At 54.5% G+C, this 47,273-nt stretch carries 35 protein-coding genes, 1 tRNA gene and 4 pseudogenes; 19 read left to right on the top strand and 21 right to left on the bottom strand.

Annotated elements, in window-relative coordinates; genetic code table 11:
* The 3 genes and pseudogenes from WW58_RS10325 to WW58_RS10310 all read right to left on the bottom strand — a co-directional run.
* Positions 1–3,579 (bottom strand): annotated as a pseudogene (locus WW58_RS10325) (hypothetical protein); the annotation flags it as partial.
* Between the two features lie 10 nt (positions 3,580–3,589).
* A complete protein-coding gene (locus WW58_RS10320; protein ID WP_046437451.1) occupies positions 3,590–3,982 on the bottom strand; it encodes a hypothetical protein in 393 nt (130 codons plus the stop codon).
* 687 nt (positions 3,983–4,669) lie between these two features.
* Complete coding sequence (locus tag WW58_RS10310; RefSeq protein WP_022198024.1) at positions 4,670–5,575, bottom strand: uracil-DNA glycosylase; 906 nt, start codon at positions 5,573–5,575, stop codon at positions 4,670–4,672.
* Between the two features lie 200 nt (positions 5,576–5,775).
* Between WW58_RS10310 and thiH the strand changes: the two genes are divergently transcribed.
* Positions 5,776–6,912 carry a 2-iminoacetate synthase ThiH gene (thiH, locus tag WW58_RS10305; protein ID WP_046437448.1) on the top strand — a complete coding sequence of 379 codons (1,137 nt, stop codon included), beginning with the start codon at positions 5,776–5,778 and terminating at the stop codon, positions 6,910–6,912.
* Between the two features lie 103 nt (positions 6,913–7,015).
* The gene (locus tag WW58_RS10300) at positions 7,016–8,902 is read left to right on the top strand and encodes an LTA synthase family protein (RefSeq protein ID WP_102758982.1); all 1,887 of its coding nucleotides are present in this window, start codon (positions 7,016–7,018) and stop codon (positions 8,900–8,902) included.
* Between the two features lie 62 nt (positions 8,903–8,964).
* Here WW58_RS10300 and WW58_RS13545 read toward each other — a convergent pair whose 3' ends face one another.
* Positions 8,965–10,122 carry a hypothetical protein gene (locus WW58_RS13545; RefSeq protein WP_102744132.1) on the bottom strand — a complete coding sequence of 386 codons (1,158 nt, stop codon included), beginning with the start codon at positions 10,120–10,122 and terminating at the stop codon, positions 8,965–8,967.
* A gap of 222 nt (positions 10,123–10,344) precedes the next feature.
* Between WW58_RS13545 and WW58_RS10290 the strand changes: the two genes are divergently transcribed.
* Positions 10,345–12,705, top strand: coding sequence for a glycoside hydrolase family 95 protein (locus WW58_RS10290; protein WP_180975887.1), 2,361 nt, complete (start codon positions 10,345–10,347; stop codon positions 12,703–12,705).
* Between the two features lie 243 nt (positions 12,706–12,948).
* On the opposite strand, the gene WW58_RS10285 is transcribed toward WW58_RS10290, so the two are convergent.
* The 5 genes from WW58_RS10285 to galE all read right to left on the bottom strand — a co-directional run bounded on the left by WW58_RS10285 (position 12,949) and on the right by galE (position 19,582).
* Positions 12,949–14,322: a DUF2851 family protein gene (locus tag WW58_RS10285; protein WP_046437446.1), complete on the bottom strand. Its 1,374-nt coding sequence runs from the start codon at positions 14,320–14,322 to the stop codon at positions 12,949–12,951.
* Between the two features lie 17 nt (positions 14,323–14,339).
* Entirely contained in the window at positions 14,340–14,867 is a 528-nt protein-coding gene (locus tag WW58_RS10280; RefSeq protein WP_022198012.1) for an STAS domain-containing protein, read from the bottom strand.
* Between the two features lie 148 nt (positions 14,868–15,015).
* Positions 15,016–16,518, bottom strand: a complete 1,503-nt coding sequence (locus WW58_RS10275; RefSeq protein WP_046437444.1) for a prenyltransferase/squalene oxidase repeat-containing protein — start codon at positions 16,516–16,518, stop codon at positions 15,016–15,018.
* Positions 16,519–16,667: 149 nt separating this feature from the next.
* Positions 16,668–18,191 (bottom strand): prenyltransferase/squalene oxidase repeat-containing protein, encoded by a 1,524-nt coding sequence (locus tag WW58_RS10270; protein ID WP_046437442.1) that lies wholly within the window; start codon positions 18,189–18,191, stop codon positions 16,668–16,670.
* A gap of 401 nt (positions 18,192–18,592) precedes the next feature.
* Positions 18,593–19,582 carry a UDP-glucose 4-epimerase GalE gene (galE, locus tag WW58_RS10265; protein WP_012420166.1) on the bottom strand — a complete coding sequence of 330 codons (990 nt, stop codon included), beginning with the start codon at positions 19,580–19,582 and terminating at the stop codon, positions 18,593–18,595.
* Positions 19,583–19,864: 282 nt separating this feature from the next.
* Between galE and rsmA the strand changes: the two genes are divergently transcribed.
* From rsmA to WW58_RS13540, 4 genes are all read left to right on the top strand, one after another.
* The gene (rsmA, locus tag WW58_RS10260) at positions 19,865–21,244 is read left to right on the top strand and encodes a 16S rRNA (adenine(1518)-N(6)/adenine(1519)-N(6))-dimethyltransferase RsmA (RefSeq protein WP_022198016.1); all 1,380 of its coding nucleotides are present in this window, start codon (positions 19,865–19,867) and stop codon (positions 21,242–21,244) included.
* Positions 21,231–21,692: a hypothetical protein gene (locus WW58_RS10255; protein WP_022198017.1), complete on the top strand. Its 462-nt coding sequence runs from the start codon at positions 21,231–21,233 to the stop codon at positions 21,690–21,692. Before rsmA ends, WW58_RS10255 begins: the two co-directional genes overlap by 14 nt.
* 191 nt (positions 21,693–21,883) lie before the next feature.
* A complete protein-coding gene (locus tag WW58_RS10250) occupies positions 21,884–22,147 on the top strand; it encodes a hypothetical protein (RefSeq protein ID WP_012420169.1) in 264 nt (87 codons plus the stop codon).
* A 56-nt stretch (positions 22,148–22,203) separates the two neighbouring features.
* Complete coding sequence (locus WW58_RS13540) at positions 22,204–23,025, top strand: hypothetical protein (RefSeq protein WP_012420170.1); 822 nt, start codon at positions 22,204–22,206, stop codon at positions 23,023–23,025.
* Positions 23,026–23,280: 255 nt separating this feature from the next.
* Here the strand turns inward: WW58_RS13540 and WW58_RS10240 are convergent, their stop codons facing one another.
* Entirely contained in the window at positions 23,281–24,618 is a 1,338-nt protein-coding gene (locus tag WW58_RS10240) for an MATE family efflux transporter (RefSeq protein ID WP_046437441.1), read from the bottom strand.
* A 137-nt stretch (positions 24,619–24,755) separates the two neighbouring features.
* The gene (locus WW58_RS10235) at positions 24,756–26,555 is read right to left on the bottom strand and encodes a TrkH family potassium uptake protein (protein WP_128153486.1); all 1,800 of its coding nucleotides are present in this window, start codon (positions 26,553–26,555) and stop codon (positions 24,756–24,758) included.
* Between the two features lie 200 nt (positions 26,556–26,755).
* Between WW58_RS10235 and WW58_RS10230 the strand changes: the two genes are divergently transcribed.
* A tRNA-Leu gene (locus WW58_RS10230) sits at positions 26,756–26,842 on the top strand.
* 252 nt (positions 26,843–27,094) lie between these two features.
* Here WW58_RS10230 and WW58_RS10225 read toward each other — a convergent pair.
* Positions 27,095–27,655 carry a hypothetical protein gene (locus WW58_RS10225; RefSeq protein WP_046437439.1) on the bottom strand — a complete coding sequence of 187 codons (561 nt, stop codon included), beginning with the start codon at positions 27,653–27,655 and terminating at the stop codon, positions 27,095–27,097.
* Positions 27,656–27,798: 143 nt separating this feature from the next.
* Here WW58_RS10225 and WW58_RS10220 point away from each other — a divergent pair, with 143 nt between their 5' ends.
* From WW58_RS10220 to WW58_RS10205, 4 genes are all read left to right on the top strand, one after another.
* A complete protein-coding gene (locus tag WW58_RS10220) occupies positions 27,799–28,116 on the top strand; it encodes a transcriptional regulator (RefSeq protein WP_046437458.1) in 318 nt (105 codons plus the stop codon).
* Positions 28,113–29,378, top strand: coding sequence for a type II toxin-antitoxin system HipA family toxin (locus tag WW58_RS10215; RefSeq protein ID WP_046437438.1), 1,266 nt, complete (start codon positions 28,113–28,115; stop codon positions 29,376–29,378). The genes WW58_RS10220 and WW58_RS10215 overlap by 4 nt, the downstream gene beginning before the upstream one ends.
* A 141-nt stretch (positions 29,379–29,519) precedes the next feature.
* Entirely contained in the window at positions 29,520–30,098 is a 579-nt protein-coding gene (locus WW58_RS10210; RefSeq protein ID WP_215833371.1) for a hypothetical protein, read from the top strand.
* Entirely contained in the window at positions 30,095–30,289 is a 195-nt protein-coding gene (locus tag WW58_RS10205) for a hypothetical protein (protein WP_046437437.1), read from the top strand. The genes WW58_RS10210 and WW58_RS10205 overlap by 4 nt, the downstream gene beginning before the upstream one ends.
* A 595-nt stretch (positions 30,290–30,884) precedes the next feature.
* Here WW58_RS10205 and WW58_RS13535 read toward each other — a convergent pair.
* Genes WW58_RS13535 through WW58_RS10190 form a run of 5 tightly spaced genes read right to left on the bottom strand, consistent with a single transcriptional unit; the run spans position 30,885 to position 32,873 of the window.
* A complete protein-coding gene (locus WW58_RS13535; RefSeq protein WP_257227946.1) occupies positions 30,885–31,016 on the bottom strand; it encodes a hypothetical protein in 132 nt (43 codons plus the stop codon).
* Positions 31,003–31,485, bottom strand: coding sequence for a hypothetical protein (locus tag WW58_RS10200; protein WP_046437436.1), 483 nt, complete (start codon positions 31,483–31,485; stop codon positions 31,003–31,005). Before WW58_RS10200 ends, WW58_RS13535 begins: the two co-directional genes overlap by 14 nt.
* Positions 31,486–31,508: 23 nt before the next feature.
* Complete coding sequence (locus WW58_RS13530) at positions 31,509–31,667, bottom strand: hypothetical protein (protein ID WP_215833372.1); 159 nt, start codon at positions 31,665–31,667, stop codon at positions 31,509–31,511.
* Between the two features lie 9 nt (positions 31,668–31,676).
* On the bottom strand, positions 31,677–31,976 hold the full coding sequence (locus WW58_RS10195) for a hypothetical protein (RefSeq protein WP_215833373.1): 300 nt from the start codon (positions 31,974–31,976) through the stop codon (positions 31,677–31,679).
* Between the two features lie 45 nt (positions 31,977–32,021).
* On the bottom strand, positions 32,022–32,873 hold the full coding sequence (locus tag WW58_RS10190) for a DUF932 domain-containing protein (RefSeq protein ID WP_215833374.1): 852 nt from the start codon (positions 32,871–32,873) through the stop codon (positions 32,022–32,024).
* Positions 32,874–33,306: 433 nt separating this feature from the next.
* Between WW58_RS10190 and brxF the strand changes: the two genes are divergently transcribed.
* The 7 genes and pseudogenes from brxF to WW58_RS10160 all read left to right on the top strand — a co-directional run bounded on the left by brxF (position 33,307) and on the right by WW58_RS10160 (position 43,876).
* Entirely contained in the window at positions 33,307–33,822 is a 516-nt protein-coding gene (gene brxF / locus WW58_RS10185) for a BREX-3 system P-loop-containing protein BrxF (RefSeq protein WP_046437433.1), read from the top strand.
* Positions 33,819–35,591, top strand: a pseudogene (locus WW58_RS13525) (DUF6079 family protein); the annotation flags it as partial. The gene brxF and the pseudogene WW58_RS13525, both read left to right, overlap by 4 nt.
* A 1-nt stretch (position 35,592) precedes the next feature.
* Positions 35,593–36,642: pseudogene (locus WW58_RS13520) on the top strand (DNA methyltransferase); the annotation flags it as partial.
* A 1-nt stretch (position 36,643) separates the two neighbouring features.
* A complete protein-coding gene (locus WW58_RS10175; protein ID WP_046437432.1) occupies positions 36,644–38,146 on the top strand; it encodes a hypothetical protein in 1,503 nt (500 codons plus the stop codon).
* A gap of 83 nt (positions 38,147–38,229) precedes the next feature.
* On the top strand, positions 38,230–41,127 hold the full coding sequence (locus tag WW58_RS10170) for a DEAD/DEAH box helicase (RefSeq protein WP_046437431.1): 2,898 nt from the start codon (positions 38,230–38,232) through the stop codon (positions 41,125–41,127).
* Entirely contained in the window at positions 41,124–43,115 is a 1,992-nt protein-coding gene (gene pglZ / locus WW58_RS10165; RefSeq protein ID WP_046437429.1) for a BREX-3 system phosphatase PglZ, read from the top strand. The genes WW58_RS10170 and pglZ overlap by 4 nt, the downstream gene beginning before the upstream one ends.
* The gene (locus WW58_RS10160; protein ID WP_046437427.1) at positions 43,115–43,876 is read left to right on the top strand and encodes a hypothetical protein; all 762 of its coding nucleotides are present in this window, start codon (positions 43,115–43,117) and stop codon (positions 43,874–43,876) included. Before pglZ ends, WW58_RS10160 begins: the two co-directional genes overlap by 1 nt.
* A 197-nt stretch (positions 43,877–44,073) precedes the next feature.
* On the opposite strand, the gene WW58_RS10155 is transcribed toward WW58_RS10160, so the two are convergent.
* The 4 genes and pseudogenes from WW58_RS10155 to WW58_RS10140 all read right to left on the bottom strand — a co-directional run.
* Positions 44,074–44,943 (bottom strand): RecB family exonuclease, encoded by an 870-nt coding sequence (locus tag WW58_RS10155; RefSeq protein WP_102758539.1) that lies wholly within the window; start codon positions 44,941–44,943, stop codon positions 44,074–44,076.
* A gap of 3 nt (positions 44,944–44,946) precedes the next feature.
* Positions 44,947–45,528: a hypothetical protein gene (locus WW58_RS10150; protein ID WP_146023914.1), complete on the bottom strand. Its 582-nt coding sequence runs from the start codon at positions 45,526–45,528 to the stop codon at positions 44,947–44,949.
* Positions 45,529–45,867: 339 nt separating this feature from the next.
* Positions 45,868–46,095 (bottom strand): hypothetical protein, encoded by a 228-nt coding sequence (locus WW58_RS10145; protein WP_046437422.1) that lies wholly within the window; start codon positions 46,093–46,095, stop codon positions 45,868–45,870.
* Positions 46,096–46,113: 18 nt separating this feature from the next.
* Positions 46,114–47,273 (bottom strand): annotated as a pseudogene (locus WW58_RS10140) (SEL1-like repeat protein); the annotation flags it as partial.

Here is a 47,273-nt window from a genome sequence, read left to right as displayed (position 1 = left end):
GGCGCACACCGTATTTCCCAGCGCGTCCGTCACCACGGCGGCCAGGTCGTGGCAGGCGTCGTATTGCGTCACGGTTTCATTCCCGGCGGCGTCTGTCACGCTGACGGCCCGACCAGCCAGGTCGGTTCGGATCGTCGTTGTGTTGCCGCGGCCGTCCGTGCGGGTCAGGGTCACGCCCGTGGCCGTATAGGCGCGGGCGGCCGTTTCCGTGATGCCCGCGTGGTTCTGCTGCGAGAGCATCAGGCCGTCCGCCGCCACCGTTTGAGCCGTGACGCTGGAAGAGGGGACAACGCTCTTTTGGATTCTTTTCGTATTTTCAGCATACTCCGTCCATTCCGCCGAAGTCAAGCCGCGTTCGTCAACGATGACCGTTTTTGTTTCCAGAACCCCGGAGAGTTCGGAGATGAGTTCCTTCCGGGCGCTGGTCAACGGTTCTCCTTGTGCATTATAACGTATTTGCGTCGTGACCAGATAGACGCCGTCCTCCGCGTTTTCCACGCTGAAGGCATATTCCCGGATGGGGCTGTTGTCCGGTGCGGGCTGCTCCGCCAGGGCGAGCGTTTCCCTGGTCATGTTGCCGAAGGCGTCGTATTCGTAGAGCGTGGGCGCCATGGCGACGGCCCCCTCCTGCGTACCCGCATCCCTCCATGTGCGGATGAGGCGCCCCTGTGCATTATATTCGGAATGGTCATACAGGAACCCGGCCGTCGTGGGCGTCACTTGCAGGACGCTTTGTCCGAAGCCGTTGACCAGGGTCCGGGAGAGGAGAGTCGTCTGGTCGGCCAGGGTAACGGTTTCCCTCAGGCAGTTATCGCCGATGTCATAGACATGGTAGCGTTCGCGCTGTCCCGTGCCGTATTCATGGAGTACGGAGCCGTCGGGGTGACGTTCGGTGACGAGGGTGGCGCCGGAGGGCGTCGTGACGGTTTCCGTCAGGCCGTTTTCGCTGTAGGCTGTCGCCGTCACGCGGCCCAGCACATCGGTTTGTCTGACGATACGGCCGAGCCTGTCGTATTCCACGCTTTCCGTCGTGGTCATGGCTCCCCTGTCCCGACGCGTCTGCAGGGCGCGCCCGGCGGCGTCCCGGGTGTAGGTGGTGATGGTTTCCGGGGTAATGACCGTGTCTCCGTCGCTGATTTCCGAACGGATGGTTTCCACCAGCTGGTGGGCGCTGTTGTAGCCGTACGACGTCAGGATTCCGTCTTCGTCCGTTTCCGAGAGCTTGCCGCAGCACATCCAGGACGTGGCGCTGACGCGGCCGTTGCCCCGCGTGGTTTTCGTGCGGCGGCCTTCTTCATCGTATTCATGGGCGCCGCTTGAGAGCAGCAGCCAGTTTTCACCATCCCAGATGCTTTCCTGTTCAACAAGCACCGTGTCGTTGGCGGCAAGGAACGATTCCGTCTTGCGGCTCTGTCCGGCCGCCAGTTCGCCGCCGACCTTGGTAACGGCCGTCTTTTTGTGCGCGGCGCCGTGTTCCACGGCCGCCTCATAGTCATAGAAGGTTTCCACGCCGGCAATGTCCCGGGTGAATTTGGTTTGCCCGGCGGCATAGGGATAGGCGGCGGCTTCTCCATACGTTTCTTCCACGCTTGTCTGTTCCTGGCCGGAACCGGCGGCAGTCACGGTTTTGGTCACCCGTTCCATGAGGGGAGAGCGCTCATAGGCGTAAGCGGCGGCCGTCAGTTCGATTTCCGTGCCGTCGGACAGCACCCGGAATTCGGCGACACGCGCCGGACGGTTGTCGTAGAAGCGCAGGCCGGCGTATTCGGTCCGGGTTACCTGTTCTCCGCCGCCGGCCCAGGGTTCCGCCTCAAGCGTGACCCGACCTTCGCCGTCGTATTCATAGCGCGTGTAGCCGCCGTCCGGGCGGTTGATGCGGGAGACGCGGTACTGGCTGTTGTATTCGTAGGAGGTCGTCCGCGCCAGCGGCGTGTTGAAGGCTTCCGTTTCGCTTACCAGCAGCCAGCCGCCGTCCGTGTATTGCCTGACGCTGCGGTTGCAGGCGACCGGCTCGGCGTCGTTGATGCCCCTGACGGTTTCGATGCGTTCCGAGAGGCCTCCGTAGAGGCGGTTGGTTTCAATGGTGCGGATGATGGTGTCGTCCCCCTGGCCTTTGGCGATGCTGACTCTGCCGGGTTCTTCCGTACGGGTGATGGTGTGGGCCGGCAGTCCGCGCTGCTGGCGCGTGATGACGGTGGTCCGCACGCCGTTTTCTTCCGAGGACAGGTAGGAGGAGGTTTTATAGGGTTCTCCCGTTACTTCGTATGTTCCGTCGGCCAGAGCCGTGACGGCGGCGGGAGCGTACCATTCCAGGACGAGTTCTCCGTCCGCTCCGGTCCGGGTGCGCATCAGCCCCTCCGCGGCGCTGTAGCTGCTTACCAGGTTGCCCGCAGGATCATACGTATTGTTTACATTGCGGAAGTAGTCTTCCGCCAGGAGCACTTTGCCGGAGGCGGAGGTCATGGCGACCACGGCGCCGGTTTCCGCGGAGAAGCGGATTTTCTGCCCGTCCGCGTCCACCAGGGAAAGGTAGGCGGGGGCACCGGAAGAGGCAGGAGCCAGAGTTTCATCCAGCAGCTGCACCCTGAAGTCGCGCTTGCGGGAGATGCCCGCAGGCAGGGCCGTATCTGAACCGGCCTGCACGTTGAAGTAAAGCGCGGCGCCCACCGGAGGCACCACGGTGATGAGGCCGGACGTTTCGTCCAGATGGACGCGCCAGGCCCACGGGCTCACGTATTTCAGGCCGCCGCAGGCTTCCGCCGTTTCACGGGCGTTTTCCGCGGAACGGAGGCTGAAGGCCGCGGGAGACGGCGCCGAAGCCCCTCCCCTGGCCAGGAATTCGGCCTGGGACATGCAGATTTCCACGCCGGGGTCACCCGGCAGTTTTTCCGCCGCAATGGTGTATTCGTTGCCTTCCGCGTCCGTGCACGTACCGCAACGGCAGCAGATTTCCTTTTCCTCCGGCGGCACGTCCGAAGAGGAGCTGCTCGAGAGGGAGGAAGGAGGGGTGTCCGAACTGCTTGAACTGCTGCTGGAGTCCCCATGCGCGGTCACCGTCACGGAGTATCTGCACACGGACTGGTTGTATTCGTTGTGCGGCATGTCGATGTTCTGGTGCGTGACGGAGAGGGTGTACGTGCCTTCGGATAGTTCAAAGGAGCCTGATTTGGTCCATTCCTGGTGGCCTCCCAGTTTTCCGGGTTCATCGACGGCGGAGGTCAGGTCCAGCTCAAACGTGCCGCCCGGGCCGGAGATGGTCAGCTTGCCCCAGTCGTCCACCGTCAGGCTGGCCACGGCCGTGGCCCCTCCTTCCGGGACGCTGAAGGTGTCGTTGACGGGGGGCATGAAGACATCGGCTCCGGCTGACGTCTGAACGAAGTTGTCGGATTTTTCATAGATAACGGTATCCGCGCCGTAGGGCTGGATGGGGGTGGACATGGCATGGAGGGGCGCTGCGGCGCCCGGCTCTCCAGGCTGGCTGGCCGCCCCGGGAGGTCCGGCGGCGGGGTTGGTGTTCATCTTGTTGGCGGAACCCCTGTTCAACGAGGGGTCGTCGTTTGGTTGTTCGTTGGTATACATGGTGTGATGATTAGTGTTTGATTGCGACGTCTATGGACGACGAGTAGGTCGATTTAGACCCTTCACAATGATTGCTTGCCGCGTTTCCGGAAATTCGCCGCCCATTTCTTAAAAAAGTGAATTTTTCTTCCCGGAGCCGTTTCCTGAGGCGGCGCGCCCTGCTTTCCTCCAGATGAATGCTTCTGGCTGCCCGTGACAAATTCCCTTCAGCGTCAATCAATGCCTCAACCAGCTCCCTTTCCTGCGGCTCCAGGGATTCCATTTTCCGCTCGAATTCTTCCCGGAACATCAGCCCGGAAAGGAAGTCCGAATGTTCGTCAGCGTCAATTTCCCGGCCATTTTCATATTCAAGCGGACGGGCTTCCCGCAGCAGCAGCCTCTTCTTCCGGTTCCTCTCGCGCAAATAGCGTTCCGGCTCAAAAACGGTTGCATTGCCCAGGTATGTTTTTATGCCGGCGCCTCCGCTTTTCCGGTAACGGCGGCAAATTTCCCAGCATCGGATTCTGAACCGTTGGAGGATATCCAGATATTCTTCCTCAGGTATCTGAAACCCGATGGATTTCGCTTTTGATCGGAGGCGCTGAGGAACCGTTGAAGGCGAAACGGGATCTTCGCCTCACGACACGGCGCGGTATCAGGTATTTCACCGGAGTTTTGATGCGGAGGTGTCCGGAATTGAAAAAATTTCCGGTCCGGGAACTGACGCCGGAACATGGCACTCATTTTCAGGAGGTTATGTTTGCATCCCACAGGCAGCGTTACAAGGGCCGGGCGGTGATGAGGATTTGATGGAGAGGGGAATTTCGTAAGGTCCCGGACCAGTAAAAAGGGAGGAATTCTGAATGTCTCCGTTCATGCTGTGCTTCGGCGGCTCCTGGCGGGATACGGGGCAGGGGGACGGCCTGTTCTATCCTCCCAATTAGCCGATGCGTTAGAGGTTGCTCCGGGAAAAAGCGGGATGGGGTGGTACAACCGCTTTGGAGAATAGAATGCAGATGCACGGAGACATACTGATGTTTCCTGTCACGCCAAATGGTTCAGGGATTTTTCCCTGCTTCAGCTGAAAATGAGGCATGAAGAAGTCCCCGGCTTATTCCCTGGGCAGGAAGTAGCCGCGCTGTTTTTCTGAGATGGGCATGTCCAGGCGTTCCATAACGGCCAGCATGTCTTCCCATACCTTGCGTTTTTCCCGCGGACTGTCTGATCTGAGCAGGTAGCTGGGATGGTAAGTGACGCGTACGGGAATGCCGTTAAGGTCGTGGAACCTGCCTCTCATGGAGCTGACGGAACCCTGTTCCCCCAACAGGCCTACGGCGGCGGTACCGCCCAGGGCTATAATCATTTTCGGCCGGATGACCCGGATTTCATGCATGATGATGGGCAGGCACGCTTCAATTTCTTCCGGCGTGGGGGCGCGGTTATTGGTTCGCTGGTTGGGCAGGGCCGGGCGGAATTTGACGATGTTGGAAATGTAAACCATGTCTCTGGAGAGCCCCATAGCCCTTAATATCTGGTTGAGTTTTTCCCCGGCACGGCCCACAAAGGGCTCCTGCTGCACTTCTTCATAATATCCGGGAGCTTCCCCGATGAGCATGAGTTTCGTATGGGGATTGCCCGTGGCAAAGACCATGGTGTCCCGCAGGGAGTTGAGTTCCCGCGCCGGTTTCCAGTTTTGCGCCAGATTACGGAGGTATTGCAGCTTGTCTTCCATTGTCCCTTCCGGGAGGGTAATGGCAGAGGCCGGTTCCCTGTTTTGCGGAAACAGCTCCGGCGGTTCCGGCTTTCCGGCAGGTGCGGAGACAGGAACGGCCGCCTGCAGGGGCGGCGGTTCCGGAGAAGCGGGTGCTGATGCGGCGGGACGGCCTCCCTGTCTGGAAGCCACGTACCATGTTCTGAGAACGTTTCTGGCTTCATCCGTCAGGCTCGTTCGCGTTGTTCCCTGCTGGATCAGGGAATCAAGATAATGGCGGAAAAGGCTGTTCGGTGTAGCGCTCATGGGAGGATAAAGCCAGATTAGTCCATAAGAGGCCGTCTGTCACGACGATTCGCAGGCTCCCCGGCCTTCATGGAACGCGCCTCTCCGGGAAATGACACGGTAAAAGATGGTATCTTTTGCAAGGGAGGGAGCAAATTGGAGCTTTCCGGTTCAGGAATGGAAATGCAGCCGGCGCTCTCACAATTTTACTTAGTTCACGTATGTCTTTTTCTGAAGAATTAAACGGTTTGATGGATTGTCCCACTCCCCTGGTGCGCCGTTTCATGGCGTTGCTGGAACCGGTTGACGACGCCCGCCTGGAGGCGATGGCGCAGGAGAGCCGGCGTCTGACGCGGCTGCATTTCGGCCGGACCATTCGCCTGTTCGCCCCCATTTACCTGTCCAACGAATGCATCAATAATTGCAAGTACTGCGGTTTTTCCCGGGATAATCCCATTATCCGCACCACGCTTACGGTGGATGAAGTGGTGCAGGAGGCCCGCTACCTGCACGGCCTGGGGCTGCGCAGCATCCTGCTGGTGGCCGGGGAGCATCCCAAGTTCGTTTCCGACGGGTATATGCAGGAATGCCTGGACGCCCTGCATTCTTTTATTCCGTCCCTGGGGCTGGAGATAGGGCCGTTGCCGGACGACCGCTATGCGGAGATCGTCCGTCACGGGGCGGAACAATTGGCCGTGTATCAGGAAACCTATAACCGGGAAGTGTATGAAACCCTGCATACGGCAGGGATGAAGAAAAATTTCAACTGGAGGCTGGACTGCCCGGAACGCGCCTACCAGGGCGGTTTCCGCCGCATTCAGATAGGAGCCCTGTTCGGGCTTTCGCCGTGGCGGCGGGAGGCCATGGCTCTTGCCGTCCATCTGGATTACCTGCAGAAGCATTGCTGGAAATCCGCGCTTTCCGTGGCGTTTCCGCGCATGCGTCCCTACGCCGGGAATTACGAGTATGAACCTGATCCGGACTTGATGCTGGATGACCGCCATTTTGTCCAGCTCATGGCCGCCCTGCGCATCTGCTTCCCCAAAATAGGCATGTCCATCAGCACCCGTGAGCCCGCGCCGATGAGAAATGCCCTGATGCATTTGGGCATGACCCACATGTCCGCCATTGCGCGCACGGAACCGGGGGGCTACACGGGCGTGGGAACGGCTGCCGCCCATTTGACGGTGCGGGGCAACCGGGTGGATCTTCCCGATGACCGAAAAGGGAATTGCAAGGCGACGGAGCAGTTTGAGATTTCCGACCAGCGCACACCGGAGCAGGTGGTCGGAGCCATACGGAATGCCGGGCTGGAACCTGTCTGGAAAGACTGGGATGCCGCTCTGGATGTAGTGTAGGAGAATCTTCTCCCGTCTCATTTCTCCGGAATGACATTCATATCACCGTGATGTTGTGATGGAGCATTGACGGCATGCTCCGGCTGTCATATTTCCGGTAGCGATGATTCGTTATTATTGGGGGAGGTTTTGGCCGTTCCTCCTGTTTGCGTTCGGCGTTGAGGCGGTGGAAAATCTGTTTACGGTATTGTTCGAATACCGCAACATGGATTTCGGGTTGCTTCCCCTCCTGAAAACGGCGTACGTTTTTGTGACGGAGTTTGCCGTCACCATGTGCTACTGGCTTATACCCTATGCCGTTTATTTGTGGATTCTGCCGCGCGGGAAGGCGGGAGGGAAGGCGGACAGGTGGCTCACCTCCGCGTGGTTTTTCCTGTTTGTGCTCGCCAATCTGTTTGAAGATGTGGCGGAAGCCTTTTTCTGGAACGAGTTTGAGGCAAGCTTTAATTTCATTGCGGTAGACTACCTGGTTTACACCAAGGAGGTCATCGGGAATATTTACGAGTCCTATCCCATCATCCCTATTCTGGGCGGCATTCTGGCGGCGTCCGTTCTGGCCGTCTGGGGAATGAAGAGGTTCCTGCTTCCCAGGAACGGGGCGGTTCCCGTCGGATGGAAACGAGGCTGTGTGGTGCTGTTCCTGCTGGCCTGCGTCACGGGGGGATATTGGCTGGTGGATATCAAGGATGCGGATGCCGTGAACAACCGTTATAATTCGGAAATGGCCAAGGATGGCCTTTACAGCCTGTTCAGCGCCTTTCTCAAGAATGAACTGGATTACCGCGCTTATTACCGGACGCTGCCGGATGCGGAAGCGGCGGCGTTTCTGGCCCGGGAGTTCACGGCGGATGACACGTCCGTGCCGGAGGCTTCGTCCGGCAGCGTAAAGAGGCAGGTGCGTCCTTCCGGGGGGGCTATCCGCCCGAATGTCGTGGTTGTGGTCATGGAGAGCATGGGAGCGGAATTTTTGAACGAGTGCCGGGAAGACGGGGCTGACGTCACTCCGTGCCTGAGCCGTCTGGGAAAGGAAGGCATTTTTTTCCCGAATACTTATGCCACGGGCACCCGTTCCGTACGCGGGCTGGAAGCAATCAGCACATCCCTGCCGCCGCTTCCCGGCATGTCCATCCTTCGCCAGGAAGGAAATGAGCATTTGCAGACCATAGGTTCCATATTCAGGGACAAGGGATATGATCTCAAATGGATTTACGGCGGCTACGGGTATTTTGACAACATGAATTATTTTTTCGGGAACAACGGGTTTCAGGTTCTGGACCGTCATTCCATGGATGATTCCGAGGTGACCCATTCCACTATTTGGGGCGTTTGCGATGAAGATTTGTTCCGCCGCGCCGTACGGGAGGCGGATGAATCCTGCGGACGCGGCAAGCCGTTTTTGCAGGTGGTGTTTACCACGTCCAACCACCGCCCCTACACGTATCCGGAAGGGCGCATTGACATTCCTTCCCACACGGGGCGCATGGGGGCCGTGAAATACGCGGATTATGCGGTAGGCGCCTTTGTGGAGGAGGCCAGAACCAAACCCTGGTTTGACAACACGCTGTTCGTGTTCGTAGGAGACCACGGCGCCGGGAGCGCGGGAAAGCAGGCCCTCAATCCGGAAACGCACCGCATTTTTTCCATTTTCTACGCTCCGGCTCTGCTGAAGCCGGAACGGCGGGACACTCCCGTGAGCCAGATTGACGTGCTGCCCACCCTGCTGGGGCTGTTGAACTGGCCGTATGATGCGGCCTTTTATGGAAAGGATGCCTTGAAGCCTTCCTATCAGTCCCGGTATTTTGTGAGCAATTACCAATATATCGGCTATTTAAAGGGGAAAGACATGGTAGTGCTCAAACCCCAGCGCGGAGTGGAATTTTTCCGGGACGGAGAGGCCGTTGAGCCGGATGGGCGGATGAAAGAGCTGGAAAGGGAAGCGGTTTATTACTATCAGCACGCTTCCGGCTGGCGCACCAGTTTGAAGGAATAAGGCCCCCGCAAGGTGCGGAGGCCGTGATTTTGGCGGCCTCCGCCCGCGCACGGAAAATGCGTTCAGGATTTGCTTCCGTCCCTGTAATCCTGGAGAGCGTCCCAATGGAACGTGAAGTGCTTCTGCATGTGCAGCCCGTTGGCGAGAATGAACATGAGGGAAATGCGGAATTCGTTATTGTTCAATCCTTCCAGCTCTTTTTTGTCAATTTTCATGGAGAATTTCCCACTCTTTTTTCCAAGGCGCCGGGAGAAGGAAACGGCGTCATAGTCCTGGTTGACCGCATAAGGAGGATCCTGGATGTAAACATTCAGAGCTTTGACGGTCTGGGGGCTTTTATAATTGCCGGAAACCAGAATCTGGTCTCCTTTAAAAGAAATGGCTACGTCCCCGACCTCCACTTCCGGCTTGCCTTCGTAGAATTGCTGGGCCGGGGTGACGGAAAACACTTCACAGGCATCCAGCAGGGCGCAGCTGGCCGGGGTCAGGAACGTGGGACTGGTCCCGAACGTGTAATTGCCCGAACCCATCAGGGCCGTGCCGTATTTTTTACCGTCCGAGGCGGTCTGATGGTTGTGCGGCAGATTAAGGCCGTGCCCCAATTCGTGGGCCATGCCTCCATACCATTTGGTCAGCAGCCTTCCTTCCCTTGTTTTCTGCCCTAGGTGTTTGATGTCGAAGGCCGGATAATCCAGGGCGAAACAGTTGCGCCCCATGCCGTAAAAGGGAACTCCGCCGGGATTGTCGGGGCCGTTCTTTTCGTCATTCCAGGTGGGCATGATGATAAGCGTGTGCTGGCTTTTTTTCCTGTCCGGATGGGCTTTGAAAAATTCGTCAAGTTCCTGGGCCGCTTTCCAGCCGCCTCCGTTTTCATAAGGATAATGGGCCGCCGGATTTTTGGCCTTGTATTCAATGATGTTCACGCGGCCTGGGGATTTGATGTCCAGGCCGAAGGAACGCGCGCCATAGCCATGCCGCTGCATTTCCTTGCCGTAAAACTGCTGGAGGTAAAGGAGCAGTTCGCTGAGGCGCCGTTCATAATCCGGAACGGGTTCCGTATCACTGCCCAGAAAATAAACGATATTGAGCTGACGGGCCGTTTTTTTCAGGGCAATCCGGTCTTTCAGGACGTCCGGAACGGTGACTTCCGCAAAGGATGTACCGGAGGCCGCTCCCAGAAAGAACAGAGAAAAAAATGCGGAGAGAAGTCGTTTCAACATACATGCCAAATTAGGAGCGTCATTTTTAAAGACAAGGAAATTTACTGTTCTCTCCGCCATTGGAGGAACCATCCCTGGGCCGGGAGGGAAATAACGGGGGGAAGAATCCGTCATGTGGCGGCCGATAAGTTCGGAATGGCTGAAAGATAGAGGTTGCGAAGGCAGTAAATATGTGACATTGTTTATTAAAGCATGCATTTCCAATCTCTATATTTATCTGCCGTGGCGGTAAGTGCCGTTTCTTTCGGGTGGGGGGCTCTGGATAAGCCTTCCGCCTCCAATTTGATCTGGTCTGATGAACCGGCCGTAGTTGTTTATCCGCAGGAAGACAAAAATTCCGAGGGCAGTTTTGGCAAGTACAGAAAGCCTGCCTCCGTCTGGGAAGCGGAGGGGTATCCCATTGGCAATGGCCGCGTTGGAGCCATGATTTTCAGCGCTCCCGGCCGCGAGCGGCTGGCCCTGAATGAAATCAGCCTTTGGTCCGGAGGAGCCAATCCGGGGGGAGGGTACGGTTACGGGCCTGATGCCGGAACGAACCAGTTCGGCAACTATCTTCCCTTTGGGGATTTGTTTGTGGACTTTAAAAAAGGCGACCAGCCGGCTTCCCTGTCTGTGGAAGATTTTACGCGCTCCCTGGATCTCCGGGACGGCATTCATAAAGTGAATTACAAGGCGGACGGCGTAACGTATGACCGGGAGGCATTCTCCAGCACGCCTGCCAACGTCCTGGTACTGAACTATAAAGCCAGCAACCCCGGCCAATTCAGCGCGGATTTTTCCGTTAACAGCCAGCTTGGAGCAGATATTTCCGCCAAGGGATCCGTCATCACCTGGAAGGGGATGTTGAAAAACGGCATGAATTATGAAGGCCGTGTTTTGATCCGTCCCAAAGGCGGTACGCTTTCTGCCTCGGGAGATAAAATTTCCGTGAAAAATGCGGATTCCTGCATGGTCGTCATCGCCATGGAGACGGATTACCTGATGGATTATAAAAAGGACTGGAAGGGTGAATCTCCCTCCAGGAAGCTGGACCGTTATGCGGCCAAAGCCGCTTCTGCGGATTATGCCGCCCTGAAACAGGCCCACATTTCCCAGTACAAGTCCATGTTTGACCGGGTGAAGGTCAACTTCGGAAAAACGGAGGAGGATGTAGCCAAGCTGCCTACGCCGAAGCGTCTGGAAGCCTATAAGAAAAATCCGGCAGATCCCAATCTGGAGGAAACCATGTTCCAGTTCGGCCGCTATCTGCTGCTGTCCAGTTCCCGGCCCGGTACGCTACCGGCCAACCTGCAAGGGTTGTGGAATGATTATGTCAAACCGCCGTGGGCCTGCGACTACCATAACAACATCAACGTCCAGATGGCGTATTGGGGGGCGGAACCCGCCAATCTTTCCGAATGCCATGAGGCCCTGGTCAATTATGTGGAGGCAATGGCCCCCGGCTGCCGGGACGCTTCCCAGGCGAACAAGGGGTTCAATACCAAGGACGGCAAACCCGTGCGCGGCTGGACGGTGCGCACCTCCCAGAATATCTTCGGTGGCAACGGCTGGCAGTGGAACATCCCCGGTGCGGCCTGGTATGCGCTGCATATATGGGAACATTATGCATTTACCGGTGATAGAAAGTATCTGGAAAAACAGGCGTATCCCCTGATGAAGGAAATCTGTCATTTCTGGGAAGACCATTTGAAGGAACTGGGAGCCGGGGGCGAAGGGTTCAAGACAAACGGCAAGGATCCGAGCGAAGAGGAGAAGAAGGATATGGCCGATGTGAAAGCTGGAACTCTGGTGGCTCCCAATGGCTGGTCTCCCGAACATGGGCCGCGTGAAGACGGTGTGATGCATGACCAGCAGCTCATTGCGGAGCTTTTCTCCAATACCATCAAAGCCGCCCGCATTCTGGGCAAGGACGCCGCCTGGGCCAAGAGCCTGGAGGGCAAGCTGAAAAGGCTGGCCGGCAACAAGATAGGCAAGGAAGGAAATCTTCAGGAATGGATGATTGACCGCATTCCCAAGACGGACCACCGCCATACGTCCCACCTTTTTGCTGTTTTCCCCGGCAACCAGATCAGCAAGCTCAAGACGCCCAAGCTGGCGGAAGCCGCCCGCCTTTCCCTAGAATGGCGCGGCACGACCGGAGACAGCCGCCGTTCCTGGACGTGGCCGTGGCGCACGGCTCTGTGGGCCCGCCTGGGCGAGGGGGACAAGGCTCATGAAATGGTTCAGGGACTCTTGAAATTCAACACTTTGCCGAATATGCTGACTACTCATCCCCCTATGCAGATGGACGGCAACTTCGGCATTGTAGGCGGCATTTGTGAAATGTTGGTGCAATCCCATGCCGGGGGCCTAGACATCATGCCCTCTCCCGTGGAAGCGTGGCCTGAAGGCTCCGTGAAGGGGCTGAAAGCCCGGGGAAACGTCACGGTGGATTTTTCCTGGAAGGACGGCAAGGTAAGCAATGTGAAGTTGTATTCCGCCCAACCCAAGGTGTTGCCCGTGCGCGTCAACGGGAAGATGACCCGCATGAAAACCCTGCCGCTGAAATCGGAAGCGGAATCTTCGCAGCCCGCAGCCAGGTAAAAGAGGAAATCCATGATCCGGTTTTAATTCCGGAACGCAACATAATCATGGCTTCCGGTCCTTTCGTAAGGGCTGGAAGCCTTTTTTATCCCGGACCTTTGCGGGAGGAACGGTGTTTGTTTCAAAGGATGAGCATGCTGAACGGCGCGTTCTGAAAGAAGGAATGCCTCTCCGGATAGAAAGGTTGGGCAGGGGGGGGAAAGGTCTTCCGCTTCCCGCCTTGAGGAAAGAAGGGGGTCGCTCTCATTTCTTTTCCATTTGCCCGAGAAGGGAGCAAATGGCGCAGGAATGGAGAGAGCACAGGTCATCGTGGATTTGAAGCAAAGCCTGGTGGTGCCAGGCTTTCGCAAGAAAGGCTTGTGCATCCGGCCTGCCGCCCAGCAGGGATTGGTGGACGGAGAGAACTTTTGTTCCCGCCTGTCCGGCCCGAAGGGAAAGATAATGTTTCCATGCATGTGCGTCATCTTTCATCGGAAGAAGGTGGTTGATGATAAAGTCCAAGATTCTATCCCGGCCCATCAGGGCCATGGGGCGGGGAGAGGGTGAGGAAGGAAGCGTTACATGGGTGCTCCAGTAGGGGTGTGTAAGGGAGGAGAGGTACTCGGTCAGTTTTTCCGTATGTCTGGCAACGCAAAGACGCTTAAACGTATCAAAGTCTGCTGCGATGACGGACAGCGCCCCTACGCGCCTCTGCGGATGGTTGGCCGGCCTGCTGCCGGAAAATGTCCAGGGGAAGGAGCGGTCCGGCGCCAGTTCAAATTGTTCCCGCAGGGGCCACCATTGAGCCCAGAGTTTTTTGTGCAGATCTACGGCTTCCGGTGTGCAGGAGGCTGGCAATACTGGAAGGAGGAATCCCGCCGTACCGAAGAGCAGGGCTTCCGGGCAGTTCCGGATGGAGCGCAGGGGGGCCCGCAGGGCCAGGTGGCGCATGGCGGTTTTGTTGGCGTGATAGCCCAGCGTTTCCGCCAGGTTTTCAAAAAGGGTTTGTTCCTCTCCTGCGTATTTGGCGCGTTCCGCATGGCGGCGGTGCTTGTTCCGGAACCTGTAGGCTGCTGCTGATTGAAGGAGTGTTTCCAGAAACTCCGGAGCCATGGATGCCAGCAGTCCGGAGTGTCGGCAGTGGCGTATCGGGGCGCTGCCGGAAGGGGATGTTCCTGACCGCGCCAGCGCAGCGGGGGGAATGATAGCCAGAGGAACGCGTTCATGCCTGGCATTGCGGGTGAACCATTTCCTGCGGCTGGGCGTGCAGGCGAGGTGCAGGATGACGCCATTAAACCCCGGGTTGGAACCGTGCCCGTGGCGTTCCCAGTCTTCCGGCGCGGGATCCAGTTCGATATCTCCCGATTGCGGGACGCCATTAATGCATATCTTGGCGTTTAGAAAGTCCGGCCCGGCAGATTTATTCCAGTTCCCGAAATCCAGGATGTGAACGTCCCTGCCTGAATCATCCGTAAAAGAGGTCCCAAATACTCCTTCCAGCAGAAGAAGCTGAAGAGTCCGCTCGTCCGGAAGGGCGGAATGATTGGAAACGGAATGTTCCCTGACGGCGGCCGGCCCTTCTTCCCTTGCTGCGGAAAGGGCTTCCTCATACAGGGAGGCCATGGAGCGCAGGTCCATGTGGAGGGGAGGTATTTTTATTGATCTTTCTGCCGTTCCAATTCTTCTTTCAGGCAGTCGGTTACGTTGCGGAATTTTTCTTCGTTCTCTTCGCTCATTTCGCTCAGGGTCAAATGGGAGTTGAGAACGTGGAGAGTTTGCTCCTTGGCATCCAAGTGAACGGAAGGGGCATTTTCAGTACCCAGGGCGGCACGTATCTGCTCTACTTTTCCCCTCCAGGGGGCTGTGGGCGGTTCAATGCTGAGCAGGGCGTCCAGCCCCAGGCTTTCCAGGGCGCTCAGGCAGCGTTCGCTCGGGGAAGCGATTTGGACGGATCCCCCGATGGGAAGCAGCCGTCGGGACAGGCCCGCAAGAGTGCCCATGAAGGTGGAGTCAATGCCGGAGCAAGTTTCCAGATCAATGACGATCAGACGCCCTCCGGAAGCGATGTAATCGTCCCCCAGGGATTTGACAGTCGGACTATTGGCAAAACTTCCGCGTCCGGAACACCGGACCCAAAGAAATTCATCAAAAAGGCCGAAAAGGATGGAAGAATTGTTATTCACGTCGTTAGAAAATGGAAACCATATGAATAACAAGAGAAACCTCTGCGGTCAAGTCAGGATTTAATTTGCGCGCCGCCGGAAGAAGGTTCGTTTTCTCGCATGCAGAACCTTTTCCCGCGGCGCTCTTTTCGTTATTCGGAGGGATGCCTCAGGAGTTCTTGGTGCCTTCCCCCGTACCGGGCAGGAAACGGTAATAGGTTTCCAGCATCAGCGTTGCCAGGCACTGGCGGTAGATGTTTTCAGATTTATTGCTCATGCCGGAAACGTATCCTACGTCATTTTTCCGGAAACTGCCGTCCGCATTCTGGCCGCTGAGCACGGCGTCCCGGAATGCTTTGTTGTAAGAGGTCCATACGTCTCCTCCGCGGTTCATGGCAGCCTGCACGCAGTAGTAATGCATGTAGAGATTACTCTTGACATTTTCCGTGCCGCTTCCCTGGCCCCACTGGAGGGTCTTGACGTTGTTCTTAATCCAGTCCAATCCCTTGCGGGCTGCACCGCCGGAGCCGTCGCCCGTCATTTGCAGAGAAAGCACGCCTACGCCTACCAGGGAGGAACGGGGCATATTACCGTTTTCCTTATAGGAAAATTTGCCGTCCGGCATGACGTTCTTGCGCACGTAGCTTGAGGCCTTGCGCAGCGTAGAGCGGATTTCCCCTTTGGTAGGCTTGATGCCGCCGTGTTCGGCAGCCTTGAGAGCCTGCACGTTCCACCCGGTGACGGAAAGGTCGATGTCCGGATTAATCTTGTTGTTGTAGCTGTAGCCCCAGCCCCCGTTGGGACACTGGGCGTCAATAATCCTGTCCACGGCTTTTACGACGACCTTTTCCAGATTGGAGATGGAGGGGATGTCCATCTGTTTGCAGAAGGTATAGGCTTCGCACAGGGCATAGGTGGCTACCGCGTGGTCATAACAGATTTCCTTCAGGGCGGGCTGTTCCGAAAGGACGGGGTTTTTCATGCCTAAGTCCACCAGGAAGGAAATGCCTTTCAGGACGTTTTCTCCGAATTCCTCGGAAAGAGGGGTTTCACAGTGGGCCAGGTAGGCCAGCAGGGAAATGCCGGTCATGGAAGCGCGGAATTGCCCTTCACCCCAGGAGCCGTTGCCGTTCTGCTGTTTTTTCAGCCAGCGGAGGGATTTGACTACGGCTTCCTCGCACTGCGGGGTGCCCCCGTTTTCCGTGATGCGCTTCATGCGGTCGTTCAAATCGCAGCGCTTGGAGATGATGCCGGGAATGCCTCCCCCGTCTCCGTCGCCCGTGCCGGTGCCGAAGCCGTCGCCGATGTCGATGCCCATGGAAAGCTCTTCCGAGGGGACGTCCACCTCAATATCCGGATTGACTACCGCGACGTCCGCCGTGGCGACGGCGGCGATGACCTTCACCTGAGCGGAGGTGGAGGAACTGCTGGGGCGCTGGGTGGTCTGGGTGACTTCCGGCGTGTCAATGTCCGGGTTATCTCCTTCCTGGGTGGCGTAGGCGACCATGGGGGGATCTTCCGGAACGGCCACGATGATGTGCACCAGGTAGAGGAGGAGGCCCATGAGGGCGACGCCAAGGAAAGAGACGGAAATGGCGGCGGTCAGGGTTTTGGTCCGCTGCTTCTTCAATTCCGCAAGGGCATCTTCAGTACTTTCAATGTGGAGACTCATAGAGGGAGGTGTCTGGTTGGCATCAAGGCAAAAACTCCCGCATTTCTGAAAAATGGGGAGAATTGCCCTGTACAGGTATGTATTGCTGGCCTGCCTGTTTACAAGGCTGGCAGCGTACTAAAGCCAGACACGCCTGTCTGTCAATCAGATTAGGAATTCCTGGTGCCTTCCCCCGTGCCGGGAAGGAAGCGGTAATATACCTCCAGCATCAGCGTAGCGAGGCACTGGCGGTAAATCTTGTCGTTGATGGAACCTCCATTGCTGTTCACGAGCCCCCCCGGTCCCGGGAATCCGTTCGGGGTGAAGCTTCCATCGGTGGCCTGGGCTCCGAGGGTGGAATCACGGAAGGCCTTGTTGTACGCTTTCCATACATCCCCTCCTCGGTTCATGGCGGCCTGTACCCCGTAATAGTGCTGGTAGAGGTTGGAGGAAGTATTGTTCGCCTTCCAGTTGAACGGCTGGTTGGTGTTCTTGAGCATCCAGTCCAGTCCCTTGCGGGCGGCGCTGTCCGAACCGTTGCCGCACATTTGAAGGGAAAGAACGCCTACGCCCACCAGGGAGGGACGTGCTGCGGCATCTTCCCTGCCTTTCTGCATGTAGGTGAAGAGGCCGTCGGGCTTGCCGCATTTCTGGCAATAGGCCGCGGCTTTGCGCAGGGCCGTGCGTATTTCGCCTTTGGAGGGGCGGATGCCGCCGTGTTCGGCGGCCTTGAGGGCCTGCACGTTCCATCCGGTGACGGAAAGGTCCGTATGAGCGCCCGCCTTCGTGTTGTAATTGTAGGCCCAGCCGCCGTCGGTATTTTGATTGTCCACAATCTTATCAACGGCTTTTATGACGACCTTTTCCAGATTGGAGATGGAGGGGATGTCCATCTGCTTGCAGAAGGTGTAGGCTTCGCATAAGGCATAGGTGGCTACCGCGTGGTCATAGCTGACTTCGTTCCTCTGGGGAACCAGGGAGAGAACGGGATTTTTCATGCCCTGATCCACCAGGAAAGAGATGCCCTTCAGGACAGTTTCCCCGAATTCTTCGGAAAGAGGCGTTTCGCAGTGGGCCAGGTAGGAGAGGAGAGCCATGCCCGTCATGGCGCATTTGTAATTATGGGGAGCCCCGCCCCAGGAACCGTCTTTATTCTGCTGTTTTTTCAGCCAGCGGAGGGATTTGACTACGGCTTCCTCGCACTGCGGGGTGCCTCCGTTTTCCGTGATGCGCTTCATGCGGTCGTTCAAATCGCAGCGCTTGGAGATGATGCCGGGAATGCCTCCCCCGTCTCCGTCGCCCGTGCCGGTGCCGAAGCCGTCGCCGATGTCGATGCCCATGGAAAGTTCTTCCGAGGGAACGTCCACCTCAATATCCGGGTTGACCACCGCGACGTCCGCCGTGGCGACGGCGGCGATGACCTTCACCTGCGCGGAGGTGGAGGAACTGCTGGGGCGCTGGGTGGTCTGGGTGACTTCCGGTGTGTCGATGTCCGGGTTGTCGCCTTCCTGGGTGGCGTAGGCGACCATGGGGGGATCTTCCGGAACGGCCACGATGATGTGCACCAGGTAGAGGAGGAGGCCCATGAGGGCGATGCCGAGGAAGGAGACGGAAATGGCGGCGGTCAGTGTCTTGGTCCGCTGCTTCTTCAATTCCGCAAGGGCATTTTCAGTACTTTCAATATGCAGGCTCATACAGTATGTGAAGCTTCCTGAAAATAATAGAATGTTTTTCCGGTTGAGGCGAGTTCAAAAATTTTGATGGTCTATAGGGTGGTAAATGACCAGATATGAACAAAATGGAATTTTATAATGAACGGCTTATATTGGTTGCATCATATACCCGACGGGGGCGTCTGCCGGGACATGGGCTGTGTTTCTGGTTTGCCGGAGAGGAATGGAAAAGGCTTTTTGAAGCCGGGAAGGAGAAGCAGCACGCCGGGAACCGTTTGCCTTTGAATGTTTTTAGCTGTGGCCGGCAGAGGAAGAAAGAGCGGTTCCGGGAGAGGAGCGTACGAAGAAATTTGAAAAAACAAGCCCTGCCATGGAGGGCATGGCAGGACGGAAAAGAGGGTGGCCTTTTGCGGGCAGAGGCATTAATAGTGGCCGCGGCGCGGGCCAGTCATCCACTTCCATGCGGTTTCCACAATGGCCCCGGCATCCTTGCACCTGGCTTCCCAGCCGAGGATTTCCTTGGCTTTCTTCGGATTGGCAATCAGGCGGGGCGGGTCGCCTTCGCGGCGCGGGCCGTAGCGGACGGGAATTTTTTTGCCGGTGACTTTTTCAGCCGTTTCCAGGATTTCCCGGACGGAAAGTCCCAGGCCGGTTCCGAGGTTGAAGCATTCTGTGGCCCCGCCTTTCATCAGGTAGTCCACCGCTTTCAAGTGGGCGTCCGCCAGGTCGTTGACGTGGATGTAGTCGCGGATGCAGGTGCCGTCCGGCGTGTCGTAATCCGTTCCGAAGACTTCGATGTATTCCTTTTCCCCGGTGAGCGTGAGCAGGATGTTGGGGATAAGGTGGGTTTCCGGTTCGTGGTCTTCACCGATCAAGCCGTCCTCGCTGCAACCTGAGGCATTAAAATAGCGCAGAAAAACGCTTTTGAGACCCCAGGCGCGGTCGCAGTCCCTGCAAACTTTTTCCAGCATGTACTTGGAACTCCCGTAAGGATTGATAGGATCCTGCTTTTCCGTTTCCGGGATAGGAATCTGGGTGGGAACGCCATACGTGGCGCAGGTGGAGGAGAAAACAAAGCGCTTGACGCCGGCGGCTTGCATGGCGCCCAGAAGGACGAGGGGCCTGGCGATGTTGTTCATGTAGTACTTGAGGGGGTTCTGGACGGATTCCCCCACATTGATGAAGGCGGCAAAGTGAATCACGGCGTCAAAGTTGCCCTTCATCAGGAGAGGATATACCACGGAGGCATCTCCCAAATCCCCTTTGACCAGTTTCACTTCCGGGTCCACGAGGGCTCCCGCGTGGCCGTACACCATGTTGTCCAGCACGGTCACGTCTGCGCCGGTTTTGACGAGCTGGCGTACCGTGTGGGAACCAATATATCCGGCTCCGCCGGTTACAAGTACTTTCATGATTTTATCAAATTTGCTGTTGAGCCGGTTTAACTTTTTCTCCGGCAAAGGCGTCCGGACATTTTGGAGTCTGCGGAACCTTCCGGTTCACTGCAGGCTGAATCCCTGTTCCAGACGCCTGTAAAAGTGACATGTTTTCCCCTTTTTGTCAATTTGCGATATATCTTGCCGCCGTCTCTCCGTTCTTTGCCTGCGGCGGTTGGAGCTTCTCCGTTTTCATGCCGGAAACTGCCCCGCTTTTTACTGGCTCCTGACAGGCATTTTTGCGAACATCACTTCATTATGAAACCGTCCGAGATCAGGAATGTTCTGGAAGACCATGAAGTGCGCCCCAGCAAGTCCCTGGGGCAGAATTTCCTGACGGATGAAAATGTGGCCCGCTGGATTGTGGAGCAGCTCGAAATCCGGCCGCAGGATTGCGTGGTGGAGGTAGGGCCTGGAACCGGCTCCCTGACGGAACATGCCGCACCCCTTTGCCGCAAACTGGTTCTGGTGGAATTTGATTCCCGTCTGGCGGAGTACCAGAAAGAGCGCTGGGCCGGTGATCCCCATGTGGAGGTTCACCATGCAGACGGCGCTTCCTGGGATCCGCGGGGGCTGTTTGCGGAGGCCCCTGTCAAATTCCTTGGCAATCTTCCCTATTCCGCGGGGGGAGCCATCCTCCAGAATTTCCTGTCCAGGCCCAGTGCTGTGGAACGTGCCGTGGTGATGCTCCAGAAGGAGTTTATCGATCGCATTCTGGCGACGCCGGATGATGATGCCTTCGGGCTGTTGTCCCTGCGCATCCAGAAAAACTGGATTCCCCGTGCCCTTAAAACCATTCCGCCGGAAGCGTTTCATCCCCGTCCGCGTATTGATTCCACCGTGATGCTGCTTACTCCCCGCCCTGCCCGCGAGCTGCCTCCATATGACGACCGCCTGATGGATGAACTGATGCGCAAGGCTTTTTCCCAGCGGCGCAAACAATTGAAAAAACAGCTCCCCGCTTCTCCTCCGTGGGAGGGCGTGGCTGCTTCCCTGGGACTTTCCCCTTCCGCCAGGGCTGAGGAATTGAATTTGTCCCAATGGGTGGAATTGGCGCGCGTTTATGATACCAATCCTCTCAAGGATGTGGCGCAGAGCGGAGATGAATTGTTTGACATCGTGGACGAACTCAATCAGGTGACGGGGCAGGGCACGCGCCGGGAAATACATGAAGGCAGCCTTCGTCATCGCGCCGTACATATGTTCCTGGTCAATAAGCATGGAGCTGTGCTTCTCCAGAAAAGGTCCCTGTGGAAAGACAGGCAGCCGGGCAAATGGGATTCCTCCGCAGCCGGGCATCTGGATGCCGGGGAAAGTTATGAGGAAGCTGCGGTGCGGGAGCTGAAGGAAGAACTGGGGGTGTCCGGCTGCGGGCTGCAGAAAATCGCGGATTTTGACGCCGGAGAAAATAACGGCTGGGAATTCATCTCCCTCTATGAAGGGCGGTATTCCGGGAAGGTTCGTTTTCCGGCGGCGGAGGTGGACAGCGTGCAGTGGTTCACGCCGGAGCAAATCCAGGCGTGGGTGGAACGTCGTCCGCAGGATTTCTCGCCTGCGTTCATTCCCTGCTGGAATGCATGGCTGGTCGCGAATAGAAAAAATCATTCTAACTCAAATACATATCATGATAAACCCTGATCAATTATCTCCGGAACAGATCCAGTCCATCCGGACCTGGGCGGAAGAAGGACTGGATTTAAACGCCATCCAGAAAAGGCTGCATGAGGACTTGAACATCAAGCTGACGTTCATGGATACAAGATTCCTTCTTCAGGATCTGGATATCCGCATCAGCCAGCCGGAGCCGGAACCCGAAGCCGAGCAGCCCGGAGAGCTTCCCGGAACAATGCCTCCCCCTGCCTCCCTGCTGGGAAAAACCCAGGTAACTGTGGATGAAATAACGCCTCCCCACGCCCTGATGGCCGGCAAGGTTTTATTCAAGAGCGGCGCCCAGGGCGCATGGGATATTGACCGTACCGGCCGTATCAACTGGGACGTTACGCTTGGAGAACCTACGGCAGACGACCTGAGGGAATTTGAAACGGAACTGCAATCCGTCATTCGCAGCCGCATGGGAGCCATGTGAGGGAAACGGAAAATATTTCGCTTGAAATGGACTGGAAGCAGGAACTTGCCGGGTGGCGGTTATTTCCAATAAAAGCCTTGGCTGGAATGGAAAATGCCGTGTCCGCATGCCATTCGGGAGAGAATGTCTGCCCGGAAAAAATGCGCGTTCATTTGGTTCCATAGTAAAATAAAAGCAACAAAAGGACTATCATGGAAATACCGGAGGAAATGATTGAAACGCTGGTGCCTGCCGTTCGGGAGCAGCTGGAGTCGCCGGACACCGCTTATGTCAAAAACTGTCTGGAACGCCTGACGGGGCGGGAAAAACTGGGAGAACAGGAAGCTCTGGAACTGATGGCGCAGGCTCTGGCCATTACTATTAATGCGATGGTGGTGGGGGGCCGCTCCTTTGATTCGGGAAAGTACAAGGCGCTGTTGAAAGATCTCCCGGCTCTTCCGGATGAGGCTCCGTGATAAATCTCGACAATCTCCGGAATTGATTCATAATCCTTTCTTTCACTTGAAATTTTATGGCAAAAAAACCATTAGAAACAGGTGCTCCGGAAGCGTCCGCAGCTAAAAAAACGGCTGCTCGCAAGACGACGGCCAAAAAGACGGCCTCTACTACCAAAAAGGCCGCCGCAGCTGAAAAAAAAGCTGCTGCTGACGCCGCTTCCGTAGAAGCACCCAAAACCAAAATCAAAACGGTCAAGTCCGCCCCGAAAACCGCGGTGAAGACAAAAACCGCGAAAACAGCCAAAAAGGCGGCTGATGAAAAGGCCCCTGTCTCTGAAACGGTTGTTGCCCCTTCCGAGGCCCCGGCTCCTTCCGCTCCCGTGGAAAAGGAGATGATGCCCGAAGCTCCCCAGAAGCCCCAGGCTGCCGCTCCGGTCAAGGTCAAGCGGGAATCGTTCCGCCCCAATCGCAATGCGGAACAGCAGGAGCGCCATGAACAGCATGGCGGAGATGTCTTTGCCCAGCCGGAAACGGTGGGCGGCGCCTCCGAAGGGCCCTTTAACAAGCGCAAGCGCCGCCGCCGCAATAAGAAAGGCGGCGGTTCCGAAGACCGCCAGCCCATGCAGGATGCCGCTTCTCTCAAGCAGTTGGATTGTAAGAAGGTGGCTTCCCGAGCCTGGAAAATGTTCCTGGCGGAAGTGTCTGAAGAAGGCCTTGCCCTGATGGACGACCAGACGGCGCGTGAGGCGGCCCGCCGCGCTTTCCGCTGTGCGGAATTCTTCATGATGGAGGAAGCGCGCCGCAAGCATGCCCAGAAAGCAGCTCTCCAGCAGCAGGAGAAAACTTCTTCTCCGGAAGAGGAACGGGATTCCGAAGAGGATTCCGGCGAAGAATAATTCCTGTCTGTGTTGATGTTTTTGCCCTGCGGCGGATGCCGCAGGGCGTTTTTGTATCCTCCGGGCTTATTTTCCGGAGTTTGAATGGCCGTGTTTTATCCGGTGCATTGGGAAGCAGCATGCGCCGCCCTTTGCCACCTGGGGGCAAAAAGCAGCCTTTTCTCCAACCAGGGCACTTTTTGAGAATGGGAGAGCGTTGGAGCCGCTTGGATGAAAGCGGACTTTATTTCGTGCCGTTCCCCGTTCTTGTTCCTCCTAAACCTTTTTGCCTCTCCATTTCCCGCTCTTGAGGTACCACCATGCCAGGAAGATCAGGGTAACGCCGTAAACGTGTTCGGAAAACCAGCAGAGAGCCACATCCGGCTTGAGCCTGATGATGCCGTAATAAATGACGGCCGTGTAAACGGCCAGGGAAATCATTTCCATGATGAATCCCGCCCTGGTATTGCCTGTGCCGGATACGGCATTGAACAGGATGAATGACGGAGCCATGATCAGTGTGGAAGAAGCCATCACATACACGGAATTGACGCTGGCGGCAATCAGGGACGGACTATCCGTGAAGGCACGGAGGACGGACTCCGGAAACAGGCACAGTATGATGAGCAGGGGGATCAGGATGGCGTATGTCAGTTTGAGAGTCATGCCGCAGGTTTTGAACAGGCAGCGCTGTTCTCCCGCTCCAATCTGGTTGCTGATGAGAGCTCCTGCCGTGGTGGCAAAAGCGCTGATCACCATGATCAGCAGGGCGGAAATATTGCGGACGATGTTGGTAACGGCCAGCGGGCGTTCCCCCAAATGTTCAATCGCCAGGAAAAAAATAAACCAGATGGAGACGGAAATAAAAGATTGCACCATGGTCCATCCGGAAATGGACAGCATTCCCTTCAGCAGATGGGGGCGGAGTGTGAATGCCCGGCGGAAGCCGTACTTCCGTTTATCCGCCGTCATGCTTGTGTAGATGATGAAAAAGAGAAGGGAGACTGCTTCCGATACGCTGGAGGCAATGGCCGCCCCTGCTATGCCTGCGGCGGGAAAGCCGCCTTTCCCGAAAATGAGGCAGTAATTTAACGCGACATTGCTCAGGAGCATGACAATGGAATTGACCGTCAGAATCTTCGTCTGGGTAATCCCCACGTAATAGGCTCGGAACATGACGCAGAGGAAAGAGAAAAAGATACCGTAGGTGCGCCAGTGCAGGTAATCCGCCGTGGCCCCGTACACCTGTGGGGATTCAATGATGTCCCGCAGGATGATGGGGGAAAAATATTGGGATGCGGCAAAAAGGGCTACCGCCAGGACCAGCATGAAATAACAGCCCTGAACCATGGTGGGGGCAATCCTGTTGTAACGGCGTTCCCCGTTGCGGCGCGCAATGATGATTTGTGCGCCAAAGCCGAAGCCGAATGCCAGCATGAACATGGCCATGTAATACACGCCGCCCAGAGCGCATGCTCCCAGCGCCACGTCTCCCACGCGCCCCAGGAAGACGGCATCCGTCAGGCCGATCATATGCTCAATGATCAGGCTGATCATGAGGGGGTATGACATGAGCCATATCTTTTGATAGGAAGTAAAAGAAGGATTATTCATAGCGGGGGCAGCCTGCGGGCATGATCCGCCAAGGGCAGGCGCTAAAGGCCAAATATTCTTGAATTAAAATGTTTTCTTGCAAGAAAGAAATGCGTTTGCTTCCGCACATGTCATGAAAATGGGGGTAATGCCCCGGGTCAGCTGAGCGGCAGTCTGGTTTCCGGATACCGCAGGGGGGATTTGGTTGGTTGTTTCATGAAGGCCAGCACGAAAGCCACCATGCCCACACGGCCCACAATCATGTTGAACACGATGATCCATTTGCCGGCATCACTGAGTTCCGGAGTGACGTTCCATGAAAAGCCTACCGTGGCGAAAGAGCTGACTACCTCGAAAAACAGGCGTTCCAGACTCAACCGCGGTTCTGCAAAACACATGACCGTAGTCATCATACCTACCCAGGCTCCGGCCAGAATGACGGTGATGACGGCCCGTTCCACCACATTGCGGGCAATCCGGCGCTTGTGCATGACCACGTCTTTCTTGCCCTGTAAAATGCGCGCCACCTCCCCGCAGGAAACGGCAAATGCGGTGGTATGGACTCCTCCCGTGGTGGAACCGGGATTGCCTCCGATGAACATGAGAGCTCCCAGAAACAGGGCGTATGGAGCGCTGTTGAGCGCCATGTCCGAAATGTTGAATCCTGCTGTGCGGGCCGTTGCATTGAACAGGCTCTCCCACAAAATCCAGTACCACGGATCGGCAGACGTGAACAGGCTGCCGTCAATTATTTTAATCAGGAACAGGATCAGCCCGCCGCCAAGCACCAGAGCGGCGGTCATGCGTACGACCAGCCAGCTGTATGTGGACCAGTGGCGGCTGACGGTGTTCCGGGCATCCCAGCCCAGTGCGACTCTGGCCCGGCGGACGATTTCCAGATACATGGCGAATCCCAGGCTGCCGCAAAGCACCATGACCATAATGATAATCTGGCCGCCCATATTGTAGGCTACGCCCGGTGTGGCCAGGTTATCCGCAAACAGGCTGAATCCCGCATTGCAGAAACCGGAAACGGAATGGAAGACGGCGTACCACCAGAGCGTGTCTCCCTCCAGCCCCGGAACATGTCTCCAGGAAAAATAGAGGCCTATGGCTCCCAGCGCTTCCACTCCGAACGTGACGGCAATAATATTCTTGATGAACCGGTCTACCTGGGCAATGCCTTCTTCATCCAGCAGGTTGCTGATGGTTACCTTGGAACGCAGGCTCAACCCCTGGCCAACCATCAGGGAGACGAAATAAGTGAACGTCATGATGCCGAAAGCTCCCACTTGGAAAAGCACCAGCAAAATGGTCTGTCCGTAATTGGTGAAGTGTTCATGAACATTCAGGGGGACCAGCCCCGTGACGCAGACGGCGCTGGTGCTGATGAAATAGGCGTCCGTGGCGGAAAGGACGATGCCGTCCTTGGTAGCTCCCGGCGACATGAGAAGAGTTCCTCCCAGCGCAATGAAGGCAATCAGGGTAAGCAGGAAAAGAAGGGCGGGACGAATGCGCGGGAGGTGGAAGCCCCTGTTCCGGCGGGCGATGCGGAAAAAATATTCCTTGAGGTTCAGCAGAGGGGCGGCTCCGTAGCAGAGGCAGAGCGCGCGGAAAATGTTCTGAAGCTCTATTTTGGAGATAAAGGTGGAATGGAAAAAGTCGCCTGCCAGCATGACCAGAATCACCAGCCCCAGCCCCAGTTCTACCCACCGGGGGTTGCGGATGGCCCTGGCAAGCCATTTTTCCCGCAAAATGCCGATGACGCCCGTGAGCTGGCCCAGCACCAGGAAGGAGAGAATTTCGCGGAAATAGCGCAGGGAAAGCTGGTCTTCATGAATTTCCCCGAAGCCGTTCCACCACAGCAGCCACATCAATGCGGCCAGTGTGCACAGGCCGAACCCCATTTCCATGACCTCAAAACGGTTCAATAGCGGTTTTTCATTCGTCTCATTCACAAGCCTGCAATGGTGATGCCTCTGATGCTGGGGGGAGACTACTGCATACGGAAAGATTTGAGAAGCCCTTATATCGTTTCCAGGCGGCCCCGGCTGAAGGCAGGAAGGTGCCTTGGGAAAAAATTTTTTTCATGTGAAGGAAAATAGTTGCCAATCCGGCGCCGCCGTGCATAATAAGCCCCGTTCTTACCAAACCATGTGCGCTCGTGGCGGAATTGGTAGACGCGCTAGATTCAGGTTCTAGTGGAGGCAACTCTGTGAAGGTTCGAGTCCTTTCGGGCGCACCATATAACCCCTTTTAAGTTAACAGCTTGGAAGGGGTTACTTGTTTTTAGGAGAGAGAAGCCAAAAATCTTATTTTTTGACGAACTGGGGGACATTCAGGGGACATCCTTGTTATCGAAAAGCATTGTAAAATAAGAAGAAAATGCTCTTTCTTCTAGATGGAAGTCTACACTAATGTAGCCCTCTCGAACACATGACATACCCCGGGTATCCATGTGGCTTGGACACTCGGGAACCAACATGACGGAAAAGCACTACCGGGAAGGCATTCGTGCTGCCGAAGGCGAAGCATGGTTCCATGTATTTCCGGAACAAAAGACGAAATCAATCCGTGCTTTAATGCAGGAATAACCCGCAAAACCGGGCGATGAGGATGCCGCCTTCGAGAACTCGATAACATTGTCTGGTTGTTGCTCCTTCTGAGCCTGCTGTGCCTTCCATTCCTCGTACGGAACAAGCTTGCCTGTCTGCGGATCGCGCTTGAACGAATTGGCTCGTACGTTCTTCCGGGCCTGGAGGCGTACGCCCCGGTTGAGACCTTCAATGAGGGTGGGGCTCATTCCGGGCATGTCGATGGGTAGTTCGACCTCGGCGGCCGTGTTCGGGTCTTTCCTGGAGCCGGGCAGCTTGAGCTTGATCTTGCCCATCTCGGCCTTGGGATCTTTGCGGGTGAGGTATCTGCCGGTGGCAACGGCTCCCGTTGCGAGGGCGCCGGCTCCCAGGAGGCCTAGAAGGATGTTGAGATTTCTGGAGTTGGAGGCTGCGATTGAGTTGGCCTTATCTATAGAAGTGACCCAAGTAGTGCGCTGTATCATAACGCTACGCGTATGATACAGCGCACTACTTGGTAAGGGGAGAAAAATTATTTTGGATTGGAATGAACCCTATATTTCTCATAATGACTCATATATAATACATATTTCTTGATTTTGCTTACTATATGATACATATTCCTCTCATGAAAACCACATCCCCATTGCCGGGCCCAGTGAAAGCGGCGCTCAAGAAATTGGGGGCGGACATCAGCGATGCCCGTAAGAGGCGGCGTATCCCTACGACACTGATGGCTGAACGGGCATTCATTTCTCGTTCAACACTGGGGCGTGTCGAAAAGGGCGACCCCGGCGTATCCCTGGGCAACTATGCCGCCGTCCTGTTCGTACTGGGGCTGACCGATAGGCTCAAAAACCTCGTCGATGCCAATAATGACCCCGTGGGCCGAGCTCTTGAAGAAGAACGCTTGCCCAAACGTATCCACCTTCCCAAGAACCCATGAGTGATACTCCCATCGACGTCTTCATTGACCTGCCTTACTCCCCGGGGCCTGTACAAGCAGGCAGGCTGTGGTCGCACTTTCGCAAGGGCCGGGAATCAGCCTCTTTCGAGTACAACAGGGAATGGCTCGCAAATCCGTACAGATTTGCGCTGGAACCACTCCTTCCTCTGGCAGACGGTACCTTTCATACCACTCCCGGTCAAAGCGTATTCGGAGCGATTGGCGACTCCACGCCTGACAGGTGGGGGCGCATTCTGATGCGGCGGGCTGAATTGGTTCGGGCACGAGCAGCCAATGAAAGCCCCCGTACACTCTCCGAACTGGACTACCTGCTCAGGGTGAATGACGAGGCAAGGCAGGGAGCGTTGCGCTTTTCACAGGATGGAGGACAATCGTTCTGCGCCCCTCCGGGTGCGACGCCAATTCCGCCTCTGGTCAACCTGTCCCGTTTGCTGCATGCCGCCGACCACTTCTGCCGGGACGATGAAAATGCCGAAGACCTGCGGTTGCTCCTCGCTCCCGGTTCTTCCCTCGGTGGAGCTCGTCCGAAGGCATCGGTAAAAGACAAGAAGGGGAACCTCTGCATTGCCAAGTTTCCCCGGCACGATGATGAATACAACGTTGTTGCATGGGAAGCAGTCGCCTTGACTCTCGCCTCCAAAGCCGGGTTCCAAGTCCCGCGCTTCGAACTGGAAAAAATAACCGACAAGGATGTCCTGATCGTCTGGCGTTTTGACCGCACCCGGGAACAGCGACGAATCGCCTACCTGTCGGCCATGAGCATGCTGGGAGCCCGGGATAACGAACAGCACAGTTACCTCGAAATCGTGGATGCCATACGCCAGTATGGCGCTGCGCCCAGGCAAGACTTGCGCCAGCTATGGCAGCGGATCGCCTTCAGCATCATGATTTCCAACACGGATGACCATCTTAGGAATCACGGATTCCTTCAAACCGGGGGAACAGGCTGGTCTCTATCGCCACTGTTTGACGTAAACCCCACTCCCATGGATATATGCCCTCGCTACCTCAATACGGCTATCGACTGGGAAGATACATCCGCCTCTCTGGATGTCCTCCGCAGTATTGCTCCCGAATGCGGAATCAAGACCTCTGAAACGAATGACCTGTTGGAACCGATTGCCCGGGCTGTCAGTCAGTGGCGTCAGGTTGCGGAATCATTCGGCATCAGCAAACAGGAACAAGATCGCATGGTATCAGCCTTCGAACATAAAGATGGTTATGCTGGAGTATCAGCGTAAGCCATTCTCACCCTTCCTTCGCCGCCCTTTCCATTGTACTCAACTTCCCGTATCCGTCTTCGATCTGACGATGTCTACGCCACTTCCGATAGCCGCAGTCAAAGCTTGTGCGGACAGGAATCATTTGAGAGACTCGTGTAAGTGAAAGATCTGCCGCAATGCCATATCGTCGCTGGCCCCAATGGGGCGGGCAAAACGACGTTTGCCATGGAGTACCTGATGAATGAGACGGAATGCCGCTCCTTTATAAACGCGGACATGATCGCCCAGGGGGTGTCGCCCCTTGATCCGGCGGCTGCCCAAATTACGGCAGGAAAGCTTTTTCTGGAACAACTCGGCAGGCATCTCACCCGGAGGGAAAGTTTCTGCTTCGAGACGACTCTTTCCGGGACCTCCTATCTGCATCGCGTGCAGGATTGGCAAAGAGATGGATGGCGAGTCTTTTTACACTACCTCTGGATTCCTGATGTAAAGTTTTCTGCGTTGCGGGTCCAAGAACGGGTTGCGCAAGGCGGCCACGATATTCCATACAATGCCATTTTGCGACGTTATGACAAGAGCATCAACAATTTGTTTCGTTTTCTCACCATTTGCGACGAGACAATGTGTTACGACAATTCCCGGTTGGAACATTCTCTGATTTTCTCCATGGCAGACGGCGTTCTTGCCATCGAAGATGAAGTACGATATCAATGCATCAGGCAACAAGTACGTCCATGAACAATCAAACTCCCATCTCGGAAACTGCCCGCCGGGGACTCAATGCTCTCCATCGAGCTGTCAGAAAAGAAGTGGAAAAGAAGAGCAAGCTTGGACAGTATGTTATTATTTCCCGTCAGGGAAAAACGGTTCGCATACTGGCGGCGGATGCCCTCCGGGAGGCGGATAATGCCCAGCACTCCGCGCGATAGAAGTTTTCTTGATTTCCTGCCTAGTTTTCCTATTCCGAGGCAATTTTTCGATGTTTTGTAAACAGGGTTGAGCTAGAGGCTGTGGTGATAGAGGCTTAGTGATTTCCCGGAAAAAGGCTTAATAGTCGGGAAGATTTTTGGTCAGAGTTTCCACAAGCCAGGGTGGAGACGTCATCTCGACATTTATCTCGTTGTCTGGTGATTTCTGAATCTGATTGTTTCAGATGACGTACGGCATATCGATGTTTACGGACCAGCTAAAAAAAGTAATTTTTGCCTCGGTGTATTGGTTCATCTCGTCGAGGAGGAGCTGCTGAGTCTGGTAGTTCACTTGGCGCTGGGTGTCCGTATAAGCGATGCCTGTGGACGAGGAGAGTTGGAATGCGACTGCCTAGTCTTTAATGAAGTCGTTGAGTGCATACGCTGACAGGTACTGATGAGATGCCCGACGGGGGAACCTTCGGCACTTATCATATTCCAGTTCTACTCTGCTTCACAGGGAAACAAATCCGGAATCGTAAACCAGAACCTTTGTATGGCAGATAAAAAACAGCTCTCCTTCATCATCATGAAGAAGAGCTGCTGAATGTCGGTCTTAACCGTCCCTGGCTTCCAGCGTCTTGACGATCGCCTCGGCTCCGCGCTTGTACACGGTCACGGCCAACAGCTCTCCGTCGCGGAAGACGGCCCAGAAGCGGGTGCCCTTGTACTTTTCAATCGTCAGCATCAGGCAACACCTCCTTTCCGGGATGATGGCGGGACTTGAGCAGATGTCTCAGTACGGCCCCGATATTGGCTTCATACATGTCACGTGTGTGCCTGTTGCAGGCGACAGCATAAAGGCACCGGACATCAAGGATGTCGATGCTTTCACCACAGAGCCGGATGCAGCTTTCGAGTGCATCCAGTTCCGTTTCCGGAATCGGCGAAGCCAGCAGGATGCTTTCGTCTTCGTCCAGAGACTTCTGCTGTTCTTCCGTCAGTTCCGGGAGATTCGCCAGAGCCGCCATGGACGGCCCGTGAATCGTCAGCTTGCTCAACCCCAGTGAAGGATCGTTCTGATGACTGCTGTAAAGCGACACCGCCTTCTCGATCCGGGCCAGTAGCTTCTCGTCCAGTTCCAGATACACGTACGGAGCGTCCGTATCGTATTCGCTCGTGGAACGCAGTTGCGCGATGATGGGAATCGTCTTCATATCTCATTCCTTTCCTGTCAGGGTTACTTGCGGAAGAAGGCGATGACGCCCAGGATCAACAGCACGGCGAACAGGTATGGAGCTACGGCCACCAGAGCCGACAGGATGCTGACGACGACTGGTCCCAGCAGACACAGCAGTACGAGCGCCATCAGGGCGATGATGATGCCTTTCATGTTCATGGCGGTGTCTCATGCGTTAACCCTTGTCCGTGATGATCGACGAACCGGAGCGGCAGCGGACACCCATTGCCTGAGCGCCTGCCGTCCGGCATAGGTAATCAGCCAGCAGTCGGGACGAAGCAGGAATTCCTCTTCCTTCGTGCGGATGTTGAATTCACTGCCGGCCAAACCACGGACGGCATGCCTGACACTTTCCTGCTCGATGCCATGGCATTCCAGCATGATCTCCTCGTCACTGCGTTCAAAGTCGCTATGAAGGTACAGGAGAATGGACAGTTCCAGCCCTGTCAGGGATGGAGTCCGTCTCATGCGCATCAACCGTAGATGATGTTTTCTTTTCATGGTCGTCTCGGGTCAGTTGTTCAGGGTATAGCTGTCGGCCAGATCCCAGAGTTCCCGGTTCAGGCGCGTATTGCCGTCAAGACCGTTGAGAGCCCTCAGGGAACGACGACGATAAGCACCTTCCTTCTGTGGCTTCAAGGGAACGCCTCCCCGGATCAGGTTTTCCTGAACCCGGTTGAAGCACTGCCAGACGGTAGCTGGGCCTCCCGCCGTAAAGCCGATGTCGTTCCATCGCCGGGGCGACAGAAGAGCTTCGGGACGTATCCTGTCTTCGTAGTCGTCTCCCATTCGCAGCTGTGCCGCTTCATGAACGAAATCCACCTGACGCTTGTAGGGTAGTTCGACTCCCTGCATGCGGCGAATGTCGTCCATGATACGGGGCGTTTCTCCGGCCAGCCGGAGACTGGCTGCAATCACATCCTCCCCGGTATGGCCCATGTGGCGGATGTTGATGGCGGCGATGCGTGCTCCGACAATCAGGCCGTTGGTGCAGACCAGCCGGAAGATGCCTGCCATGAGCTGGTAGGAGCAGCTGCCGTTGTGACTGTTGATCATGACCACTTCGATGCGCTGGTCACGGTTGTGTTCCAGCACATCTCTATGGGCGAAGCGAATCAGGTGCTTGCGGGTAGGAGTTCCGTCCGGTTTCCGGGTACGCTGTTCCTGAGCCCCGACAACGAGGAACCCGGCTTCTTCCATCTGGTCAAGCAGGGAATCGGAGGAGACGAAGCGATATTTTCCCGAACGACTGTCGTCCTCGCGGCCGGCAAAGACGGAGGGGGCGACACGCCGGATCTGGAATTTGTCCAGAGGACTATTATCGCGATTGCGATAGAGTTCGCGTGTAGATGTACGAGTATTCATGTTCATTGATGGTTGGTTTGTTGCAACAAAAAGCCCGCCTCCCGGAACAAGGTCGGGAGGCGGGCACAGACAGGAAGCAGAGAATCTACTTCCTCAGGAATATATGACGCAGGGAGAGCGGGATTTTCAGAGTAAAGAGCTCAAAATTGGAGGCCTCTTTTATGATGCATTGATTTACTGATATATTCTCACAACGTAAATCATCACGGTCCGTCTTTTTGCCTGCAAATCCACTTGATTTCGGTTATCCATCAATGTAGTTTATGGGAGCCAGTTTAGTGACATTGTGTTCTGTTTTTTCAGTAATCTTCTGGCTCTTACTGAAAACATAATGATCGAAAAACAGCTGATAATCAATGCTATTTGAAAATATCCGAATGTGAGCAATAGACGATCTATAAGGGTATCGAACACCAAATAGTAAGGAGCTACTATGGCCGAACCAGTACATGAAAAAATCAAACGATCACTCCAAGCTGCCGAAGGTCTGTATCATCGCCTTGTGCTACTTGTAGGTGAGACAGGTTCCGGCAAGACCGATGTTCTTAGAGAGGTCGCCAATGAGTTCGCTTCGTCTGTCATCAATGTTAATTTGACTCTTTCCAGAGAATTACTTGAACTGTCAGCAAGGCAACGAGCGCTTCGGCTACCGGGCCTCCTTGATCAAATAGTGAGCCAGTCACAATCACCCGTGATACTGGATAATCTCGAAATCCTTTTCGATAAGGACCTCCAACAGGACCCTTTGCGTCTGCTACAGTCAATTTCAAGAAACCGATCCGTAGTTGCTTCTTGGAATGGAACCGCCCATTCCGGAAAACTTTTATACGCCGAACATGGACATCCCGAGTATCGTTGTTATGACTCGGCCGATGCGCTGATCGTAAGTATGGATGGCACGGCAACGATCGATTCGGCAATAAATAAAAAAGAATCAGAACAAGCATGAAATACGGAGATCTTATCCAATTCGACCCGATTGAATCGGTCGTTCAGTTGCGTGACGCGGACAAATCAAACGCCGCACACACTCTCGTGAGCACTTATGTCATTTCCGACGAAATGGCAGAACGGCTCACGCAGCTTGTCATTCCTCAGATGCAGTTTGACCAGCCTGTCGACAATAAGGGCCTGCTGGTCGTCGGTAACTACGGCACCGGTAAGTCGCACTTGATGTCGGTTGTTTCCAGCCTTGCTGCTGACGCTTCCCTGTTGGCGGACCTGAACCATGTTGGCGTTCGCGACGTTGCCTCTCAGATAGCAGGGCGTTTCAAGGTCATCCGTACAGAAATCGGAGCCACCACCATGTCCCTGCGTGATATCCTGGTCTCGGAGTTGGAAGAACACCTTGAAAAACTCGGCGTGGACTATGTGTTCCCAGAAGCCGGCACCATCACCAGTCACAAACGAGCTTTCGAAGATATGATGGCCAAGTTTGGCGAGGTCTTCCCGGCGCATGGACTGTTGCTGGTTGTCGACGAGCTTCTCGATTATCTGCGCACTCGCAAGGACCAGGAATTGATCCTTGATCTCAACTTCCTTCGCGAGATTGGCGAGGTCTGCAAGGACCTGCGTTTCCGCTTCATGGCTGGTGTTCAGGAAGCCATTTTTGACAGCCCGCGCTTCGCCTTTGTCGCCGACAGCATTCGCCGGGTAAAGGATCGCTTTGAGCAAATTCTCATTGCTCGCAACGATGTGAAATTTGTCGTGGCCGAGCGCCTGCTCAAGAAGACGGCCGAGCAACAAACCAAGATCCGGGACTACCTGATGCCCTTTGCCAAATACTATGGAGGGCTCAATGAGCGGATGGACGAGTTTGTCCGGCTTTTCCCGGTACATCCCGATTATATCGATACCTTCGAACGTGTCACCGTGGTGGAAAAACGCGAAGTGCTCAAAACCCTGTCCCTGAGCATGAAAGGCATTCTCGACAAGGATGTACCTCAAGACGAACCCGGCCTGATCGCCTTCGACAGCTACTGGAACACGCTCAAGCAAAATCCCTCTTTCCGAGCTATCCCTGAGATCAGGGAGGTCATCGATTGCAGCCAGGTACTGGAATCTCGCATTGAAAATGCCATCACCCGCAAGCAATACAAACCGATGGCTCTGCGACTGATCCATGCGCTGTCCGTTCATCGTCTCACCACCGGCGACATCTATGCCCCCATGGGCGCATCTGCCGAGGAGCTGCGTGACCGTCTCTGCCTCTTCGATCCGTTGATCGCCGAACTAGGGAGCGATGAGCCAGACAAGGATCTCCAAACCCATGTGGAAACAGTTCTGCGTGAGATCCACAAAACAGTCAGTGGGCAATTCATCTCTTTCAATGCCGACAACCGCCAGTTCTATCTTGATTTGAAGAAGACCGACGACTTTGATGCTTTGATCGAAAAACGGGCTGAAAGCCTGGGCCACGCTCAACTCGACCGGTTCTATTATGAAGCCCTCAAACGGGTGATGGAATGCCAGGATGCCACCTACGTGACCGGCTACAAGATCTGGCAGCACGAACTAGTTTGGCAGGAACACAAAGCGGCTCGCGCTGGGTACCTCTTTTTCGGCGCGCCCAACGAGCGCTCTACCGTCGTGCCGCAGCGGGATTTTTATCTTTATTTTATCCAGCCCAACGACCCGCCACGTTTCAAGGACGACAAGGCTAACGACGAGATCTTCTTCCGCCTGAAAGGTATCGACGAAGAATTTCAAACCTCGCTAAACCAAGGCGTCGGTATGGAACAGTATTCAAACAGCCCTGACTGAAGCTGGCTTCATCGTAGCAAACGTATCTGCTCTCGACAAGAAGCAAGGCAGCTTTAAAGCAGTAACTACACCCACAGCGGTTAAGCAAGATCTCGTTATCTCAGCCTACAAACCCAATGGAGGTTTTGAAGAGCGCTTTCTGAAAGAGGCGCAAACCGAAGAAGGCGTGTGGGATTTTGTCCGCACGCATTTGAAGTATCTGCCAGTCACAAAGCAGCAGGGTGCTTCGTTGCAGTTCGTTGCGGAGCGTGATCCCCGTATCCTGTTCGACCAGATGGTGGCCTACTACGTGCGAAAGGGCTACCCCGTACCGATCTCCAGCCAGGAGTTTCAGAACGGGCTATCGCAACGTTTCATTGAGCGTGACGGCATGTATTTCCTGCCGGATCAGGTGGCAGAATACGACCGCAAGAAGATGACCTCGGGTGAACTCAAGCAGATGTCTATGTTTGTCTCCGACGAGGCATCTGCCATTCAATGGCTTCGTCAGCTCATCAAGGAAAAGCCCCAGACCTTTTCCGACATCAACCCGCAGTTCATGCAGCAGCTTGGCGGCTGGAGCAAGAACGAGGCCCAGCTCGACTTGCGCGAACTGTTGTGCCAGAACTTCCTCTGTTACGAAGGCAAAGGCCCCGTGCCTGAGCAGATCCACTCTTATTTGTCCACCAACTGGAAAGAGCTGCGCAACTTACCTAAGGATGATCCAACTCTAGTAGCCAAAGCCTGCGACCGCTGGTACGTACCCGATCCCAACAAGGCGGGCGACCTGGAGAAGTTGCGCGAGAAGGCGCTGCTCAAAGAGTTTGAGGAATACAAGGAGGTCAAAAAGAAGCTCAAGGTCTTCCGCCTGGAAGCAGTTCGAGCCGGGTTCAAGAAAGCCTGGCAGGAACGCGACTACGCTGTCATCGTCGCCGTCGCCGACAAGATCCCCAACAACGTCCTGGAAGAGGACCCCAAACTGCTCATGTGGTACGATCAAGCAGTAACAAGAATAGGAGAGGCATAAAATGGTTGCTACAGTTGACCTTAGTCATTATTCGGAGCAAATCCCTGCCGCAGAGGACCGTCCTTTATTCGATGAAGCAGTCGATACAGGAAAAGCGGGTGCTCTCCGTGCTACTTTCGTGATGATATGGCTGGCCTGTGCTGAATCGTTGAAACGGCGCTTCCGTGAAGCTCAAAAACGGGATAGTACTGCGGGTAAAATCGTTGGTGGGATCGCAACCAAGGAAAAAGCGCATCAAGCCGTGGATAAATTTGTTTTAACGAAGGCTTGCGAGTATGGTTTCATTTCCGATTCTGAGTATACCGTTCTCAACCATATCTATGAAATGCGCTGTTTATATGGTCACCCTTATGAGGAGGCACCCTCAGAGGAACAGGTCATACATGCTGCTGCCATGGTTGTTGAACATGTCCTATCTAGGCCTGTTAAGCTACGACATGGTTTTGGAAAGCAACTACTCACAAATCTCTTGGGAAGCCCCAATTTCCTCGATGATCAACAAACCGCTGTCTTGGCGTTTACCAAAGATATTCTTCCAAGACTTGATGATGACATATATGGTTGGCTGCTCGATAATTATTGGGGGGAGCTGGAAAAAATTTCCGACGATTCATCTATGGCAATCTTCTTTCGCCGAGGGACTTGGTTCTCTTGCACCATGTTAACCGAAATAGGTATCGATGTTTTTTCCCACGATGATTGGCATGACAGGCTCAGTAAATTTCCGAAGATACTGATGCGGGTATGCAGCATCGCTGACATATTCAAAGAGATAGGTGATCGAGCACAGGACTCGTTAGTTGGTTTGATTATCGCCGAGTCCGCTACGCGTGCCAGTGTCCTTACTTACCTCGAACAACTCATTATTAATGGTGCGTTGACTAAGCGACAACGGGAACGGTTTGTTGAATGCGTCTCGGAAATGTCATTGGACCTGCTCATGTCCGCAGGACTTAGTACAAAGACCTGTTACAGGAAACTGATCGATGCTATGAAATCTCACAACTGGTATCTGCAGAATCCCGCTATAGATATCATTGTTTCTAATGGACCAGAACAAGCTGCTGACCTCGATGAGAAGCAACAGGAAAATTTGGGACGAAATTTGCTTCAAGCAGGTGAAGGTTCGGCTGCGTCTGCCGATGAATTTCTCGAGAAGCTTTCACAAGATAAAATATCTTGGCCGTTTCCTGTTATTAGTGGGATTGCCATGGAATCATTCACCAACGAGAATAACCAAATCCGATTTAAGAAACGGCATTGGGAGCGAGTCCTGTCTATTATCGATCATTTGCCACAAGAACTACAGGGGCGACTCATACACCAGATTTCTGAGTCCGTTGACGCAGGTGCCCCAAAATATTTGGGGGGTCGGGACAATTTTAGAAACGTTATCGATTCTTTGAATGCTTACTCATGGGCTACTCCATTATTAGAGAGCCTCGAAGCGAAATCAGCAGAGATTTTGACCGAGGAGGAAGAAGTATGGCCTCTCAAATCCTGAAGTTCGATAGGAAATGGACTAAGTTGGCAACGTTGCATTCAAAATTCAGCAGACAACAGATCAAGCTAGAAGATAATTAGCGGATGGAATCGCTTTGGCAATACAGCACCGTTCATAACAGCGCCTGCAAGGTCATCGAAGAACAGACCTTGTGGGGGCAGACGGTGTGTCGTGTCTGGTTGCCGAACCAAGACGCGGTTGTGCACATACCCCACTCCACCTTGCGCCCGCTGAGCGCCGGTTTGCAGCCGCAGATCGAGGCTGGACGCATTGCCTATGTGGCCGCCGCAGCCAAGGTAGCCGAGGTGCTCGAAGGCTCCACCAGTGTTACCGGTGATCATGTATTGCTGGCTCCCATGGAGTCCAACGTTATTCCGCTGCCGCACCAGATCCACGCCTTGTCCCGGGCCATCTCTGGTGACCGCGTGCGCTACCTGCTGGCCGACGAGGTAGGGCTTGGCAAGACCATCGAGGCTGGCCTGGTCATGCGCGAGCTGAAGCTGCGCGGACTGGTTCGTAGAATTCTGGTCGTCGCGCCCAAAGGCATCGCTACCCAGTGGGTGTCGGAAATGCAGACCCACTTTAACGAGACGTTTCAGCTCGTCCTGGGCGATGATCTCGGTACTTTGCAGCGTCTTGTTCCGGGTGGCGATCGGAGAAGTTCTGCATGGTCTCTATTCGATCAAGTCATTGTGTCTCTCGATTCAGTAAAACCCATGGACAAACGGCGGGGCTGGACTGCCGAACGCATCGCCGAATACAACCGCAGCCGGTTCGAGGATCTGATTACTGCCGGTTGGGATCTGGTGGTAGTGGACGAAGCTCACCGCCTGGGGGGAAGCTCTGATCAAGTCGCCCGCTACAAACTAGGCAAAGGACTGGCGGAGGCCGCCCCCTATGTGCTGCTCCTCTCGGCTACGCCCCACCAGGGGAAGACCGATGCCTTCCATCGCCTCATGAACTTGCTGGATGACGACGCCTTCCCTGATATGGACAGCGTTTCTCGCGAGCGGGTTGCTCCGTACGTTATCCGTACGGAGAAGCGCAAGGCCATCGACTCCGAGGGCAAGCCGCTCTTTAAACCCCGGCGCACACAGATGGCCCCGATTGCCTGGGAGAGCCCGCACCATTTACAGAAACTTCTCTACGAAGCGGTGACCGACTATGTGCGTGAGGGGTACAACCAGGCCATGCGCGAACAGAAGCGTCACATCGGTTTTTTGATGATCCTGATGCAGCGCCTGGTTGTCTCCAGTACCCGGGCGATCAGAAGCACGTTGGAACGACGGCTCGCGGCGCTCAAGGAAGGCGAGCAACAAATCAGACAACGCCTGGGGGTACGTCAAAATGACGTTGAGGAATCAGAAGGAACTGACGATGAAAGTTTTGAACCTTATGACATGGACGGACAGGAGTTGCTCGATGAGCTGTTAAAATCCCATGTGTCGGCTTTGCAAAGCGAAAGTAGCCATGTTGAGATTCTGCTGGACGCGGCAATTCGTTGTGAACAGGCTGGTCCGGATGCCAAGACTGAAGCACTGATCGAGTGGATCTATAAGCTACAGTCTGAGGAAAACGAACCGGATTTGAAAGTATTGATCTTCACCGAATTCGTACCTACCCAGCAGATGCTGAAAGAGTTTTTGGAAGTCCGGGGCATTTCTGTCGTTACCTTGAATGGCTCCATGGATATGGAGGAACGCAAGCAGGCTCAGGATGCTTTCCGGAAAACGCATCGCGTACTCGTCTCTACTGACGCCGGCGGCGAGGGATTGAACTTGCAGTTTGCTCACGTCGTCATCAACTACGACATCCCCTGGAACCCGATGCGGCTGGAACAGCGAATCGGCCGAGTGGATCGGATAGGACAGCCCAAAACGGTGCGGGCGATCAATTTCGTGTTTGAGGATTCGGTCGAGTTTCGTGTCCGCGAAGTGCTGGAACAGAAACTCTCGGTGATCTTCGATGAGTTCGGCATCGATAAGACGAGCGACATTCTCGATTCCTCCCAGGCAGGCGAGTTGTTCGAGGATATGTTTGCCTCGGCTATCCTTGATCCTGACGGTATCGAAACCTCTGTTGAGCAAAAAGTGGCCCAGATCCGTGGGGAAATCCAGCGTGTGCGGGAATCCTCGGCTATCTACGGTATCTCGGAAGAACCTGATGTACAGACAGCTGAACGTCTGCGCTCCCATCCTCTGCCTTACTGGGTGGAACGGATGACGGTAAGTTATCTCACCTCCCACGGCGGTTTAGCCAAACGCAAACGTTCCTGGTGGGATCTGAATTGGCCGGACGGGCAGGAACATCGTAAAGTTGTCTTCCACACTCGGGAAGCTGATCGTCTCGCCGGCACTACCCTGCTGAATCTTGAAAATAGCCGCATCCGAGGGTTGGCACTGAATCTGCCCCATATCGTACCAGGTCAACCACTGCCTTGCGTCACCGTGAACGGGCTGCCCACTGGCATTTCCGGACTCTGGGGACTCTTCGAGATCCGACTTCAGGCAGGAATGCACCAGAAAACACAGCTTCTGCGCATCCCCATGGTGCGGCGTGGTTATGTCAGTGTATTCTTGAGCGAGGAAGGTAAACTGTTTCTACCCACAGCCCGGCATATCTGGGATGCGTTGCAGACAGCGGAAGTCAGAATACAGTCAACACTTGGTCAGGATGATTCCATGAAAGCCTATCAATGTTTGCAGGAAGCAGCAGAACACGCCGGGCAGGAATTGTTCAACTCCTTACAGCATGCTCACCTCGCCTCTGTAGCTCACGAAGAGGAACGTGGGATCACCTCCTTTGCCTCACGCCGTAAGGCGATTGAGCGCGTGGGCTTGCCGGAAGTTCGCCAGTTCAGGTTATCCCGTTGCAATGCGGACGAAAGCGAATGGCGGCAAGAATTGCAGGCCGCGAAGCAGATTGTACCGGAAATCAGACCGTTACTCATGCTACGAATGATGAACGGATGTATTCTATGAACAGTTGGCGAGACACCATATTAAAAGATTTTGTACCCAACGTCAGCAAGCTGACACTGGTTGCCGATCCGGATTGCCTGCTGAGCGAAGAGAAGCTGGCCTTGAAGCTTCGTGAACGTGGATTTGATCTGATTGAGTTCCATGATCCTGTCGAATTCAGATATGCCTATGAATCCAAGTACCGCTTGATATGGGACCGGGGTGAACACACCGATTTGGTTGTTATCCTTCGTTTGCAGGATACAGAACTGGATTCTCTGCCTTATGATCTGCTCGGAGCTGGTCGAAAACTCTCTTTCAATATGGGAGATCTTTTTCCCAACATGAGCTATCCGGTCATTGAACAGCTTGACAGAAGCTTGCTGGACTCTCTCTTTGAAGCCCAATGCAAATCGTTGCCTGATCGAATGGGCGACAATGCCACCAAGGATTACATTCTCCGCCATGTGTTTGGTATTGCAGCTGAGTTGATCGTCAACGATGTAGAATTACTTCGCACCTTGCTTCGTTTGCACTATGGCAATCTTCAACTTCCGTTGATGCTGTCTGAACGACTCATTCATGTTCTTAAAGACCACCAGGGATTTAAAGACTGGCCGCTTTCAGAGATCATTCCGGACGCTGAAGCCTTTTTCGATTTCTTGCAGGAACGCTGGCCTCTCTTTCTTTCCAGACAGGGCAAAGAGAATCTGGTGCAGGAGGGAACATCAGGATACGGTCTCAAGTATCCGGGTTTGGAGTGCCTGCCATTTGACCATCAAGACATCAAGGTCTACATCGATAACTTGTTCCTGGAAGGGAAACTCACTCCTATCGAAGTCCAAGACTTTGAAGTAGATGCCAACTCTTGGATTCGAAGCGGTATCTCCACATCTGGCGGGGATGATAAGTTACGGGTTTCCCGCCTGTTTGACCTTATCAAGAAAGGACTGCCCACCCGGGACGCCCGTTACTCGGATTGGACCTCCTTTGCCTTGAAATGGGCCGAATTGTCTTCTCTGGTTTATTGTGGAGAGCACGCAGTGTATCAGGCTCGTCTCAGAGAAATGGGTGATACGTTGAATACAGCATTTGCAGCCTGGCTGGCGGATCACTATTCCAGCCTGATGAACTTGCCTCCAACCAATCCGGCCATGTTGCACCATGTACCGCGCCGTTTGGTTCGAGATAGGGAAGACTCAGCTAATGGACTGGTAGCATTGATCGTAGTTGATGGTCTCTCCCTTGATCAGTGGGTGACTGTCCGTCAGATTCTGCAAAAACAGAACGCCCATTTAATGATGCGAGAATCTGCGACCTTCGCGTGGATTCCTACGCTGACATCAGTATCACGGCAATCGATTTTTTCGGGCAAGCCGCCTCTCTATTTTCCATCATCAATTAACTCTACCAACAGTGAAGGGAAACTCTGGACACAGTTCTGGGAAGGCCAAGGTCTGTCTCGGCTGGATGTTGCCTATCAGCGAGGTTTGGGTGATGGCGATGCGGTCGACATCCTCGATTCCGTAATACATCCAGGGAAAACCAAGGCGGTGGGGCTTGTTGTGGACAAGATTGACAAGATTATGCACGGCATGCAACTGGGCTCCGCCGGAATGCACAACCAGATTAAGCAGTGGTGCCAGGGAGGGTTCTTAACTTCGCTCGTTGCTCAACTGTTGGCATACGGTTACGATGTCTGGCTGACGGCCGATCATGGAAATATTCAATGTAACGGCAAAGGGCGTCCATTAGAGGGGGTGATTGCTGAAACCCGTGGAGAAAGAGTTCGTATCTATCCTTCGTCTGAACTCCGTTCTCAGGTAGCAGCATCTTTCCCGTTTGCTCATGAATGGTCGCCTATCGGATTGCCTGCTGATTATTTCCCCCTAGTAGCTAGTGGTCACGATGCATTCGTGAATCAAGGAGTTACCATCGTAGGACACGGCGGTATAGCCATTGAAGAAGTCATAGTCCCTCTTGTGAAATTTGAAAGGAGAACACCGTAATGGGTAAGAGGCACGAAACAATAGGAATCAAGCAGGCTATTCGTTTCGAGTGGATGCAAAAAGCAGCCAATTTGTTACTGGCAGGGCTTGATGCCAAAACTATCCGGCAGGAATTACATGAGTTCCTGGCAGACAGAAAGGTCAGTAACCCAGAATACGAGCAAAGCGTCCAGACTCGAACTTTTGTTGTTAACAATCTAATGAAGATCTGGGTATCTCCAGATCCGGAACTGATTCCATTCCGGGATGCCTCGCTTGAGTTTTTACGGAGAAATCCGTCTAAGGCCATTGCAATTCATTGGGGACTTATCGCAGCTACTTATCCTTTCTGGTTCAATGTGGCACGCCAAACAGGGCGTCTTCTGGCCTTACAGGATCGGGTAACCCAGATGCAGATCATTAACCGCCTCAAGGAACAATATGGTGACCGGCAGACAGTGAGTCGGTATGCCAGGTATGTAATCCGTTCCTTTGTAACCTGGGGTGTATTACAGGATTCCGAAGTCAAAGGGTGTTATGAGAAATCAACGTTAGTGAGCAATACAGAGCCAAACTTAGCTATCTTAATGTTCGAGTCTGCGCTCTTGGCTACACCTGAGGCCAAAAGCGTGTTAGGGTTTCTTCTAAACAATCCGGCGTTCTTTCCCTTCCAACTCCCGGTGATGACTGGTGATTTTATAGCCCAGCGTAGCGAACGAATCGAAGTAGTGCGCTATGGATTGGACGACGTGCTATTGAAATTGACAGCGAAGAGTAGCTGAAAATAGCTATCGACAAAAGATCGAGTCTTGGCATTTCTCTTATCAGAGAGATATACTTGATAAATTGTACTCCAGTAATCTAGCAATACTTTCTGCATGTAATTTTGAAACTTTGTATGCAAAAAGTATAAATTGCATCATCCCCAAGTTAAAAAGAAGCCTACCGTATGGTTGGCTTCTGAATAGACTGCATTCCTTTACTGCCTGCACCATCCGGAGCATTCCTTCCTGTACTGGCACCAGGAGCACTGTATCTCGGGTTGAGGATGGAAACGTTCGGTAGTGATGCCTTCGTAGGCAATCCTGTACAGGTCGGTGATGCGCTGCTTGCGCTGATCGTCAGCGGGTGGAATCTTGACCCGGATCACTTGGGGAGTCTTCGTCTTGACCAGGTAGATCAAATCCAGTGATGGAGGAGCGTCTCCCGTGGCTTCTTCGACCATCATCTGGTAGGTGACCAGTTGAAGCTCGTGATCAAAGGCTGCATGCCCGGTGTCCGGTTTGGCGGCAGCAGACTTGTAGTCCACTGCCGTCAGGTCGTGCTGGACGAGGTCGATGACGCCTCGTACGGGAACCGGCAGACCGGGGATGGTAGCCGACAGTCCTACTTCCACTCCCAGAGGCATCTGTGAAGTAACCTCGTCGGAGGCCATGTAGGCCTTGACGGTGTTCCAGGCGCAGGAACGGACTTTTTGTCTCGTTTCTTCGTCGGCGTAGTCCACCGGACCTTCCGTCTTCTCCAACTCCAGAAAGTGGGTGGAGAAGGCTTCTTCCATGGCCGTCTCACTACTGTCCTCTCCCCGCCACCGGGCGAGGTTGAAGGACTGGAGTGTTGCATGGATGGTCTTGCCGACATGCAGGGCGACTGTCGTCGGCTTCCGTATCTGCGCTACCCTCTCGAAGAAGAAATGAAGGGAACATAACAGGTACGATTTGACCGACGAGGGAGACAGGTAGTCCGGGCGTATGGCAGGGGGAGAAGAAGCCTCCGAAGGGAACTTCTTCACCAATGCGATAGCCGGGTGCAGGGAGGATGAACGTATTGGCCGGGTTACGGGAGCAATCATAGGTCAGTACGGGTTGGAGTTGCCGGCATAAGTCGCAGCGGGACGGCGGGTGTAGTTGTTCCTGCCTGATGCCGAGCGTTTGGATGTCGCACCGGAGCGGTTCATCAGCTCGTCGATCAGCCCGGAGGCTTCCATGCGGTTGAGCATGGCAACGACCTTGTTGAATCTCCGGGTAGCCAGTTCGTTCAGGGCAGTGTCATCCAGCCCGACCTTCCCGGCCAGTTCCAGGATGAGCGCCTGTTGCTTTTCCGAGCACTTCCATGCGGGAACGGTTGCAACAGAGGTCTCGGGAGCGCTTGCAGGCGGAGTTTGTCTTATGGATGATGTGGATATCATCTGTAAGCAGGAAGCCCCGGGAGCAGACATTTGAGCAGTTTGTGTGCCGTAATGTTCGTCTGGGACGAATCCGACTTGTTGGATTTGAGCATCGACGGCAGCCTGAAGGGAGCCGTAGAGTCGTTCCGTTTCCGCAGCCAGTTCGGATATGTGGGTGATTTCCGTTTCGATAGAAACTTCGAACTGGTGGGAGGAATACCCCGGCAGTCCGAGGCGTTTGCTGTAGTTGGCGATGAGTTTGATAGCCATGATGGTAGTTCTTTCGTTGTTGATGGGTGGATACAGAAAAGCCGCCATGCCCCGGGATGGGAGCATAGCGGCTTTGTGAAGAATGACAGGCAGGTAAATCCCTGTGTCTGATATATATGACGGTAGAGGAGGTGTTATTTCAGAAGAGAAGAATCTTCGTATCCCGTTGCCTCGGGAAAGTAGACATGGCTCTGTCGTACCCGGAACCATGAATCGTAGCAGCTGTCTTGGTCAGCTGATGTCAGCAAAAAGACCACATTAACAGTATTTTACGAACCAGGTAAAAGAAAAGCAATCCTCCCGGCACAGAGTCTCTGTGCCGGGAGGATTAGAACAAGATTACAATTCTCTTATCGTTTTTGTTGGGTCTTGCTTGGGGTCTGGTAATTTCAAAGGGAACAGGTCGGTACGATGAATGTCCCCACCGTCCGTAATATAGTCCTCTGATTTAACTGTCGTAGCATCAAGCGCAATATATACGCTGGCAAGGAACAGCAAAATGCTCAGTACCCACACAGTGATCTTGGCACTCCGAGGCCACGGTTGTTTGATTGATTTGTCTTTCATCTAAATAAAATCATGTTCCTAACGTTGTTGTTCCTTAAGTTTATTCAACAGGTATTTTGCTTCCCCGTTTCCCAAATTGGCAGCTTTATTGTACCACTCGGCCGCCTTATCAAGGTCCTTGGCAACTCCATCACCCATTTCATAACAGTAGCCAAGATTAACTTGTGCTCTGGTAAATCCTTGCTCGGCTGCTTTCATGAGCCAGGTTGCGGCGGATTTACGATCGCCGATACTTTGAAAAGTGTTCGCTATTTCAAATTGAGCTTCCGGATCTCCCAGGTTCGCAGCCCTGGCAAGATATTCCATGTATTTTTTATCGTCTGATTTGAGCCTGTAAATTGTAGCAAGGTAAAAATGCGCACGAACATGACCTTGAACCGCTGCTTTTTCGTACCACTCGGCAGCTTTGTCGTAATCTCTGGGTACGATACCGTAAGGCCTGTCAAATACGCGTTTGGGATCGGTTGAACCATCTCCTACTTCATAAAAATACCCCAAATTGACCATGGCACTGGAATTACCTTGCTCTGCCGATTTAAGCGTCCACTGAAAGGCAAGCTTCGGGTCTTTAGGAAAACCGTAAAGACCGTTCGTGTAGAAGTGGCCGAGAGCATTTTGAGCAATGGCGTCTCCACCTTCTGCCGCTTTACGGTATAACTGAAGAAACATCTCCTCATTTCTGGGCTTATGGATGCCTTCTTCATAAATTTGAGCCAAAATACATAGTGAGGCAGGGTTATTTTGAGAGGCTGCCTTTTCCCACCAGGAGATAGCCTTTTCCATATCCTTTTTCATGCCAAATGTTCCCTGAGCACAAAAAAGCCCCATGTAATGTTGTGCAGCCACTTCTCCTTGCTGCGCCGACAATTCAATCAATTTGATTCCTCTTTCCGGATCCTTTCCGATTCCATTTCCATCAATAAGGCATAAACCTAAACTGAATTGGGCTCTTTTCTCTCCCTGAGCGACGGCTTTTTCCCACCAGGATACGGCTTTTTTCATATTTTTTTCAACTCCCATGCCCGTGAAATACATACTACCGGCGCGTGACTGAGCTTCAGGAACCCCTTGACGAGCCGCTCGAAGTGTCCATTGTGCCCCCAGTTGCAGATCCTGGGGAATATTTCCCAACCCATATAAATATCCCATCCCGAGCAAGTTTTGGGCATACGCATCCT

It is taken from the genome of Akkermansia sp. UNK.MGS-1, from assembly GCF_000980515.1.
Classification (GTDB): Bacteria; Verrucomicrobiota; Verrucomicrobiia; order Verrucomicrobiales; family Akkermansiaceae; genus Akkermansia; species Akkermansia muciniphila.
The sequence above is the reverse complement of the archived record's forward strand: the minus strand, read 5'-3'. Positions and strand labels throughout refer to the sequence as shown.

Bases quoted from the DNA above. Each gene is read 5' to 3' on its own strand.
- WW58_RS10195 (WP_215833373.1), bottom strand. From the start codon at position 31,976: ATGAGACGGACTCCATCCCTGACAGGGCTGGAACTGTCCATTCTCCTG.
- WW58_RS10270 (WP_046437442.1), bottom strand. From the start codon at position 18,191: ATGAGCCTGCATATTGAAAGTACTGAAAATGCCCTTGCGGAATTGAAG.
- WW58_RS13535 (WP_257227946.1), bottom strand. From the start codon at position 31,016: ATGCTGACGATTGAAAAGTACAAGGGCACCCGCTTCTGGGCCGTCTTC.
- WW58_RS10145 (WP_046437422.1), bottom strand. From the start codon at position 46,095: ATGAAAGACAAATCAATCAAACAACCGTGGCCTCGGAGTGCCAAGATC.
- WW58_RS10215 (WP_046437438.1), top strand. From the start codon at position 28,113: ATGAGTGATACTCCCATCGACGTCTTCATTGACCTGCCTTACTCCCCG.
- WW58_RS10225 (WP_046437439.1), bottom strand. From the start codon at position 27,655: ATGATACAGCGCACTACTTGGGTCACTTCTATAGATAAGGCCAACTCA.
- WW58_RS10150 (WP_146023914.1), bottom strand. From the start codon at position 45,528: ATGGCTATCAAACTCATCGCCAACTACAGCAAACGCCTCGGACTGCCG.
- WW58_RS13530 (WP_215833372.1), bottom strand. From the start codon at position 31,667: ATGAACATGAAAGGCATCATCATCGCCCTGATGGCGCTCGTACTGCTG.
- brxF (WP_046437433.1), top strand. From the start codon at position 33,307: ATGGCCGAACCAGTACATGAAAAAATCAAACGATCACTCCAAGCTGCC.
- WW58_RS10205 (WP_046437437.1), top strand. From the start codon at position 30,095: ATGAACAATCAAACTCCCATCTCGGAAACTGCCCGCCGGGGACTCAAT.
- WW58_RS13545 (WP_102744132.1), bottom strand. From the start codon at position 10,122: ATGTTGAAACGACTTCTCTCCGCATTTTTTTCTCTGTTCTTTCTGGGA.
- WW58_RS10200 (WP_046437436.1), bottom strand. From the start codon at position 31,485: ATGAAGACGATTCCCATCATCGCGCAACTGCGTTCCACGAGCGAATAC.
- WW58_RS10300 (WP_102758982.1), top strand. From the start codon at position 7,016: ATGATTCGTTATTATTGGGGGAGGTTTTGGCCGTTCCTCCTGTTTGCG.
- galE (WP_012420166.1), bottom strand. From the start codon at position 19,582: ATGAAAGTACTTGTAACCGGCGGAGCCGGATATATTGGTTCCCACACG.
- WW58_RS10170 (WP_046437431.1), top strand. From the start codon at position 38,230: ATGGAATCGCTTTGGCAATACAGCACCGTTCATAACAGCGCCTGCAAG.
- WW58_RS10155 (WP_102758539.1), bottom strand. From the start codon at position 44,943: ATGATTGCTCCCGTAACCCGGCCAATACGTTCATCCTCCCTGCACCCG.
- WW58_RS10175 (WP_046437432.1), top strand. From the start codon at position 36,644: ATGGTTGCTACAGTTGACCTTAGTCATTATTCGGAGCAAATCCCTGCC.
- WW58_RS10285 (WP_046437446.1), bottom strand. From the start codon at position 14,322: ATGGACCTGCGCTCCATGGCCTCCCTGTATGAGGAAGCCCTTTCCGCA.
- WW58_RS10190 (WP_215833374.1), bottom strand. From the start codon at position 32,873: ATGAATACTCGTACATCTACACGCGAACTCTATCGCAATCGCGATAAT.
- WW58_RS13540 (WP_012420170.1), top strand. From the start codon at position 22,204: ATGGCAAAAAAACCATTAGAAACAGGTGCTCCGGAAGCGTCCGCAGCT.
- WW58_RS10255 (WP_022198017.1), top strand. From the start codon at position 21,231: ATGATAAACCCTGATCAATTATCTCCGGAACAGATCCAGTCCATCCGG.
- WW58_RS10240 (WP_046437441.1), bottom strand. From the start codon at position 24,618: ATGAATAATCCTTCTTTTACTTCCTATCAAAAGATATGGCTCATGTCA.
- WW58_RS10160 (WP_046437427.1), top strand. From the start codon at position 43,115: ATGGGTAAGAGGCACGAAACAATAGGAATCAAGCAGGCTATTCGTTTC.
- WW58_RS10310 (WP_022198024.1), bottom strand. From the start codon at position 5,575: ATGAGCGCTACACCGAACAGCCTTTTCCGCCATTATCTTGATTCCCTG.
- pglZ (WP_046437429.1), top strand. From the start codon at position 41,124: ATGAACAGTTGGCGAGACACCATATTAAAAGATTTTGTACCCAACGTC.
- WW58_RS10220 (WP_046437458.1), top strand. From the start codon at position 27,799: ATGAAAACCACATCCCCATTGCCGGGCCCAGTGAAAGCGGCGCTCAAG.
- WW58_RS10275 (WP_046437444.1), bottom strand. From the start codon at position 16,518: ATGAGTCTCCACATTGAAAGTACTGAAGATGCCCTTGCGGAATTGAAG.
- WW58_RS10250 (WP_012420169.1), top strand. From the start codon at position 21,884: ATGGAAATACCGGAGGAAATGATTGAAACGCTGGTGCCTGCCGTTCGG.
- rsmA (WP_022198016.1), top strand. From the start codon at position 19,865: ATGAAACCGTCCGAGATCAGGAATGTTCTGGAAGACCATGAAGTGCGC.
- thiH (WP_046437448.1), top strand. From the start codon at position 5,776: ATGTCTTTTTCTGAAGAATTAAACGGTTTGATGGATTGTCCCACTCCC.